The organism is Stenotrophomonas sp. S41 (genome assembly GCF_016624625.1).
Lineage (GTDB): Bacteria > Pseudomonadota > Gammaproteobacteria > Xanthomonadales > Xanthomonadaceae > Stenotrophomonas.
This window is the reverse complement of the sequence record NZ_JACVTV010000003.1, coordinates 1-55,947: the sequence shown is the minus strand read 5'-3', so window position 1 is coordinate 55,947 and position 55,947 is coordinate 1. Positions and strand designations below refer to the sequence as shown.

Genomic DNA, 55,947 nt, shown 5'->3' with positions numbered 1-55,947 from the left:
AACACTGCCAAGTCGCAGTGCAGCAGCAACGACCGGAAAAGCGCTGGATCCAGGTGGCAGTTCGGCAAGCGGGGTGGGGCGGGGCAGCGGACGGAGGGTCCGCGCCGGTCCCGGTCGGTGCCGCCTGGGTCCCAACCTTGGGAGAGGGCCCGATCCATGCATCGTTTTCCACGTTCGACCTTGTTCACCGCTCTGGGGACCTGCCTGCTGATGCCCGTGCTGGCATCGGCGCAGGACACGGCCCCGGCCACCACCACCGGCGAGGGCCAGCAGCAGGCGCAGACCCTGGATGCCGTCAGCGTCGTCGGCATCCGCGGCAGCCTGGAAGCCTCGCGTGACCTGAAACGCGACTCGGCGCAGATCGTCGATGCGATCGTCGCCGACGACATCGGCAAGCTGCCCGACACCAACGTCGCCGAATCGCTGGGCCGCGTGGCCGGCGTGCAGCTCGAGCGCGGCATGGGCGAGGGCAGCGACATCCTGGTGCGCGGCCTGAAGGAAAACGTCCTGCTCTACAACGGGCGGCAGATCGTCGACGCCACCGGCCGCGGCGGCAACGGCTTGGACCAGCTGGCCACGTCCACCTACGGCCTGCTCTCGCTGGTGCCGTCGGAGTTGATCTCGCGGCTGGAGGTGACCAAGCTGGCCGGTGCCGACCAGCTCAGCGGTGGCCTCGGTGGCATCGTTGACATCCATACCCGGCAGCCGCTGTCCGGCGATGCCGAGCAGAACGTGGTGAGCGTGGCCGGCACCTATGACGAGATGGCCGATTCGTGGGGTCACAATGCTTTTGGCCTGGTGTCGCGCCGCAGCGATGACCGCCGCTTCGGCGCGCTGGTCTCGGCCACCTATGGTCGCCGCAACGTGGTGCAGCAGGGCCTGGATACGTTCTCCGGCTATGCCCGCTACACCGACCCGACCAGCCCGGGTACCACCCGCTTCGGCAGCACCGACATGCGCGCGCAGAACATCGACGACGACCGCACCAAGGTCGGCGTCAGCACCGTGCTGCAGTGGCGCCCCAGCGACGGCGTGGAGCTGACCTGGGACACGTTCTATTCGCGGCAGAAGGCCGAGCGTGACCGCTACTGGATCGCCTTCAACCCGTCCGCAGGCCTGAGCAACGCGGTCTACTCCGAGCACGACATCCTGCTGGCTGGTCGCTCCACCGGCACCGTGCTGCTCAACTCCGAAGCGGCCGACATCGATTCGGACACGATCTCCAGCGCGCTGCGCGCCAGCTTCCGCGTCGGCGAACGACTGGATGGTTCGGTGGAACTGGACTGGGGCCGTTCCACTGCCAAGTACGACCAGCGCTACATGCGCCTGGCGCCGATGGCCGGCCTGACCTCGGTGACCGACTTCGACCTGCGCAGCGGCAATTTCGGCAGCTTCAACGTCAGCGGCGTGGACGTGACCGATCCGGCGCAGTGGCGCATGACCATCATGTTCGACAACTACTGGCGGGCCAGGACCGACTCGCGCGCGCTGCGCAGTGACTGGAGCCTGGCCTTCGATGACGGCCCGCTGCGCTCGCTGGATTTCGGTGCCCGCTTCAGCCGCCTGGAGAGCCTGCAGGATCCGCTGCGCGCGGACATCCGCCCGGCCGGCGGCATCCCGGTCACGCAGATGGCGCCGTACATCCGCGTCTACAGCAACAACGATTTCCTGCCCGGTGAATTCAGCGGCCTGCCGCGCGACTACCTCGGCGCCTTCCGCAGCACCTTCGGTGGCTGTGAAAGCTTCACCACCGTGCCGCAGATCTCGCAGAACGCGCAGTGCCTGGACCCGCGCAACAACGCACTGGCCTACGCGGCAACCTTCCGCGTGGACGAGGATTTCCTCGAGGCCTACGCCAAGCTCAACTGGGATACCGACGTGGCCGGCATGGCGCTGGGCGGCAATGTCGGCGTGCGCTTCGTCGGTCGTGACATGACCTCGCGCGGCAACCTGATCAGCGGCAACGGCACGCTCACCCCGTCCACCTTCGACCGTGACGACCGCGAAGTCCTGCCCTCGGCGGTGGCCAAGCTGCAGATCACCGACAGCCTGGTGCTGCGTGGTGGCGCGGCCAAGGTGGTGGCGTTCCCCAACACCGAAGACCTCAACAACGGCGTGACCCTCAACAACAACGCCGTGTTCGACGGCAACGGCGTGCAGACCTCGCCGGGCACCGGCAGCGGTGGTGCACCGGACCTGGACCCGTTCAAGGCCACCCAGTACGACCTGTCGCTGGAGTGGTACTACGGCGGCCAGGGCCTGCTCTCGGCCGGCCTGTTCTACAAGGACGTGTCGACCTTCATCGTGCAGCGGCAGAGCGCGGAAACCTACAACAACATCAACTACCTGGTGCTGCGCAAGATCAACGGCGACAAGGCCAAGGTGAAGGGCGTCGAGCTGCTGGCGCAGGTGCCGTTCAGCGGCATGCTCGATGGCTTCGGCGTGGTCGCCACCTACACCTGGATCGACTCGGAGACCCCGATCACCGACGTCAACGGCAATGCGATGACCTTCCCGGGGCTGTCGAAGAACAATGCCAACCTGATCGGCTATTACGAGAACGGTCCGTTCGGCATCCGCGTGGCCTACAACTGGCGTGATGAGTACCTGGTCGGCCTGTCCAGCGCGGCCACCGGCATCTTCAACGACACCTACAAGGATCTGTCGGCGTCGATGAGCTACGATTTCAGCGACCGCCTGTCGTTGAAGGTGGAAGCCAACAACCTGCTGGACAGCGAGCAGCGCACCTTCGACGGCTATGACGAGGGCCTGCGCACCAACGTGGTGTTCGGTCGCTCGTACAAGGCCAGCCTTACCTACCGGTTCTGAGCATGGGCAACGACGCAATGCAGGGTGAGTGGCACGGCCGGCATGTCTGGGTAAGCGGGGCGGCCAGCGGCATCGGCGCGGCGGTACTGGCACAGCTGCAGGCGCAGGGGGCGACGGTGCTGGCACTGGATCGCGAGCCGGTGCCGGCAGCGACCACGCAGGTACGGGCCGACCTGGCTGATGCCGGTGCGGTCGACGCCGCGCTGGCGCCGCACCTGGGCCAGCCGCTGGATGCGCTGATCCACTGCGCGGGCTGGTGCCCGCCGGCCGACACCTGGGCTGACGACGACGCGCTCTGGCAGCAGGTGCAAGCGGTCAACGTGCTGGGTGCGCGCCGGTTGATGCGCCATGCGTTGGCTGGCCTGCATGCCAATGGAGGCGGCAGCATCGTGCTGCTGTCCTCCATCAACGCGCGCTACGCCACGCCTGGGCTGGCGGCCTACGCGGCCTCCAAGGCGGCGCTGGAATCGCTGGCGCGCACCGCAGCGCTGGAACTGGCCGAAGCGAACATCCGGGTCAATGCGATCGCGCCGGCATCGGTGGATACGCCGATGCTGCAGGGCTCGTTCGCGCGCAGCGATGATCCCGCCGCGGCCCGCGCACGCAACGTGCAGCGGCACCCACTGCAGCGCCTGGGCAGCGCCGCCGATGCGGCGGAACTCGCGCTGTTCCTCGCCTCCCCGCGCAGCGGCTGGATGACCGGCGCGGTGGTGCAGCTGGATGGTGGCGCCGGAGTGACGCGCCGATGAGCATGCACGACAACGATGCACCGATCATCGGCATCAACTGGGGCAGCAGCAATTTCCGCGCCTTCCTCATCGCCGCCGATGGGCGGATGCTGGACAGCGTGGAGCAGCCGCGCGGCATCGCCGGGCTGGACCGCATGCAGATGCAGGCCCTGCTGGAGCAGACCGTGGCCGCCTGGCCCGACGCGGCGGCGGTGTATGCCTGTGGCATGGTCGGCTCGAACATCGGCTGGAGCGATGCCGGCTACGCCGATTGCCCGGCCACACCGCAGCGGCTGGCCGCGCAGCTGCACCACACCCGTATCGGCCAGGTGCCGGTGGCCATCGTGCCCGGGCTGGCCTGCCAGCGTGCGCAGGACGACGCGCCAGACATCATGCGTGGCGAGGAAACCGAGCTGCTCGGCCTGCTGGCCGGTGGCGCCCTGCCGCTGGATGGGCTGGTGGCACTGCCCGGCACGCACAGCAAGTGGGTGCAGCTGCAGGGCGGGGCGGTGGTGTCCTTCCTCACCGCGATGTCGGGTGAAATCTTCGACCGCCTTACCGCTGCCGGGCTGCTGGCGTCGGTGGTGGATGGCCCTGCCGTGGAAGGCGCGGCCTTCTTCGATGGCCTGCAACACGGCCATGCGGGCGGGCTGGGATTGGGCAGTCTGCTGTTCGGCGCACGCGCGCGGGTGATCCGTGGCCAGCTGCCGCGCCCGGACGGTGCCTCATGGCTGCGCGGTGTGCTGATCGGCGCCGAGCTGGCCGACGTGCGCAGGCTGTGGCCCGCCGCGCTGCAGGTGCCGCTGCCGATGGTCGGTGCTGCGCCGGTGTGCGCGCTGTACGCCGCCGCCGTGCATGCCCTGGGTGGCAGTGCACGCACGCTGTTGTCCCACGATGCCGTGACCCGCGGCTTCCTCGCCCTGCACCGGGCCGCACAGGTAACGCCATGAACACCGCACACGCCACCGCCTTCGATGCGGCCATCGAACACACACAGCTGGTGGCCATCCTGCGCGGGCTGACCGGCTCCGAGGCGTTGGCCGTCGGCCAGGCCCTGGTGGACGCCGGCGTGCGCCTGGCCGAAGTCCCGCTCAATTCGCCGGACCCGCTGGCCACCATCTCCCTGCTGGCGGCGCATTTCGGCGACCGCCTGTGGGTCGGCGCAGGCACGGTGCTGGAGGTGGCCCAGGTCGAAGCCCTGGCCGCCACCGGCTGCCGCTTCTGCGTATCGCCCAACACCAACCCGGAGGTGATTGCCGCGGCACGCGCGCACGGCATGGAGCCGATGCCCGGCTTCAGCACCGCCACCGAGGCGTTTGCCGCGCTGGCCGCAGGCGCGCGCTACCTGAAAGCATTTCCGGCGCACGATTCCGCACCGCGGCTTGCGGCACTGTCGGCGGTGCTGCCGGCGCAGGCGCGGCTGGTGGCCGTGGGCGGGTTCACCACCGATGCGCTGCCTGCGCTGTGGCAGGCTGGCGTGCGTGCGGTGGGCATCGGTACCGACCTGTATCGCCCCGGTCGCGCCGCGGACGAGGTCGGTCGACGCGCGCGGCACTGGTTGCAGGCGCTGCGGGCGGTACCTGCCAGCGGCGTGCGCCTGGCCTGCGATGCCGGAACGCTGGTGGGGGAGTCGCCGGTGGTGCTGGAGGATGGCCGCGTGGCCTGGGTCGAGCCGACCGCACCGGCGCTGCTGCATTGGGATGGCCAGGCGTGCGTGCGCACGCCGCTGTCCGAGCCGGTCTGGTCGCTGGCGGTGACGCCGCAGGGCCTGGTCGGCAACGGCGAAACGCACTTCGTGCGGATTGCCGATGACGGTGGCCTGCAGCCCGGGCCGACCATCGATGTGGGTGCCGGTTGCCGCCTGAACGACATGACCGTGGATGCGCGCGGCGGCCTGTGGGCCGGGTCGATGCACCGGGGCCTGCTGGGCGGCCGTGGCGCGCTGTTCCATGCAACAGCGGTGGATGCGCCGGTGCGGCGTGTGGCCGAAGGGCTGGGGGTGGCCAACGGCATGGTGTTCAGCCCCGCGGGCGATACCCTGTATGTGATCGATACCCTGGCCCGCACCCTGCTGGCCTACCCGGCCGATGTGGCCGCAGGCACCCTGGGCGAACCCAGGGTGGTCACCGATTTCCTCGGCGAAGCGGGCAAGCCCGACGGGTTGGCGCTGTCGCCGCAGGGCAGCCTGTGGGTGGCGATGTGGGGCGGGGGCTGCGTGCTGGAACTGGCGGCCAACGGTGCGGTACAGCGGCGGCTGGCGGTACCGGCGCCGCACGTGGGCGCAGTGTGTTTCGCCCCGGATGGGCGCCTGTTCATCACCACGGCACGGGCGCGGCTGGGGCCCGACGCATTGCAGCGGGCGCCCGGCTCGGGCGGGCTGTTCATCGCCACGCCCTGACCCACGCCTGTGGGTAACTTGCGCAAGTGCTTGAACCCGTGCATAATGCGCGGCTCGCTGTGTCCGGTTTTCTCCCGGGCGGCGCCCCCGGGAGCACGTCCCCGGCCGCCCAACGCCAGCGTAACCCTTTGATTCTCTTGACGTGTGGTGGGCAACCACCGAGGCCGCCGTCTCCCGGGCTACGGGCTGACACAACTTACTATCGAGGTGCGCAATGTCCCGCGTATGCCAGGTTTCCGGCAAGCGAGTGCAGACGGGTAACAACGTCTCGCACGCCAACAACAAGACCCGTCGTCGTTTCCTGCCGAATCTGCACGAGCGCCGCTTCTGGGTTGCCAGCGAGAACCGCTGGGTGAAGCTTCGTGTTTCCGCGCATGCACTGCGCACCATCGACAAGAACGGTATCGATTCCGTTCTGGCTGAGCTGCGTGCGCGCGGCGAAAAGGTCTGAGGAGTAGACGATCATGGCAGGCAAGCGCGATAAGGTCCGTATGATTTCGACCGCTGGTACCGGTCACTTCTACACGACCGACAAGAACAAGAAGAACACCCCGGGGAAGATGGAATTCTCCAAGTACGATCCGGTCGTGCGTAAGCACGTCCCGTACAAGGAAGGCAAGATCAAGTAATCCGCAAGGATTGCTGGTCGCTTCCGAAAAAACCCGCCCTCGTGGCGGGTTTTTTTGTGCCCGGCTTTCCTGTGGTGGGTGCCGGTGGGTGCCGACCGTTGGTCGGCACGCTTTGGGTTGGCAGGCCGGTTGAAGGCTGGGCAGAATGACCCCACACCTCCGACGGGCGACGCGATGCTGTTCGAGTGGCTGCTGGGTTCCTACCTGCTGTTGATCGACTGGCTCATCCGGCTGGTCGCGCTGTGCTGGATCCCCACCCGCACCACGCCGGGGGCGGCGCGCAGCTGGCTGCTGCTGGTCGGCTTCGTGCCGCTGCTGGGCCTGCCGCTGTACCTGCTGTTCGGCCACCCGTGGCTGTCGCGCGAACGCATCCGCCGGCAAGCCGAGGCGTCGCAGGTCATCCGCGAGGAACAGGCGCTGCAGCACCGCCTGCGCTGGACCCCGACCGCCGACACCGCCATCGCCGAGATCGTGCCGCTGGTGCAGCGCCAGGGTGATTTCATGCCGGTGCACGGCAACGCGGTCGACCTGCTCACCGACTACGACGAATCGCTGCACACCCTCATCGCCGACATCGACCAGGCCGAGGACCGCGTCCACCTGCTGTACTACCTGATGTTCGACGACGCGGTGGGCGAAGCCATCGTCGAAGCGCTGCAGCGTGCCGCCGCGCGCGGCGTGCAGTGCCGCGTGCTGCTGGATGCGGTGGGTGCCAAGCGCGGCCTGCGTGCCTACCGCAAGCGCCTGCAGGCGCGTGACATCGAAGTGCGGGCGATGCTGCCCGGCGGCCTGCGCTGGCGCCGCAGCGGGCGCATGGACCTGCGCAACCACCGCAAGATCGCGGTGATCGACAACGAAGTGGCTTACGTCGGCTCGCAGAACCTGGCCGGCCCGCGCTTCGTGCCCGGCCACCCCAACCGCGAGCTGGTCGCGCGCGTGCGCGGCCCGGCGGTGGCCCACCTGGAGGCGGTGTTCGCCAGCGACTGGTACATGGAAACCGGGCAGCGCCTGGACGTCATCGCCGACGTGGCTGAGTGCGGCGACGACATCGCCACCCAGCTGCTGCCCAGTGGCCCGGCGTACCCCTACAGCAACGCGCGCGATGCGGTGGCGGCGCTGATCCACCTGGCGCGGCGACGGCTGGTGATGGTCACGCCGTATTTCGTGCCTGACGAAGCGACGCTGAGCGCGCTGCGCATCGCTGCGCTGTCCGGCGTGAAGGTGCAGCTGATCCTGTCGGCCAGCAACAACCAGCGGCTGACCTCGTGGGCGCAGGAGGCGTACTACGAGGAACTGCTGCGCTGTGGCGTGCAGATCGCGCTGTATGAGCCGCAGTTCCTGCACGCCAAGCACATGAGCGTGGACGAGGACATCGCCGTGCTCGGCTCGATCAACATGGATATCCGTTCTTTTGCGCTGAATGCCGAGATCGGCCTGATCTGCTACGACCGCCCGCTGGTGCAGCAGCTGTGCGCCATCGAGGACGACTACCTGCGCCAGTCGCGCCTGCTGGACCTGGAGCAGTGGCGCCAGCGCCCGGCCTGGAAGCGCAGCCGCGAAGGCATCGCGCGGTTGGCCGATGCGTTGATGTGAGCGCACAGGCCACCGGCGTGGAAACGGCCCGTTGCGGCAACCCGGGCCGTCACCTGCCATGGCCTACAATCGGTGCATGACTGATTCATCGCGAAATGGCGAACTGGACCTGGCGATCATCGGCGGTGGTGCCGCCGGTGTGCTGGTGGCGATCCAGGTGTTGCGCCAGGCCCAGGCGCCGCTGGCGCTGGCCATCTTCGAACCCGCCTCGCAGCTCGCCCAGGGCATCGCGTACGCCACGCCGTGGCCGGAGCACCTGCTGAACGTGCCCGCGGCGAAGATGAGTGCTTTCCCCGACCAGCCCGGCGATTTCCTCGATTACCTGCAGGCCGTCAGCGCTTACCCGGGCGAGGCGCGCGAGCTGCTCGGCGAGCGTTACGTGAGCCGCCATCACTTCGCCGCCTACCTGCAGCAGCGCCTGCAGGACGCGGTGGCCGCCAGCCCGGCGCAGCTGCAGGAGATCGCGCAGCCGGTGCTGGGCCTGCAGCCGGATGACCACGGTTACCACCTGCAGCTGGGCGATGGCAGCACGCTGCACGCGGCGCAGGCGGTCATCGCCACCGGCAACAGCATGCGTCCGCTGCCGGTGGCCGGCGCCGATGCGCTGCCTGCCGACGACGTGGTCGAGGCCTGGGACTATGACGGCGTGCGCACGCTGGCCGGTGCCCATGCGCTGGCCATCGTCGGTTCCGGCCTGAGCATGGCCGACACCGTGCTGGCCCTGGTCGCCGCCGGCCATACGGGGCCGCTGCACGTGATCTCGCGGCATGGCCTGTTGCCGCTGCCGCATGCGCATGGCGTGCTGCCCGAATTCGACCCGGCCGCGTTGCTGCCGATGACCCTGCGCCAGCGTGTGCGTGCCCTGCGCGGCTTCGCGCGGCAGACGCAGGCCGATGGCCAGCCGTGGCAGGGCGTGATGGATCGCATCCGCCCGCATGGTCAGGCGCTGTGGTGCAGCCTGGACGAGGCCGACCAGCGACGCTTCCTGCGCCATGTGGTGCGCTACTGGGACGTGCACCGCCACCGCATCGCCGAGGACGTCGAGGCGCAGCTGCAGGCACTGCAGGCCAGCGGCCAGCTGCACCTGCACCGTGCCCGGCTGCAGCGCATCTGGCGCGAAGGCGACGCGCTTCACCTCTCCGGTCGCGATGCCGCGGGCGGCGAACAGCAGTGGACGATCGCGGTGGTGGTCAATGCCACCGGCGTCGAGACCCGCGCCACGGCGCTGCGCAATCCGCTGCTGCAGCAGCTGCAGGCCGACGGTCTGGCCCGCCCCGGGCCGCATGGCCTGGGCCTGGACAGCAGCGTGCCGGGCGACCGCCTGTGCAGCCGCAGCGGTGCAGCGCAGGCGCGGTTGGGCGTGCTCGGCAGCCTGCGCATCGGCAGCCTGTGGGAAAGCCTGGCCGTGCCTGAACTGCGTCAGCAGGCGCAGGCCCTGGCCACGCAGGTGGTCGCAGGAGCCGCGACGGCGATGCCGTAAAATGGGAGCATGGATGTCTCCCACCTGCTCGATGGCCTGAACCCGGCCCAGCGCGAAGCCGTCTCCGCTCCCCCCGGCCACCACCTGGTGCTGGCCGGTGCCGGTTCCGGCAAGACCCGCGTACTCACCCACCGCATCGCCTGGCTGCATGAAGTCGAAGGCGTGCCGACCCATGGCATTTTTGCGGTGACTTTCACCAACAAGGCCGCCGGCGAGATGCGCCACCGCATCGACGCGCAGCTGCCCAACGGCAGCCGCGGCATGTGGATCGGCACCTTCCACGGCCTGGCCAACCGCCTGCTGCGTCTGCACTGGCAGGACGCCAAGCTGCCCGAAGGTTTCCAGGTCATGGATTCGGACGACCAGCTGCGGCTGGTCAAGCGCGTGGTGCAGGCGCTGGAAATCGACGACAGCAAGCACCCGCCCAAGCAGATCGCCTGGTGGATCAACGAACAGAAGGATGAGGGCCGCCGCCCGCAGCACATCCAGCCCGAGCCGCATGATGCGTGGCTGGAAACCATGCGCCAGGCCTACATCGAATACCAGGCGCGCTGCGACCGCGCCGGCCTGGTCGACTTCGCCGAGCTGCTGCTGCGCGCGCACGAACTGCTGCGCGACAACCCGCCGCTGCTGGCGCACTACCGCGCGCGTTTCCGCGAAATCCTGGTGGACGAGTTCCAGGATACCAACGCCATCCAGTACGCCTTCGTGCGCGTGCTGGCCGGTCACGAAGGCCACGTGTTCGTGGTCGGCGATGACGACCAGGCCATCTACGGCTGGCGCGGTGCCAAGGTCGAGAACGTGCAGGGCTTCCTGCGCGATTTCCCCGGCGCGCAGACCATCCGCCTGGAGCAGAACTACCGTTCCACCGCCAACATCCTTGGTGCGGCCAACGCGGTCATCGCGCACAACCCCGACCGCATCGGCAAGGAACTCTGGACCGACAGCGGCGACGGCGAGCCGATCGACCTGTACGCGGCCTACAACGAGATGGACGAGGCGCGTTACATCGTCGAGCGCGCGCGGCAGTGGGTGCGCGATGGTGGCAGCTACACCGAAGTGGCCGTGCTCTACCGCAGCAATGCGCAGTCGCGCGCGCTGGAAGAAGCGCTTCTGAGCGAACAGGTACCGTACCGCGTGTATGGCGGCATGCGCTTCTTCGAGCGTGCCGAAATCAAGGACGCGCTGGCCTACCTGCGCCTGCTGTCCAACCGCAACGACGATGCCGCCTTCGAGCGCGCGGTGAACACGCCGACCCGTGGCATCGGCGAGCGCACCCTGGATGAGGTGCGCCGCGAGGCGCGCGCGCAGGGCATCTCGCTGTGGGAGGCCACCATGCTGGTCACCCAGGGCACGGCGCTGGCCGCACGCGCACGCAATGCGCTGGCCGGCTTCCTGGTGCTGGTGAACGAGCTGCAGGCGCAGACCCTGCACATGACCCTGGCCGAGCGTGTGGACCATGTGCTGTCGCGCTCGCAGCTGCGCGAGCACTGGAGCAAGGAAAGCCGCAATTCGCTGGATTCGGAATCGCGTACCGACAACCTCGACGAACTGGTTTCGGTCGCCTCGCGCTTCCTGCGCCGCGCCGACGACATCGAGGAAGTGGGCGAGGACATGGACGAGCTGGTCGCGTTCCTGGCCTATGCCGCGCTGGAGGCCGGTGAGGGCCAGGCGCAGGCGGGCGAGGAAGGCGTGCAGCTGATGACCCTGCACTCGGCCAAGGGCCTGGAATTCCCGCTGGTGTTCCTGGCCGGCATGGAAGACGGCCTGTTCCCGAGTGCGCGTTCGCTGGAAGAAAGCGGCCGCCTGGAAGAAGAGCGCCGATTGGCCTACGTGGGCATTACCCGCGCGCGGCAGAAGCTGGTGCTGTGCTACGCCGAATCGCGCCGCATCCACGGCCAGGACAACTACAGCCTGCCGTCGCGCTTCCTGCGCGAGATCCCGCGCGAGCTGCTGCACGAAGTGCGCCCGAAGGTGCAGGTCTCGCGGCCGGCCTCGCTGGGCAGCAGCCGGGTGATGGGCCACGCCTCGATCGAGGCACCGCCGCTGAAGCTGGGCGCGCTGGTGACCCATCCCAAGTTCGGCGAAGGCATGGTGACCGACTACGAAGGCAGCGGCGCCCACGCCCGCGTGCAGGTCGAATTCGCCGATGCCGGCAGCAAGTGGCTGGTGATGGCCTACGCCAACCTGACGGTGATCTGATCACCGTCGAGGGGTCGGATCCCTCCCGCAGGGAGGGCTCTGACCCCGGTGTGACAGCTGGCGGCCGTCAGTCAGTGGTGAACGTCTCCACGGCTGCCACCAACCCGGCGCGGTCCATCGCTTCTTCATCCTGGCGGTTGCGGATCAACACGTAGTGGCCTTCCTCCGGCGACAGCACCTCGATCACCTCGCCGCGGTAGTTGGTGATCTCGATGAAGCCGTTGCCCACGCCGTTGAGATTGTCGATCTCGTCCAGCAACACCCGCAGCGGAACGAGGGCACCGGCGTCGTCCGTGCCGCCACCGGTGCGGGGGTTGTCGAAGTACACCGTGATACTCGGCTCCCTGGTCCGATGCCAGTTGTCGATGGCAACGATGTGGTGCGTCGACCATTTGAACTCCTCAACCGATTCGTTGCCGCTGAACTCGCAGCGGAAGATCGGTATGCACAGGAAGAGGTTCGCACGGTCCTCGATCTGGTTGAGGAAGCCGTGATACGTGCTGGGCACCGCCATCGCATGGGTGAACCCATGGGCATTCTCTGGAAGATCGAAGATCGTCGGCCGGTCGCGGGGCAGCCCGGCTGGCGCCTGCAGCAGGATGCGGGCCGCAAAGTCTGGATTGCGGATGTCCTTCGACACGACGGCAACCGTCTGGTCGTCGGAGAGGCGAAGGCTGCAGTGGAGGCGATAGGTGGCGACGGCATACTCGGCGAAGCAGCATCCCTCGGCTTCATGGAATTCGCCAAATTCCTGCAACAGGTCGTCCTTGGTGATCATTTCGCTTCTGCAGGCGGGGGGAGGCCAATGATCGCCGATCATGCGCAACGGGTGGGGTCAGAGCCCTTTTCCGATGGAAAAGGGATCCGACCCCGATTAGGCTGCGGGCATGACCCGCAACGTGCTCTTCCTTTGCAGCCAGAACCGACTTCGCAGCCCGACGGCCGAGCAGGTGTTCGCCGATTGGCCGGGGATTGAAACCGCCTCGGCTGGGTTGCTGGCTGACGCGGATGAAGTGCTCAGCCCGGAGCTGCTGCAGTGGGCGGACCTGGTATTCGTGATGGAGAAGGCGCACCGCAACCGCCTGTCCAGCCGCTACAAGGCATGGCTGAACGGCAAGCGGGTGATCTGCCTGGATATTCCTGATGACTACGACTACATGGACCCGGTGCTGGTGGAGCTGCTGAAGCGCAAGGTGCCGCCGTTCCTGCGCTGAGCACGGGTGTTGTAGAGCCGAGCCCATGCTCGGCTGCTTGTGGCGGGAAAAACAGCCGAGCATCGGCTATGCCGGTCGTCCTGACCGTCACCCTTCGGGCCGTCGCAAGCGACGTTGGCAGCGGCTCCTGCCGCTGCCCTCGGCTCTACAATAGATCCCACATCTTCCAGGAATGCCCCCCATGACCGAACCGACCTTCCACGTCACCGTGAAGTTGAATGCGAAGCTGCAGCCCGAGCATCGCCACGAGCTGTTCGAGGATCCGCTCGATGCGCTGCTGCAGGCGGCCCAGCTGGGCGAGCTGGTCGGAGGCGGCACGGCGATCTCTGACCTGGGCGAAGTCGAGTACGGCGACATCGAAGTGGCGCTGGTCGATGCGGACGGTGTGCCGAAGCTGATCGACCTGCTGGAGCAGCTGGGTGCGCCGAAGGGTTCGCAGGTGCAGCGTGCGGGCGAGGCTGATCGCGCCTTCGGCGTGACCGAGGGCCTGGGCATCTACCTGGATGGCCTGAACCTGCCGGACGAGGTCTACGAACAGTGCGATTCCAACCACGTGTTCGAGCAGCTGTCCGACAACATCGATGGCCTGGGCGAGATCTGCAGCTGGTGGCAGGGCCCGACCGAGACCGCGCTGTACATGTACGGCGAATCGTTCGAGAAGATGCGTGATGCGATTGCCGAGTTTGTGGCCAGCTACCCGCTGTGCCAGAACGCGCGAATCGTGCAGATCGCCTGAGCAGGCGTGTCTCCGGCATCGTGCCAATCTGGTCGGCGCGATGCCGTCGCATGTTCCGGTAGGTGCCAACCTTGGTTGGCACGCTGCTGCCGGTCACAAAGGGCAGTCGAGCAAGCTCGACTCTACCGGCTTGCGGCCTGCTGCGCGTTCTCGCGCAGGGCCAGCTGCTTACCCACCTGGTAGCCGCTGTAGAACAGAACGAACGCAGCGGCCACGGTCAGCAGAATGTTACGTGGGGTGATCCATGACGTCGGCTTGCGGTCCTGCATGTGCGTGCTCCCCGCGGGCGGCGGCATGCCGCGCGGCCAGCATGCGCCGCCGGCGGCCGTCGAGCAAGCTCGACGCTACCGTTCAACGGGGCGACACACCTGCTCCCAGTCCAGCCCGAATTTCGCCAGGTATTTGCGCAGGCGGTCGGCATCGTTGGTGCTGGCGCGCTGGGTGCGTGACACCGCGAACAGCTCGCGGCCGGCCGCGGACAGAGACTTCGAGCGCGCGCAGACCTGCACGACCTCCTCCAGCTGCACGCGGTCGAAGCGGTCCAGTTCATCCACGGCCGGGCCCAGCAGCGCTTCCAGCGGCGACGGCGCCTGGCCGCCGCGCCATTGCTGGCGCAGGCGCGCGATCTCATCGTCCACGCCGTCGGTCTGGATGCGCCCGGCGTTGGCCAGCGTCGCCAGCCGCATGATCGATGCACCCAGGTCGCGGAAGTTGCCGCGCCAGGCGGCTTCGGCACTGGTGGCAAAGGCCAGGTAGCGCGTGCGTGCTTCCACGTTGAAGCGCACCTGCGCGTGCTGCTGCTGCGACCAGCGCTGCAGCTCGAACTCGATGTTCGGCTCGATGTCCTCCCTGCGCTGGGCCAGACCGGGCAGGTGATAGGTCCACAGATTCAGGCGCGCCAGCAGGTCCTCGCGGAAGCGGCCGTCCAGCACCGACTGCTGCAGGTCGCGGTTGGTGCCGGCAATCAGCTGGAATTCGCTTTCCACTTCGCGGTCGCTGCCCACCGGCAGGAAGCGCTTCTCTTCCAGCGCCCGCAGCAGCATGGCCTGTTCGTCCAGGCCCAGCTCGCCGATCTCGTCGAGGAACAGCAGGCCCTGGTGGGCGGAACGCAGCAGGCCGGCACGGTCGGACGAGGCGCCGGTGTAGGCGCCCTTGGTGTGGCCGAACAGCGTGCTCATCGCGCCGTCGCCGCGCAGGGTGGCGCAGTTCACTTCGACGAAACGGCCGGGCAGCTGGTGCTTGAGCTTCTTCAGCTCGAACACGCGCTTGGCCAGCTGGCTCTTGCCGGCACCGGTGGGCCCCATCAGCAGCATCGGCGCACGTGAGCGGGTGGCCACGGTTTCGATCTGCGCGATCATCGCGTTGAAGGCCGCGTTACGCGTGGCGATGCCGCTCTTCAGCAGGTCGCGGTCCTGCAGCTGCTGCTGGGCGAAGCGCTGGGCGATGTGGTCGTAGCGCGACAGGTCCAGGTCGATGATGGCGTGGCTGCCGGCCGCACCGTCCTGCTTGCGCGGCGGCGAGGTCTGCAGCAGGCGGCCCGGGAAATGCCGGCTCTCGGTCAGCAGGAACCAGCAGATCTGCGCCACGTGCGTGCCGGTGGTGATGTGGACGTAGTAGTCCTCCTCCTCCGGCTGGAACGGATAGCTGGCCAGGAAGTCGTGCAGCGTCGAGTAGACCCCTTCGAACTCCCAGGGATCGGCCAGGTAGGTGTCGTGCCGGCGCACGTCCATCTCCGGCGCCACCTGCTGCAGGTCCGCGCAGACCACGCGGGCCAGCTTGGCGTAGCGGCGCTCGTCCAGCAGCAGCTCGATGCGGTCGGGCAGGAAATCCTCGTGCATGCCCAGCGACACCGTCGGCCGCCACTTCTCCCACCGGCCCGGGCCCTCGCCCGCGTCGAGCTGGGTACCGAGCATGCCGAAGACCACCTGTCGCCGTGACATATCCATTCCTATAAAAAGCGCGCTGAAACTATATACATTCCACGGCACGAGTGGGCGTGCCCGCGCCATCAAAGGAAAATAAATCCCTAAAAAACAATACGTTGGGAGAATCGCGCAAAAGTTGGCACGGCCATTGCTCTATCCATCCCAAGACACCAAGCGGGCGGTTCCCGCCGAGGACACCACGATGGCCAACTTGACGCTCTTCTCCACCCCGCGTGCCCCGGCGCTGCCGCCGGCCACCACCGTCAATGAAGCCGGTGGCCTGGCCTACCGCCGCGACCCGCGCGCTGCCCTGGCCCTGTACGCGGCCACCGGCTGCCTCAACAACACCTTCTACAGCGATGCCCAGGCACCGCTGCAGCACGTGCTGGCGCTGACCGCGCAGGTCGAGCCGCGCTTCATTGCCCGCACGGCGTTCTATGCCCGCCAGGTGGCGCACATGAAGGACATGCCGGCACTGCTGGCGGCCGTGCTCAGCGTGCGTGACCCGGAAGCCTTCGCCCAGGTGTTCCCGCGGGTGGTCGACAACGGCCGCCAGCTGCGCACCTTCGTGCAGATCATGCGCAGCGGCCAGGTCGGCCGCCGTTCGCTGGGGTCGCTGCCGAAGCGTCTGGTGCGCGAGTGGATCCAGCAGGCATCGGCGGAAACCCTGGTGCGTGCGGCTATCGGCCAGCAGCCGTCGCTGGCCGACCTGATCCGCATGGTGCACCCGAAGCCGGCCAGCGCCGAGCGCAAGGCGCTGTATGCGTGGATCGTCGGTCGCCCGTACGACGAAGCGCAGCTGCCGGCACTGGTGCAGGCCTACGAGGCGTTCAAGCGTGACCCGCGTGGACTGCCGCCGGACCTGCCGTTCCAGTACTTCAGCACGCTGCCGCTGGATGCGGCGCAGTGGTCGGCGCTGGCGCGCAGTGCGTCGTGGCAGTCGATGCGGATGAACCTCAACACGTTCGCCCGCAACGGCGTGTTCGAAGACCCGGCGATGGTGTCGGCGATCGCAGCGCGGCTGCGTGATCCGGCCCAGGTGCGCCGCGCCCGGGTGCTGCCGTACCAGCTGCTGATGGCCTACCAGGCCAGCGCCGGCCTGCCGCAGCAGATTCCCGAAGCGTTGCAGGACGCGATGGAAACGGCCACGGCGCAGGTACCGGTACTGCCGGGCCGGGTGGTGGTGGCGGTGGACGTATCGGGTTCCATGCAGTGGCCGGTGACCGGCTACCGCAAGGGCGCCAGCTCGGCGGTGCGCTGCGTGGACGTGGCGGCGCTGATCGCGGCCTGCGTGCTGCGCGGCCAGCCGCTGGCCACGGTGCTGCCGTTCGACACCGAGGTGCGCCCGGTGCGGTTGAACCCGCGCGACAGCGTGATGACGTTGGCGGCGCAGCTGGCGATCAATGGCGGTGGTACCTCGGTCAGTGCACCGCTCGAATACCTCAACCGTCGCCGCGAGCAGGTCGACCTGGTGGTGCTGGTGTCGGACAACGAGAGCTGGCGTGACACCCGCAAGGGCGGCGCGACGGCCACGATGCAGGCCTGGGACGCGCTGAAGCAGCGTTGCCCGCAGGCGCGGCTGGTGTGCATCGACCTGCAGCCGGTGGCGAGCAGCCAGACCGTGCAGCGCGAGGACGTGCTGCACATCGGCGGCTTCAGCGATGCGGTGTTCGACCTGCTGGCGCAGTTCGCGCAGGCGCCGGGCGATGGCAGCGGCTGGGTCGAGCGCATCGAGGACATGCCGTTGTAAACACGATGTTGGACGGCGGCAAGGATGTCGCCAGGGACCGCCCGGCTGGCAATGGGGCCAGCCGGGCAGGACCAGGAATTGAATTTTCAACGCCGGCACTGCGAATGCCGGAGGAACTACAGCCTTTTACGCTCCAGGTCGCGGGTTCGAGCCCCGCCCGCTGTGGCAACGCAGCGGTAGCTCAGTGGTAGAGCAGGATGTTCCTCCACCTCTCGTCGTGCTGCCGGCACCTTCGCTTTCGTTTCGCGGGGAATGCAGGCCGAACTACATCGGAAACCCTTCGGGGTCGGGTTCAAGTCCCGGCCGGCTGTCACCGCAAGGTGGCAGGCGGAGCGTTCGGCCACCTTTGTCACCGCACCTTTTTTGTTTATGTATTGGATGAAAGGAAACATCACCATGACCACTCTGAACCATGACGTGATCCAGCAGCCGGGCGCTGCACCCATCAAGCTGTGGACGCGCGGCGTGCCGCTGGAAGACCAGGCACGCGAGCAGCTGCAGAACATCGCCAAGTTGCCGTTCATCCACAAGTGGATCGCGGTGATGCCCGACGTGCACCTGGGCAAGGGTGCGACCGTGGGGTCGGTGGTGCCGACCGTCGGCGCGATCATTCCCGCCGCGGTGGGCGTGGACATCGGCTGCGGCATGATGGCCGTGCGCACCACGCTGGATGCCAGCGACCTGCCGGACAACCTGTCGGCGGTGCGCAGCGCGATCGAGCGGGCGGTGCCGCACGGCCGCAGCGTGACCCGTGGCGGCCGTGACAAGGGCAGCTGGGACACGCCGCCGGAGCTGGCCATCGAAGGCTGGAAGCAGCTGGTCGATGACTTCGCGCTGATCTGCGAGCGCCACCCGCGCCTGAAGAACACCAACAACCTCAAGCACCTGGGCACCCTCGGCACCGGCAACCACTTCGTCGAAGTGTGCCTGGACCAGGACCAGCGCGTGTGGTTCATGCTGCACTCCGGCTCGCGCGGCGTGGGCAATGCCATCGGCACCTACTTCATCGAACTGGCCAAGCAGGAAATGCGCCGCTGGATGATCAACCTGCCCGACCAGGACCTGGCCTACCTGCCCGAGGGCAGCCAGCACTACGGTGACTACGTGTTCGCGGTGGAATGGGCGCAGCGTTTCGCACGCATGAACCGCGAGGTGATGATGCGCAACGTGGTGGCGGCCGTGCGTACGGTCATCAGCAAGCCGTTCGAGGCCCAGGCCGAGGCGGTGAACTGCCACCACAACTACGTCAACCGCGAGGTGCACTTCGGCAAGGAAGTGATGCTGACCCGCAAGGGCGCGGTGAGCGCGCGCAAGGGCGAGCTGGGCATCATTCCCGGCAGCATGGGCGCCAAGAGCTTCATCGTGCGCGGGCTGGGCAACGAGGACAGCTTCCACAGCTGCAGCCACGGTGCCGGCCGCGTGATGAGCCGTACCCAGGCGCGCAAGCTGATCACCGTGGACGAGCACGCCAGGGCCACCGCGCACGTGGAATGCCGCAAGGATGCGGACGTGGTGGACGAATCGCCGGCGGCCTACAAGCCGATCGAGGCGGTGATGGAAGCCCAGCGTGATCTGGTCGAGATCATGCACACGTTGCGCCAGGTGGTGTGCGTGAAGGGATGAAGCGGGCCGCGCGCGACGTACACTGCGTCGCGCGCGGCAGGACGGCCTGCAGACGAAACCGCAGGCATGGAGGAACAGAACAGATGGACATGATCGAACTTGATGGCGGGCATGGCGGCGGACAACTGCTGCGCTCGGCCCTGACCCTGAGCCTGTGCACCGGCATCGGCTTCACCCTGCAGAGCATCCGCGCGATCCGCCGCAGGCCCGGGCTGATGCGCCAGCACCTGACCGCGGTGAATGCCGCCGCGCAGGTCGGCAACGCCTGCACCCACGGTGCTGCGCTGGGCGCTACGTCGCTGCGCTTCGAGCCGGGCGTGGTCAGCGCCGGCGAGTACCACTTCGCTACCGGCAGTGCCGGCTCGGCCACCCTGGTGCTGCAGACCGTGCTGCCGGCGCTGTGGCGCGCGCAGGGGCCGTCGCGCCTGCGCCTGGAAGGCGGCACCCACAATCCGCTGGCACCCAGCGCCGATTTCATCGCCGACAGCTACCTGCCGTCACTGGCACGGATGGGCGTGCAGGCCTCGATGCAGCTGCTGCAGCATGGCTTCCACCCGGCCGGTGGCGGCGTGATCGAGCTGCAGGTGCAGCCTTGCGCCGCGTTGCAGGCACCGTGCATGGAACAGCGGCCGGCGCTGGAATCGATGCAGGCGCAGGTGGTGATGTCAGGCCTGTCCAGCAGCATCGGTCTGCGCGAGCTGCAGGTGCTGGCCGATGAACTGGGCGTCGACCCGCATCCGCGCCACGTGCAGTCGGTGCGGCCGGCGCTGGGGCCGGGCAATGTGGCGATGGTGCGCGTGCGCCATGGCGACCACGTGGAAGTGTTCGATGGCCATGGCGAGCGTGGCGTGTCGGCCGAGCAGGTCGGCGCGCGCCTGGCCGGCCAGGTCCGCACCTATCTCTCCGGTGGCGCTTGGGTGGGCGAGTACCTGTCCGACCAGCTGCTGCTGCCGATGGCGCTGGCCGGCGGGGGCAGCTTCACCACCCACGTCATCAGCGACCACCTGGCCAGCAACGCGCGCCTGATCGAAAAGTTCCTGCCGGTGGAGTTCGACTGGCAGCCGCACGAGGGCGGCTGGCGGGTGACCGTCGAGGCCTGAACGCGCCGCCGGGCATGCCCCGGCGCTACCGGGGCACGGATTGATCCTGCTCAAGGCGCGGCGTGCACATCGGGTGTGCAATGGTGGTGTTCCCAACTGGCACCCCGCCAAGGAGGCCCACCATGTACACCCGCATCCTGATCGCCACCGACGGCTCCGAGCTGTCCGACAAGGGCCTGGCCAAGGGCCTGGAGCTGGCCAAGGATCTCAATGCCGAGGTCGATATCGTTACGGTCTCCGAGCCGTGGGCGGTGGGCATGTATGACGCCATGGGCTGGAGCGTGGGCTACATGAACAGCCCGGAGTACAAGGCCGACCGCGAGGAGGGCGCGCAGAAGGTGCTGCAGCCGGCGCTGGCCAAGGCCGCCGAGCAGGGCATCCGTGCCAATCCCATCCATGTGCTGGACCGCTACGCCGCCGATGGCATCATCGAGACGGCCGGCGAGCGCAACAGCGATCTGATCGTGATGACCTCGCATGGCCGCCGTGGCGTGACCCGCGTGCTGCTGGGCAGCCAGACCGCCGAAGTGCTGGCGCGCAGCACCCTGCCGGTGCTGGTCATCCGCTGATCGATACCTGCGGGCTCAAGCGTTCCCGGGGAGGGGACCCGGCGCCGGCACGCAGGACGCGTGCCGGCGCCACCTTCCCGCCCCGCCGATGGCGGCCACATGCCCGCTCAGGACAGCAGCGACCCCCGTGCGCGCTGCCGGCAGGCGAGCCGCCAATCGGCCGGCGACATGCCGAACTGCGCCAGGAACGCGCGCTGGAACTGGCGCTCTGACGCGAATCCGACTTCATACAGCAACCAGGTGAGACGGCAGCCGGGATCACGCGCCAGATGGCGGTGCGCCAGCCAGGCCCGGCACTCGCGGATATAACGCGCCACCCCGCCGTGGGCCTGGAACAGCCGGTAGACCGTGGAGCGGGACATCCCGAAGGCCTCGCAGATCATCTGCTCGCCCAGTTCGCTCTCACCCAGGTGGTCGTCGATGTAATCAAGGATGCGCAGCAGGCGCGGGTCGGCCGTGCCGTTGCGGCTGATGCGCGCGCGCGCGTTGCTGCGGCGCAGGTCGGCGGCGAGGGATGCAACCAGCGATGGGGTTGCCGGTTCGAGGTTCATGGCAGCGCGATCCCGGCCCACTTGCGGGGCCTGTCATGGGATCAACCGGAAGATCCGGCGCGAACCTATCACCCGCCTGTGCAGGCCGGCCGGGGGTGGGGGGACCATTAGCCGGGAATGGGGGGCGGCCCCCGGGGGGGGGGGGGCCCCCCCCCCCCCCCCCCAACGGGCCCCCGGCCCCGGGCTGCATCACCAGCTGTAGAGCTTCCAGTAGACCGGCGAGACGCCGTCCTTGTCGTTGTCCATGCGGCCATCGCCGTTCTTGTCGTACATGTAGAACGGTGCGCCGCGCGACGGGGTCACCTTGACCATGCGCAGCTGGCCGGACACGCGGTATTCCTCGATGACATCACCGTTGTCCATGGTGCGGCTGGACACTTCGGCGCCCTTCACGTCCACCGGGGGAGCGCCTGCACCACCCATGCTGGCGCAGCCAGCAAGCAGCAGCAGGGAAGCCAGCATCAGGGTCTTCATCGGCAGGGCCTTCGCATCGATCGGAGCCTGATTATGCCCCATGGATGCGTCGCCGCCGTGTCGCCGCGGTGCAGGCAGGGGCGCGTAGAATCGTCGCATGAGCAGATTAGTCCTGATCGACGGGTCCAGTTACCTGTACCGCGCGTTCCACGCGCTGCCGCCCCTGTCCAATGCACAGGGCGAGCCCACCGGCGCGCTGTTCGGCGTGGTCAACATGCTGCGCTCGACGCTGAAGGAGCGACCAGCCTACGTCGCCTTCGTCGTCGACGCGCCGGGCAAGACCTTCCGCGACGACCTGTACGACCAGTACAAGGCCAACCGCCCGCCGATGCCCGATGACCTGCGCAGCCAGGTCGAGCCGATGTGCCGCATCGTCGAAGCGCTGGGCATCAGCATTCTGCGCATCCCCGGCGTGGAAGCCGACGATGTGATCGGCACGCTGGCCCTGCAGGGCGTGGCGCAGGACCTGAAGGTGACCATTTCCACCGGTGACAAGGACTTTGCCCAGCTGGTGCGTCCGGGCATCGAGCTGGTCAACACCATGACCGGCAGCCGGATGGATTCCGACGCCGCGGTGATGGACAAGTTCGGCGTGCGCGCCGACCAGATCATCGACCTGCTGGCGCTGATGGGCGACACCGTGGACAACGTGCCCGGCGTGGAGAAGTGCGGCCCGAAGACCGCCGCCAAGTGGCTGGCCGAATACCAGCACCTGGACGGCGTCATCGCCGCCGCCCCGACCATGAAGGGCAAGATCGGCGAGAACCTGCGCGCGGCGCTGGAGCGCCTGCCGCTGAACCGCGAGCTGGTGACCATCCGCACCGACGTCGAGCTGGATGCATCGCCGACCACCCTGGCCCTGCGCGAGCAGGACGTGCCGGTGCTGACCGAGCTGTACGCCCGCTACGGCTTCACCCAGGCGCTGAAGGAGCTGGGTGGCCCGCTGCCGGCCCCGGCCGCCGCCAGCGAAGCCGCCCCGAGCCTGCGTGGCACCGCCGCCGGTTTTGCCCGTGGCAGTGCCGAGGCAGCGCCATCGGCTGAACTCGACCCGGCGCTGTCCGCGCCCGGCGAATACGAAACCGTGCTGACCAGCGAACAGCTGCAGGCCTGGGTCGAGCGTGTGCAGCAGGCCGACCTGATCAGCTTCGATACCGAGACCGATGCGCTGGACGCGATGCGTGCACGCCTGGTCGGCGTCAGCCTGGCGGTGGAGCCGGGCAAGGCGGCCTATATCCCGGTCGGCCACGATTACCCCGGTGCGCCGGCGCAGCTGCCGTTGCAGCAGGTGCTGGACGCGCTGCGTCCGGTGCTGCAGGACCCGGCGAAGAAGAAGCTGGGCCAGCACGGCAAGTACGACCTGCACGTGCTGCGCCGCCATGGCGTGGACGTGCAGGGCTACCACGACGACACCATGCTCGAGAGCTTCGTGCTCAATTCCACCGCGACCCGCCACGACATGGATTCGCTCGCCCTGCGTTACCTGGGCTACAACACCATCAAGTTCGAGGACGTGGCCGGCAAGGGCGCCAAGCAGATTTCGTTCTCGCAGGTGGGCATCGACGAAGCCAGCCGGTATGCGGCCGAGGACGCCGACATCACCCTGCGCCTGCACCACGCGCTGCAGCCGCAGCTGCTGGCCGAGCCGGCGCTGGACAGCGTGTACCGCGACATCGAGATGCCGCTGGTGCCGGTGCTGACCCGCATCGAAGCCAACGGCGTGCGCATCGACACCGATGAGCTGCGCCGGCAGAGCCACGATCTGTCCTCGCGCATGCTGGCCGCGCAGCAGAAGGCCACCGAGCTGGCCGGGCGCAGCTTCAACCTGGATTCGCCCAAGCAGCTGCAGGCGGTGCTGTTCGACGAGCTGAAGCTGCCGGCGGTGGTGAAGACCCCGAAGGGCCAGCCCAGCACGAATGAAGAGGCGCTGGAGGCGATTGCCGACCAGCACGAGCTGCCGCGGGTGATCCTCGATTACCGCGGGCTGGCCAAGCTGCGCAGCACCTACACCGACAAGCTGCCGGAGATGGTCAACCCGGACACCGGCCGGGTACACACCAGCTACCACCAGTCCGGCGCCGCCACCGGCCGCCTGTCCTCGTCCGACCCGAACCTGCAGAACATCCCGATCCGTACCGAGGATGGCCGCCGCATCCGCCGCGCTTTCGTGGCGCCGGAAGGTTTCCAGCTGCTGGCGGCCGACTATTCGCAGATCGAGCTGCGGATCATGGCCCACCTGTCCGAGGATCCGGGCCTGGTGCGCGCCTTCGAGCAGGGCGCCGACGTCCATCGCGCCACCGCCGCCGAGGTGTTCGGGCGCACGCTGGAAGAGGTGACGCCCAACGAGCGCCGCGCCGCCAAGGCCATCAACTTCGGCCTGATGTACGGCATGAGCGCCTTCGGCCTGGCCCGCAACCTGGGCATCGACCGTGGCCAGGCGCAGGATTATGTCGCGCTGTATTTCAGCCGTTACCCCGGCGTGCGCGACTTCATGGAACGGATGCGCCAGCAGGCGCGTGACCAGGGCTACGTGGAAACCCTGTTCGGCCGCCGCCTGTATCTGAATGACATCCACGCGCGCAACCAGGGCCTGCGTGCCGGTGCCGAGCGCGCGGCGATCAATGCGCCGATGCAGGGCACCGCGGCGGACATCATCAAGCGGGCGATGGTCTCGGTGGACCAGTGGCTGCACGACAGCGGCGCCCCGGCGCGGATGATCCTGCAGGTACACGATGAACTGGTGTTCGAAAGCGAGGCCGGTTTCACCGAGGAACTGCGTAAAAACGTGATCGAGCGCATGTCGCAAGCGGCCAAATTGCGGGTTCCGCTGGAGGTCGATACCGGCGTTGGGGTTAACTGGGACGAGGCGCACTGATTCGCATTCAGGCTAATAGCGCCATGAATCGTTCATTTGCCCGGTTTTTCTGACTCGAAGATGAATGTTTCCGGCGGGGGCCTACAATAAATTGGGCCCCTTCACGAACCGTTAGTGTTCGGGGTGTTTCTATAACTCTCGACAGGCGCAACGCCTGTTGTGGATCTCTCCCATCCCCTGGAGCAGATCTCGGAACGGGGGCTCCTCCCCAAGCGCCCGTTCCCCGGCCCCGTTGACCTCCCCCTGGTCAGCGGGGCTTTTTATTTGTGCCTCGCTGCGCCACGCTGGGCATCGCTTCGCAGGGGAAACCACAATGCCCGATCTGTTCGCACTGGCGATGCCGTGGTGGGAATTCGTCCTGCGCGCGGTGGTGGTCTATGTCGTCGTGCTGGGCATGGTCCGGCTGGGCGGCAAGCGCGCGCTGGGGCAGATCACCCCGTTCGATGTGCTGCTGATCGTGCTGCTGGGCAACGCGGTGCAGAACGCATTGCTGGGCACCGACACGTCGCTGGGCGGCGGCCTGCTGCTGGCCGCCACGCTGATCCTGCTGAACTACGGCGTGGGCTGGCTGACCACGCGCAGCCGGCGCATGGAACGCATGATCGAAGGCGAGCCGGTGGTGATCGCCCGCGACGGGCGCCTGCTGGCGGCGGTGCTGCGTCGTGAGCTGGTCAGCACCGCGGACTTCGACGCCGCGCTGCGCCAGCAGGGTTGCCTGCGGGTAGAGGATGTCGAACTGGCGCTGCTGGAAACCACCGGCCACATCACGATCATTCCGCGGCAGAAATCCGCGTAACGCCGAAAGCAGCCGAGCGTGGGCTCGGCTCTACACTGCAGAGATCCGTGTAGAGCCGAGCCCACGCTCGGCTGCCTTTCGCATGGCGCTACAGGCTCACACCCAGTCGCGCGGCACCAGATAATCGGCCAGGCGCGCCTCGGCGCTGCCGGCTTCGGGGCTGAACCCATATTCCCAGCGCACCCGCGGCGGCAGGCTCATCAGAATGCTCTCGCTGCGGCCGCCACTCTGCAGGCCGAACAGCGTGCCGCGGTCGTAGACCAGGTTGAACTCCACGTAGCGGCCGCGACGGTACAGCTGGAACTCGCGCTCGCGTTCGCCATGCGCGGTGTCCTTGCGCTGCTGCACGATCGGCAGGTACGCATCGAGGAAGCCGTCGCCGACCGCGCGCAGGTAGTCGAAATCGCGCTCGAAATCGCCGTGCAGGTCATCGAAGAACAGGCCGCCGACGCCGCGCGTTTCATTGCGGTGGCGCAGGAAGAAGTACTCGTCGCACCAGCGCTTGTGCGCGGCGTAGCGTTCCTCGCCGAACGGCGCGCACAGGTCATGGGCCACCTGGTGCCAGTGCTGCACGTCCTCGTCGAAGGGATAGAACGGGGTCAGGTCGAAGCCACCGCCGAACCAGCTGGCCACCACTTCACCATCGCGCTGCGCCTGGAAGAAGCGCACGTTGGCGTGGGTGGTCGGCACGTAGGGGTTGAGCGGGTGGAACACCAGCGACACGCCGGTGGCGCGCCAGGAGGCGCCGGCCAGCTCGGGCCGGTTGGCCGAGGCCGACGGCGGCAGGCGGCTGCCGGACACATCGGAGAAGCCGATGCCGGCCTGCTCGAACACCGCACCGTCGCGCAGCACGCGGGTACGCCCGCCACCGCCCTCGGCCCGCTGCCACAGGTCTTCCTGGAAGCGGGCCTGGCCGTCGGCGGCTTCAATGGCCGCACAGATACGGTCCTGCAGGTCGGTGAGGTAGGCGCGTACGCGCTCGAAATCGTTCATGGCGCGTACTTTACCGCAGGGCCCGTGCTGTTCCGCAGCACGGCGGCCGCGCAGATCAGCGGAAGCGCGCGCGGATGTCCGGCCGCAGCAGGCGCCAGGCCAGCCAACCCTGCAGGCCAAGGATCACTATCGAACCACCGAACGTGGTGGCTGACATCAGAAGGCGCTGCACCTGCATCTCGCTGCGGGTAGCAGCATCGTCCACGTGGGCGATCATCTCCGCTACGACGGCGTCCAGCCACCCGGCCAGGACCAGATTGGCCAGCCCGGACAGCACCAGCAGCCAGACGTAGCTCCACAAGCCCCAGCGCCGCTGCCGGTACAGGCCCCAACTGGCCAGCGTGGAAGGCACGCAGCCAGCCGACAGCCACAGGCTGGCTGCAACCGGCTCCCGCAGGAGCCACAGTACGCTGGACGGGAGCGATTTCTCTTCTGCGGCGGCGACCATAACCTGCCATGGTCCGCTGCCGCTCAGCGCCCACAGCGCCAAGGTCTGCAGCAGGCACCAGACAAGCACCAGTGCGCAGACCAGCAGGGAAGCGATCGCCAGCGGACGGACGAAATCGTTGCGTGCGAACGCACGGGCCGCGGGCAATGTGGGGGGAGACGATGACATCCGATGTCCTTGGCTGCGGGTCTCAGAGCGTGCAGAAGCGCGCTACTGCCGGCAGGATATGGTGTTCGCTCAGGGGTGCCAAGCACAGGCCGTGCGGTGGCCGCAGCGGCACCCAGGCCAGTTCGGCGATCTCGGCGCGTGCGGTCGGTGTACCCGCGACCTGCACCCACCAGGCCTGCGCCTGCACGCGATGGCCGGGTTCGTTCACCGCCCAGTCCTCGAAACGGCCCAGGGCGACCGCGCTGGCGGCATCGAGCTGCACGCCCAGTTCCTCGTCCAGCTCGCGGGCCAGGGCCTGCAGCGGTGCTTCGCCCGCCTCGGGCTTGCCGCCGGGCTGGATGAAGCGGCCGGCGCCGTGCTTGCGCACCACCAGCGCCCGGCCGCGGTCATCCAGGATGACCGCGGCCACGATCTGGATCGTGGCCGCGGCGTTGCTCACTTCAGGTTCTGCTCGAACAGCTTGAGGATGCGCTTGTACTGGTCCAGCCAGGAATCGGCACGGATGTAGCCGTGGCGTTCCAGCGGGTACGGGGCGATCGACCAGTTGTCCTTGTGCAGCTCGATCAGGCGCTGGGTCAGGTGCACCGAGTCCTGGAAGAACACGTTGTCATCCATCATGCCGTGGGCGATCAGCAGGTTGTCCTGCAGGTTCTGCGCGTACTCGATGGGCGAGGACGTGCGGTACGCCTCCGGGTCGATGTCCGGCGTGTTGAGGATGTTGCTGGTGTAGGCGTGGTTGTAGTTGTTCCAGTCCACCACCGGGCGCAGCGCGGCGCCGGCCTTGAACGTGCCCGGCGAACGGAACAGCGCCATGAAGGTCATGAAGCCGCCGTAGGAACCGCCGTAGATGCCGGCGTGGTCGCGGTCACCCTGCTGGGTGTCGACCAGCCAGTCCAGGCCGTCCTTGTAGTCTTCCAGTTCCGGGTGGCCCATGTTGCGGTAGATCGCCGTACGCCAGTCGCGGCCGTAGCCCTCGCTGCCGCGGTAATCCATGTCCAGCACGATGTAGCCCTTCTCCACCAGCAGGTTGTGGAACATCTGCTCGCGGAAGTACGCCGGGTAGCGCTGGTGCACGTTCTGCAGGTAGCCGGCACCGTGCACGAACATCACGATCGGGTACTTCTTGCCCGGCTCCTTGTGCTCGGGCTCGTAGTACTTGGCCCAGACCACGCCGGCACCGTGCTTGGACGGCACCGCCACCAGCTTCGGCTGGATCCACTCGCGCGCCTTGTACTCGGCGGTGCGGGTGTCGGTCAGTACGCGCGCCTGGCCACCGGCGCTCGGCACCACGGCCAGCTGGGTCGGCAGGTAGGCGGCCGAGTAGCGCACCAGCAGCTGCTGGCCATCGGGCGACAGCGAGAAGTCTTCCACGCCATTGAGGCTGGTCAGCTCGCGTACCTGGCGGTTGCCGGTGTCGACCGCGCAGACTTCATAGTCGTGCGGCGCCTGCTGGTTGCACAGGAAGTAGAAGCCCTTGCCGTCGGCCGACAGCACCGGCGCGGAGGTTTCCCACTTGCCGCTGGTCAGCGCCTGCGGCTTGGCCGAACCGGCCTGGGTGTACAGGTGCGAGTAGCCCGATTCCTCGGACAGCAGCCACAGGGTGCGGCCGTCGGCCATCCAGCCGAAATCGTTGAAGCCCCAGTTGATCCAGGCGTTGTCGGTCAGGCGGTGGCGGTTCTGCACGCGGCCGTCGCTGCCGATGCTGACGATCCAGCGGTCCTTGTTGTCGTTGGCGCGCAGCATCACCGCGGCCTGCTGGCCATCGGCGCTCCAGCGCATGCCGCCGCCCATGAAGTCGCTCATCACCTGCACGCTGCGGTCGCCCTTCAGCGGGTCCTTGCCGGCCTTGCGGCGCAGCTCGGCCAGCGGGTCGGTGCCGATGCCCGGCAGGCCCGACAGCGAGAGCTTCTCGGCCTTGCCGGTGCGCACGTCCACGTACCACAGGGTGTGCGGCTCGAAGCCGTTGCGGCCGACGCGGGTGCGGGTGTCCTCGCTTTCCTCGTAGCCGGATTCGGTCACGTACAGCGGCATCTTGCTGGTGCGGCCGTCGTCGAAGTCCTTCGGCTTGGTCACCACGATCAGGTGGCCCAGGTCCGGCGACAGCAGGCTGTCGGCGATCTCCACGTCGGCGCCCAGGTAGATCGGGGCCGCCGCACGGGTCGGGTCAGCCTGGCGCCAGCGCTGGTCCTGGTCCTTCAGCGCTTCACGCTGGTCGCGGTCGCGGCGCAGGGTTTCCAGGGTACGCAGCTGCTGGTCGCGCAGCAGGTCGTCCTTGGGCTTGCTGGCCGGGTCCTTGTCGGCCTTCAGGCTGGCCACCTGCTGCACGCCGCTGGCGGCGGTCCAGTGGAACCAGTTCTGGCCCACGCGCCAGATCACGCCGTTGTCGGCGGCGAAGTTCACGCCGGCGGCGCGCTCGTTGGTGCGGGTCAGCTGGGTCAGCGCGCCGCTGCGCAGGTCGCGCACGAACACATCGCCGTTGCGGACGAAGGCGCTGCGGCTGCGGCTGCGGTCGTAGACCGGCTCGGCCACGTCCAGGGTGCCGCGCTGGTCATCGGCCACCTGCGCGGCAGCGCCACCGGCCAGCGGCTGGCGGAAGGTGTCGCGCACCGGGCTGCCGCTGCGCTTGAGCTGGTACTCGACCTGCTGGCTGTTCCAGGACCACCAGGCCTTCTCGACCGGCGGACCGATCCAGTCCGGGTCGGCCATGGCCTGTTCGATGGTGATCGGCGTCGGCGCAGCATGCGCGGCCGGTGCGGCCAGCACGGCCGACAGCAGGAGGGACAGGGGCAGCACTCGGGACATGGGCTCACGGCACCAGATGAGGAAACCGGGCAAGGGTAGCAGCCGCCCGGGCCGGGGGAGGGGGCCACAGGTCATGCAGACCGCTTGGGCAAAGGCGCTGCAGGGCCTCGCGTGGCGCATGATGGGCGCCTGATCCGGACGGAACCGACCATGTACCCCTACGACTACCGCATTTCCCTGGTGGTGCAGCACCCCGTGTGCTCCAGCGCCGACATTGCGGCCCGGCTGGGGTTGGAACGCGGGTTCTTCCGCGATGTGGGCACCGACCTGCTTGACGGTGATGGTCACTTGATCCGGGTACATGGCTTCACCCGGGTGAGCTTTGAACTGGCCGCTGGCAAGGACGGCTGGCTGATGGACGCCTGGCCGCAGGTGGTCGAAATCCTGCAGGCACGGGTGGAGGTGATCCAGGCATTGAACCAGGAAGGCGCCGAAATCGGCCTGCGCATCGCCGTGTTCGGCAAGCAGGCCTGGGCCGGGTTCGTGCTGGACGACGCGCTGGTAAGGCTGATGGCCGACCTGCGGCTGGGCTTCCATGTGGAAACCTACTTTCCCGATCCGCCGGCCGATCCCGGGACCGACGACGACGCCTGAAATCTGCACTGCAACCGGTGACCGGCCTCAAGCATCCAATCTCCTGAACCCACATCATTCACCGGACAGGAGCACGACCATGCAGGAACTCATCCCGATCACCCTCTTCATCTGCATCGCCTACGCGATCCATGCCGTCGCCGATGCGCGTGCGCGCAGCAAGCTGGTCGCCCCGCACGTGCCCGAGGAAGTGATCCGCTCGCTGGCCGGGCTGGAAGAAGAGCGCCGCCGCCAGGGCGCGCTGCGCTGGGGCATCAGCCTGGTCTGCCTGGCCCTGGCCATGGCCCTGCTGGAAGCCATCGGCGCCCGCGAGCTGACCTTCGGAGCCGCCGCCGCGCTGGCCGGCAGTGCCGGCCTCGGCCAGCTGCTGGCGTGGCACTTCACCCGTCCCGCCGTCCGCAAGGGCTGACCGGCACATGCCACGGGCGCCCGGAGTGCATTGCGCATGAGCCTGCTGGGCGGTGCCCTGGCCGCACTGCGCGGGCGTCGTCGCGACGCCCCCGTGGAGGCACCGGCTGGGTGGGAGGACGACCGCGCGCTGGTGGCTGCCATCATCGATGGCTCGCAGGCGGCGTTCGTGCAGCTGGTGCAGGCCCATCAACGTACCTGTGCGCATGTGATCGGGCGCATGGTCGGCGACCGCGACCAGGTCGCCGACCTGCTGCAGGAGACCTTCCTGGCGGTGTTCCGCCAGCTGCACCGGTTCCGCTGCGAATCCTCGCTGCGCACCTGGGTTTCGCGGGTGGCCTACACCACCGCGCTGCAGCACCTGCGCCGCCGCCGGCTGGAAATGCAGTGGATGGTGGCGGTGGAGGTGCCCGAGGAACTGGGCATCGGCGACGAGGGGCCCGGCCCGGCCGAGCTGAGCGAGGCGCTGCAGGCTGGACGCCAGCTCGGCGCGGCGCTGGAACGGCTGACCCCGCCGCAGCGCCTGATCGTGGGCCTGCACTACCTGGAGGATTTCGATCTGGTCGAGATTGAACAGGTGACCGGGCTGGCGCGCGGTACCATCAAGAGCCACCTGTTCCGCGCGCGGCAGACCCTGAAACAGGAGCTGACGCGACGCGCCACCGCCGGAGAGCTGCTGTGAGCGAAGCCAACGACCCCCGCGATGCCGATGCGCGCGCGCTGTCGCAGGCGCTGCGCGAGCAGGAACGGCAGGCGCCGGTGCCGGATGTGAGCGAGGCGCTGCAGCAGCGGCTGCAGGCGGAAACGCGCGACAGTGGCGCGCTGTATGTGGTGGTGCAGGTGCTGTTGTTTGGCGCGCTGCTGGGTGCAGCGGCCTGGTATTTCTGGCACTGACAGCCCTCGCCGGGCCCAGCGGAAGGTTCCCCGCGCATGGCGATGCGTTCGTCGGATCGGCGCCCGCAGGTCATGGGGCGCGGCCATGCCCGGCGGCTTCCGCCCTGCGACATAGTGAAGCAGCGCGTCACCCGGTCGCATCCCGGCTTAACCAAATCCTCCTAAAGTGGTCCGGTATCCCACCCGTACCCGGCAGGAGGCGTCCCTTGGACGCGTTGTTGTTGTCGCGGATCCAGTTCGGATTCGTCATCAGTTTCCACGTGCTGTTCCCCGCCTTCACCATCGGCACGGCCAGCTGGCTGGCCTTCATCGAATGGCGCTGGCTGCGCACGAAACTGCCCGTGTGGCGCGACCTGTATTTCTTCTGGCAGAAGATCTTTGCCGTGTCCTTCGGCATGGGCGTGGTCAGCGGCATCGTCATGGCCTTCCAGTTCGGCACCAACTGGCCGCGGCTGAGCGAAGTGGCCGGCACGGTCATCGGCCCGCTGCTGACCTACGAAGTGCTCACCGCGTTCTTCCTGGAAGCCAGTTTCCTCGGCGTGATGATGTTCGGCTGGGGCCGGGTATCGCCGCGCCTGCATTTCCTGTCCACCTGCATGGTGGCGCTGGGCACGCTGTTTTCCACCTTCTGGATCCTGTCGTCCAACAGCTGGCTGCACACGCCGGCCGGCTACGAAATGATCAACGGCATCGTCCATCCGGTGGACTGGTGGCAGGTGGTGTTCAACCCATCCTTCCCGTACCGCCTGGCGCACATGGCGCTGGGTTCGTTCATCACCACCTGTTTCGTGATCGGTGGCGTGGGCGCGTGGTACCTGCGCAAGGGCACGCACGTCGAAGCGGGCCGGCGCATGCTGGTCGCGGCGGTGGCGTTTGCCGCGCTGACCGTGCCGGTGCAGATCTTCGTCGGCGACATGCATGGCCTGAACACGCTGAAGCACCAGCCGATGAAGATCGCGGCGGTGGAAGCGCACTGGCATGAAAGCAAGGCCGGCGAGGGCGTGCCGCTGGTGGTGTTCGCCCTGCCCAACGAGAAGGAACAGCGCAACGATTTCGAAGTGGCGATCCCGAAGCTGGGCAGCGTGATCCTGACCCATTCGCTGGACGGCACCTTTGATCCGCTCACCTCCGTGCCAGCCAGCGAGCGGCCACCGGTGACGCCGGTGTTCTTCGCCTTCCGCATCATGGTCGGGCTGGGCACGCTGATGCTGCTGCTGGCCTGGGTCTCGGCGGTGCAGCTGGGGCGGAAGAAACTGCTTGATTCGCCATGGCTGCTGCGCGGCTGGAACTGGATGCTGCCCAGCGGTTTCATCGCGCTGGTGTCGGGCTGGTTCGTCACCGAGATGGGGCGCCAGCCGTGGGTGGTCTACGGCGTGCTGCGCACCGCCGATGCGGTGGGCCCGCAGAGTGCGTGGATGACCGCGCTGTCGCTGGCGGTGTACGTGGTCGGCTATGCCTTCGTGTTCGGCTGGGGCATCTGGTACCTGGTGAAGATCCTGCGCCACGGTCCGCAGCCGTATGAAGAGGGGCCCTCGCTGGACCATGGCAGCCACACCCCGGCGCGGCCGCTGTCGGCCGCCGACGAACCGCTGGAGGAGCGCTGACATGGACCTGATGACCTGGCTGCCGGTGGCGTGGTTCGCGGTGATCGGCTTTGGCGTGCTGATGTACGTGGTGCTGGACGGCTTCGTGCTCGGCATCGGCATCCTCGCCCCGTTCGCCGAGGACGAGGAACAGCTGGACCTGATGATGAACACCGCCGCGCCCATCTGGGACGGCAACGAGACCTGGCTGGTGCTGGGCGGTGCCGGCCTGCTGGCGGCGTTCCCCAAGGCGTATGCGGTGCTGCTGTCGGCGCTGTACCTGCCGGTGCTGCTGCTGGTGGTGGCGCTGGTCTTCCGTGGCGTGGCCTTCGAATTCCGCTTCAAGGCGCACCGCTCGCGCCGGCTGTGGAGCGTGGCCTTCGGCCTGGGCTCGCTGCTGGCGACCTTCGCCCAGGGTGTCATCCTGGGCACGCTGGTGCAGGGCATCCCGCTGGTCGATGGCCGCTTCAGCGGCGGCGCGTTCACCTGGTTCAGCCCGTTCGCGATGCTGACCGGTGCGGCGCTGGTGGCCGGCTACGCGCTGCTGGGCAGCACCTGGCTGATCCTGAAGACCGAGGGCCGCGTGCAGGCGCTGGCGCGTCAGATGACCCGGCCGCTGGTGGCGGCGGTGATCGCGGCGATGGGCCAGGTCAGCAGCTGGCTGCCGTTCCTCGATTCGCGGCTGATGGATCGCTGGTTCAGTGACGGCAACTTCTGGTGGCTGTCGCCGGTGCCGCTATTGACCTTGGCGGTGGCCGCCGCGCTGTGGCGCAGCGCCATCCATCCGCGTCGCGACCTGCCGCCGTTCCTGCTCAGCCTGGCCCTGTTCGTGCTCGGCTTCGCTGGCCTGGTGCTGGGCATGTGGCCCTACCTGCTGCCGCCGTCGATGACGCTGTGGCAGGCCGCGGCACCGGCCTCGTCGCTGGGCTTCACCCTGGTGGGCCTGGTGGTGCTGCTGCCGGTCATCCTTGGCTACACCGCCTGGTCGTACCGGGTGTTCCGCGGCAAGGTGCGCGCCGACGCCGGCTACCACTGAAGCAGGTGAACGGGGAGCGGCCGGTGACCGCTCCCCGTTTCGGTTTGTGAAACATGTATTCCCTGCGCGGGACGTGCTAGCGTTCGCACCTTTCCGGCCGCCAGGGGGGCTGCCGGCGACGTCCTGGACGGACGCACGGCTGCAGGAATGGGGGGCCGCCGCGCGTCGCCATGCTGTTGGCCCGTGCCTGTCTTCCGCCCATCCAAACATCACCGGTAATGATCGAATTTTCCGTTGTCGACTGGGCCGCCTGGGCGCCTGGACTGACAGAACGTAGCCAATGGATGGGCTGGGCCGACGCGCCGTTCCTGCCGCAGGGCGAGGGCACGCCGTCGTTGGCCGAAGTGCCGGCCATGCAGCGCCGCCGCATCGAGCGCCTCGGCCGCATGGCCATCCAGGCCGCGTGCTGGTGTGAAGACGCGCAGGGCGCCGACAGCGACGTGCCGCTGGTGTTCGCCAGCCGCCACGGGGACGTGGCCCGTTCGATGGACCTGCTGGGCTCGCTGGCCGCCTCCGAACCGCTGTCGCCCACTGGTTTCGGCCTGTCGGTGCACAACGCCATCGCCGCGCTCTATTCGATCGCCCGCGGCCACCGCGGCAACTACCTGGCACTGGCCGCCGGCCAGTCCACCGTGGAAACCGCCTGCCTGGAAGCCGCCGGCCTGCTGGCCGATGGCGCCAAGGAAGTGCGGGTAGTGGTATATGAGTCGCCGTTGCCCGACGTTTACGCCGAATTCGCCGACGAACCTGACCCGTTCTTCGCCTGGTGCTGGCGCCTGGCGCCGTCTGGTACGGCCGGCACCGGCCTGCGCCTGGCCTGGGAACCCGCCGCCGATGCGGGCAACACTGCACCGGGCCTGCTGCCGCATGCGCTGGATCTGCACCGCTTCCTGCTGTCATCGGCGGCACCCACACTGGAACACGTGACCCAGGGCCAGCGTTGGTGCTGGAGCCGCCATGGCTGAAGCCCTGCGCCGTCTCGACCACGCCTGGCGGGTATTCGGCACCGGCCTGAGCTTCGCCGCGTTCGGCGTGGGCGGGCTGCTGCTGGGCGTGTTCGTGATGCCGGTGCTGCTGCTGATGCGCGACCCGATCGCGCGCCAGCGGCGGGCGCGGCGGCTGGTGCAGGCGGCGTTTGCCAGCCACGTGTGGCTGATGTGCCGGCTGGGCTTGATGACCCTGCAGGTGGAGGGCCGCGAGCGCCTGCAGCGCGATGGCCTGCTGGTGCTGGCCAACCACCCGACCCTGATCGACGTGGTCTGCCTGATCGCGCTGCTGCCCAACGCCGACTGCGTGGTCAAGCGCGCGGTGGCCTGCAACCCGTTCATGCGTGGCCCGGTCCGCGCCGCCGGCTACATCGCCAATGACGATGGCGCCGGCCTGGTCGATGACTGCGTGGCGGCCGTGCATGCCGGCGGCACCCTGGTCATTTTCCCGGAAGGAACGCGCACCGTGCCGGGGCAGCCGCTGCGGCTGCAGCGCGGTGCCGCCAACATCGCCGTGCGTGGGCGGCTGGACATCACACCGGTGCGTATCAGCTGCACGCCGGCGACGCTGACCAAGGGCCAGAAGTGGTATCGTGTGCCCTCACGTCGTTTTCACGTTCAGCTGCAGATCGGCGAAGATATCGCCATCGCGCCCTTTCTGGACGAAGATGACGCGTCAAGGGGGGATGCCTTGGCGGCCCGTCGCGTCACCGACCACCTCACTCGTTATTTCGACCTGTCTGGAGATCCGACCCGTGCAAGCACTTGAGCACGAGATCAAGGAATTGATCATTTCCTCGCTTTCGCTGGAGGACATCACGCCGGAGGACATCGATCCGACCGCGCCGCTGTTCGTGGAAGGCCTTGGCCTCGATTCGATCGACGCCCTGGAACTGGGCCTGGCCCTGCAGAAGAAGTACGGTGTCAGCCTCTCGGCCGACTCGGAAGAAACCCGTCGCCATTTCTCCAGCGTGCGCGCGCTCGGCGAGTTCGTCGCCGCCCGCCAGTCGTAAGGCGCCAGGAACTGCCATGACCAAGAATGAACTCTTCGAGCGCATCGTCCGCATCCTGACCGACAGCTTCGAGATCGAACCTGCCCGGATCAGCCCGGAGTCGCGCCTGTATGACGATCTGGACATCGACAGCATCGATGCCGTCGACCTGATCGTGCAGCTCAAGCCGCTGCTGGGCCGCAACCTGCAGCCGGAAGCCTTCAAGGCCGTGCGCACCGTGCAGGACATCGTCGATGTCGTGCATGGTCTGCTGCCTGGCCAGGCAGCCGCCTGACCGCAGCCAGGGAATCCCGACCATGGCACGTGCACGCATGGTCGTGGTGGCAGCGCTTTCGCTCGCCTATCCGGTGCTGGTCTACGTGGCCATGGGCCGCTTCGAGCCACGCTGGCTGTCGCTGCTGCTGTTCGGCCTGGCCCTGCTGCGTGCGCTGAGCACCCGGCAACCGCTGTGGTGGGCCGCCGCGGCCGGTGCCGGCCTGCTGGCCGGGCTGGCCACCGTGCTCAACCAGGCCCTGCCGCTGAAGCTGTACCCGGCGCTGGTGAACGTGGTGATGCTGGCGGTGTTCGCCACCAGCCTGCGTTTCGGCCCGCCGCTGGTGGAGCGCCTGGCGCGCCTGCAGGAGCCGGACCTGCCGGACTTCGCGGTAGCCTATACCCGTCGCGTCACCCAGGTGTGGTGCGGCTTTTTTGTTCTCAACGGTGGCCTGGCCCTGTTCACCGCGCTGTACGCGTCGGACCGGGTCTGGATGCTCTACAACGGATTGTTGGCGTACGTGATGATGGGAGTGTTGTTCGCAGGCGAATGGCTGGTGCGGCGTCGGGTCAAGGCGGCCCATGCCCATGGCTGACTGGATCGCCCTGGACCGGTTGCTGGTCGACGCGCAGCCCGGCCGTGATGTCGGCCTCTGCGAAGGCGTCGCCCTGGATCACAGCGCCTTCCGCCTGCGCGCGCTGGCCTGGCGTGATGCGTTCGCCGCCGCCGAAGGCCGCGACTGGGCGCTGTATTTCGACGATGCGATTGCCTTCGCCGCGGCCCTGTTCGGTGCCTGGCACGCCGGCAAGCGCGTGTTCCTCGCCGCCGACAACCTGCCGGCCACGCTGCAGGCGCTGCAGCCGCAGGTCAGTGGCTTCGCCGGCGATGTCTCGGCTGATTACCGCCCGTTGACGCCGGCCGTGGCGGCCGACGGTGTGCTGCAGGTGCTGGACGAGCGCGCCTGCGAACTGTGCGTGTTCACCTCCGGCAGCACCGGCCAGCCCAGCGCGATCAACAAGCGCATGGACCAGCTGACGCGCGAAGTCGATGCGCTGCAGGCCGCCTTCGGCGCCCGGCTCGACGGCGTGCAGGTGCACGGCACGGTCTCGCACCAGCACATCTACGGCCTGCTGTTCCGCGTGCTGTGGCCGCTGGCGGCGGGCCGCCAGATCCAGCCACGGCGCTTCTTCCATGAAGACCTGGTCGGCACCCTGGCCGCCGCAGACAGCGTGCTGGTGGCGACCCCCGCACACCTGAAGCGCCTGCCCGAACAGCTGGACTGGGCCAGCCTGCACGGCCGCCTGCGCGCGGTGTTCTCCTCCGGCGGCCCGCTGCCGGAAGAGGCCGCGCGGCAGGTGCGGCAGTGGCTGGGCGTGGCCCCCACCGAGGTGTACGGCAGCAGCGAGACCGGCGGCATCGCCTGGCGCCGCTGGGAGACCGACATGCCACCGTGGCAGCCGCTGCCGGGCGTCCAGTGGCGCATCGATGACGGCTGCCTCGCGGTGGCCTCGGCGCACCTGGACAGCAGTGACTGGTGGCGCACCCAGGACCGCGTGGAGGCACTGGCCGATGGCCGCTTCCGCCTGCTCGGCCGCGCCGACCGCATCGTCAAGATCGAAGAACGCCGGGTCTCGCTGGACGCGCTGGAACGCGCGCTGCGCGATGACCCGGACGTGGAGGACGTGCGCGTGCTGGTGCTGTCCGGCCAGCGCGAACAGCTGGCGGCGGTGGTGGTGCCGGCCGATCCGGCGCAGGTGACCGCCGGCGATGCCGCGCGCCGTGCCTTCGGCCTGCGCCTCGGCGCGCGGCTGGCGCAGGGCCACGATGCGGTCACCCGCCCGCGCCGCTGGCGGCTGGTCGAAGCGCTGCCCATCAACGCGCAGGGCAAGGTCACCCAGGCCGCGCTGGCGGCGTTGTTCCAGCCGCTGATGCCGGTGCCGCAGTGGGACCATCGCGGCGCAACGGCCGCGACCCTGCGTGTCACCCTGGATGCCTCGCTGCGCGCGTTCCAGGGACACTTCCCGCAGGCGGCGATCCTGCCTGGCGTGGCCCAGCTGGACTGGGCGGTGCGCTTCGCCCGCCAGGCCTTCGCGCTGCCGCGCGGTTTCGTGCGGATGGATGCGGTGAAGTTCCAGCGCGTGGCCCGCCCCGGCGACGAACTGACCCTGCAGCTGGACTGGGATGCCGAACGCGGCGTGCTGACGTTCCGCTACACCTCCCTGCATGGCACGCACGCCAGCGGCAAGGTGGTCCTGACCGATGCGCGCTGACGCCGTGGTGGCCGGTGGCGCCTTCGCGCCGCTGGTGGTCATTCCCGTGTACGACCATGAGCATGCCATCGGCGCCGTGGTGGACGGCGTGCAGGCCGCCGGCCTGCCATGCCTGCTGGTCGACGATGGCTCGCGTGCATCGTGCGCCGAGGTGCTGCAGGTGCTGGCGCAACGCGATGGGGTCGACCTGCTGCGGCTGGACGTGAACCAGGGCAAGGGTGGGGCGATGCTGGCCGGCTTCGCCGAAGCCGCGCGCCGCGGCCACAGCCACGTGCTGCAGATCGATGCCGACGGCCAGCACGATACGGGCGACCTGCCGCGTTTCATCGCCGCCGCACGGGCGCGGCCGGACGCCGTCATCTGCGGCATTCCCGCCTACGATGCCAGCGTGCCCAAGGCGCGGCTGTATGGCCGCTATGCCACCCATGTCTGGGTCTGGATCAACACGCTGTCGCTGCACCTGCGCGACACCATGTGCGGCTTCCGGGTCTACCCGCTGCCGCCGGTGCTGCGCCTGATCGGTGAGGAAACCATCGGCCGGCGCATGGATTTCGATACCGAAGTGATGGTGCGGCTGTACTGGCGGCAGCTGCCGGTGGAGCACCTGGCCACCCGCGTGACCTATCCGGCCGACGGCGTTTCGCACTTCGACGTGTGGCGCGACAACGTGCGCATCAGCCGCATGCACACCCGCCTGTTCTTCGGCATGCTGCCGCGCGCGCCGCGCCTGCTGTGGCGCCGCCTGCAGGGGCAGGGTTGAGATGAGCCGCGCGCACGACGCACCGCACTGGGCCGACATCGGCGAATCCACCTCGGTGGCCGGCGTGCTGTTCCTGTGCTGGGTGCACCGCTGGTTCGGGCGTTGGCCGTTCCGCCTGTGCGTGTGGCCGGTGGTGGTCTGCCACTGGCTGGGCAACCGGGTCGGCCGCCGCGCCTCGCTGCAGTACCTGCAGCGGCTGCAGGCGCATACCGGCGCGCTCGGCCATGCGCCGGGCTGGCGTGACAGCCTGCGCCATTTCTTCAGCTTCGCCGACACGATGCTGGACAAGATCCTCGGCCTCGGCGGCCGTTACCCGCCCGAGCGCATCCACCTGCAGCGCGACCTGGTGCTGGGCAAGATCGCGCGCCGCGAAGGCGGCCTGATCCTGACCGCGCACATCGGCTGCCTGGAACTGTGCCAGGTGCTGGCCGAGCAGGTGCCCGGGTTCCGCATCACCGTGCTGGTGCACACCGCGCACGCGCAGCGCTTCAACCGCCTGTTGCAGCGGCTGGATCCGCTGGCCGCGGTGGAACTGGTGCAGGTGACCGAGATGGGCCCGGCCACGGCGGTGATGCTGGCCGAGAAAGTCGCCTCCGGCGGCTTCGTCGCCATTGTCGGCGACCGCGTGCCGGTGCAGGGCGGGCGCAGCGTGATGGCCGATTTCCTCGGCCACCGTGCGCCGTTCCCGATCGGTGCCTATGTGCTGGCGTCCGCGTTGGCGTGCCCGGTCTACACGATGTCCTGCCTGCACGAAGGCGATGGCTATCGCGTGGCCTTCGAACTCTTTGCCGACCGCGTGGTACTGCCGCGTGGTTCGCGTGACGCCGCACTGGCTGAACAGGCGCAGCGCTTCGCACGCTGGCTGGAACTCCAGGTCATCCAGTCCCCGCTGGACTGGTTCAACTTCTTCCCCTTCTGGGACCAGGCTCCTCATGACGATTGACGCCGTACCCGTGTGCCGTTTCGGCGATGCACCGCTGACCATCGAAGACGTGGTTGCCCTGGCCCAGCGCCAGTGCGACGCCGCCCTGAGCGAGGCCCCGGCCTTCCGCGCGCATATCCAGCGCGGCGCCGATTTCCTCGACCGCCTGCTGCGCGAGGACGGGGTGATCTATGGCGTGACCACCGGCTACGGCGATTCGTGCACGGTGAACATTCCGCCGGCGCTGGTGGCCGAGCTGCCGCACCATCTCTACACCTACCATGGCTGCGGCCTGGGCCGTTACCTGGACCCGGCCGAGACCCGTGCCGTGCTGGCCGCGCGCCTGGCCTCGCTGGTGCGCGGCATGTCCGGTGTCAGCGTGCAGCTGCTGGAAGGCCTGGCCACCCTGCTGCAGCACGACGTGCTGCCGCTGATCCCGGCCGAAGGCTCGGTGGGCGCCAGTGGTGACCTGACCCCGCTGTCCTACGTGGCCGCCGTGCTGTGTGGCGAACGCGAGGTGCTGTTCGAAGGCCAGGTGCAGCCGGCCGGCCCGGTGCTGGCGAAGATCGGCATGGTTCCGCTGAAGCTGCGGCCGAAGGAAGGCCTGGCGATCATGAACGGAACCGCGGTGATGACCGGCCTGGCCTGCCTGGCCTGGCAGCGTGCCGATTACCTGGCCCGCATGGCCACCCGCCTGACCGCGTTCAACGTGCTGTCCAGCGACGGCAACGCGCATCACTTCGATGAGACCCTGTTCGCCGCCAAGCCGCACCCGGGCCAGGGCCGCATCGCCGCGCGCCTGCGCAGCGACCTGCACAGCGAGCGCCCGCCGCGCAACGAACAGCGCCTGCAGGACCGCTATTCGCTGCGCTGCGCGCCGCACGTGATCGGCGTGCTGGAAGACAGCCTGCCGTTCCTGCGCCAGCTGATCGAAACCGAACTGAACAGCGCCAACGACAACCCGCTGATCGATGCCGACGGCGAACGCATCCTGCACGGTGGCCACTTCTACGGCGGCCACATCGCGCTGGCGATGGACACCCTGAAGAACACCGTGGCCAACGTTGCCGACCTGCTCGACCGGCAGCTGGCGCTGGTGGTCGATGCCCGCTACAACCACGGCCTGCCGGCCAACCTGTCGGCGGCCACCGGCCCGCGCGCGGCCATCAACCATGGCCTGAAGGCGCTGCAGATCAGCGTCTCCGCGTGGACTGCCGAGGCGCTGAAGCAGACCATGCCGGCCAGCGTGTTCTCGCGTTCGACCGAATGCCACAACCAGGACAAGGTCAGCATGGGCACCATCGCCGCGCGCGACTGCCTGCGCGTGATCGAACTGACCGAACAGGTGGTGGCCGCGATGCTGATCGCCGCACGCCAGGGCCTGGCCCTGCGCGAACGGGTTGGCCTGAACGCGCAGCTGCATGGCAGTCTGGCCGACATGTACGCCGACCTGGGGCAGCGCATCGCTCTGGTCGAAGAAGACCGCGCGCTGGATCGCGAACTGCGGGAACTGCTGGTGGAGATCCGCGCGCAACGCTGGGAGCTGTATGTCGGTGAATGAAGCAATCGAACTGGTCGGCGAGATCTCGCTGTCCCCGGCCTTCCATGACTGCGACCCGATGAACGTGGTCTGGCATGGCAACTACTTCAAGTACTTCGAGATCGCACGCTGCGCGCTGCTCAGCCGCTACGACTACGACTACCCGCAGATGCTCGAATCGGGCTACCTGTGGCCGGTGGTCGACGCGCGGGTGAAGTACGTGCGCCCGCTGTTGTTCAACCAGGCGCTGCGCGTGGTCTCGCGCATCGTCGAATGGGAGAACCGGCTGAAGATCGAATACGAAATCATCGATGCGGAAAGCGGCCAGGTGCTGACCCGTGCGATGACCATCCAGGTCGCGGTGGACGCGGCCAGCAAGGAAATGCTGTACCAGTGCCCGCCGGTGCTGTGGCAGCGTCTTGGAGTGCCTGCCCCGTGAATGCTTTCGTCCCGTCCCTGCGCACGGTACTCCCGCGCGCGCTGCTGTGCGCGCTGATGCTTGCCGCTGCGCCGCTGGTGCAGGCGGCCGATGCCGCCGTCGATGCGATCACCCAGGCAGTGGCGCGGCCCGACGTGCTGCGTGGCCAGTTCACCCAGGAAAAGCAGGTCAGCGGCTTCAAGAACCCGCTGCGCTCGCAGGGCCAGTTCGTGGTCGCGCGCCAGCACGGCGTGATCTGGACCACGCTCAAGCCGTTCCCGTCCGAAGTGGTGGTCACCGCCGACCGCATCCTCAGCCGCCAGCGTGATGGCAGCACCCGCGTCGAACTGGATGCGCGCCAGCAGCCGGCGATGCGCTCGGTCAACGCCATCATGTTCGCGCTGATGAGCGGCGACGTGCAGGCGCTGTCCAGCCAGTTCAACGTGCAGGCCAGCCGCGAAGGGCGGGGCTGGCGGCTGAAGCTGACCCCGAAGTCGGCGATGCTGGCCAAGGCCTTCGAATCGCTGACCCTGCAGGGCGACCGCTACGTGCGCCAGGTGGAGATCGTGGAGGCCAACAAGGACCGCACGCAGATCCAGTTCAGCGCGTTGAGCGAAGCGCCGGCCAGCCTGTCCGCCGACGAGGCGCGCCGTTTTGACTGATATGTCGACTGGCACCGCAGGGAAGGGGTCGGAGCGCCTGCGCCGCTGGTGGCATTGGCTGGGCATTGCCTGGCTGCTGGTGCTGCTGGTGATGGGCGCGCAGCAATGGCGCCTGTGGAGCCAGGAATCGCGGATCGACACCGACATCCTCGCCCTGCTGCCGCAGGATGCGCACGACCGCCTGCTGAGTGATGTCACCCGGCGCATCGCCGATGGCAGCTCGCGCCAGGTGGTGGTGCTGCTGGGCAGTACCGATGGCGCTGCCGCCAAACGCGCGCAGGCCGCCTTCGCCAAGGCCATGGCCAGCGATGCCGACAGCGGTCTGCTGGTGCCCAGCGGTTCCATCGAAGGCTGGTTCGATGAAGCGCGCGCGTTCTACGCGCCGTATCGCGACCGCCTGCTGACCCCGGCCCAGCGCGAACAGCTGCAGCAGGCCGAGCCGGGCGCGCTGGCCGAACAGGCGCTGGGCGCGCTGTATGGCCCGATGGGTGCACCGCGTCTGACCGATTGGCGGCAGGACCCGCTGTCGCTGTGGCCCCAATGGTGGCAGCAGCAGGCACAGGGCTCCGGCCTGCGCCTGGGCGACGATGGCCTGCTCGAAGCCGAGGGCAAGCACTGGGCCGCGCTGCAGTTCGATACGCCCGGCTCGGCTTTCCAGCTCGATGGCGAGCGCCATATCGACGGCCTGCTTGAACGCGCCGGCCAGGCCGCCAAGGCCGCCGCCGCGGACCTGGAGATCCTGCATGCCGGCGTGCCGCTGCATGCCGAGGCGGCCGCCGTGCAGGCCAACCAGGAAATCAACACGATCGGCTGGGGCTCGCTGGCGGCGGTGCTGCTGCTGGTCTGGCTCGCGTTCCGTTCGCTGCGGCCGATCCTGCTGGTGGCCGCGTCGCTGCTGATCGGCTGCGGCGTGGCGCTGGCGGTGACCGTGCTGGTGTTCGGCAAGGTGCACGTGCTGACCCTGGTATTCGGCGCGTCGCTGGTCGGCGTGGCCGAGGATTACGGCATCCACTGGTTCGCGTCTCGCCAGGCCGAGCCGGCCGACCGTCGCTGGAAGCTGCTCAAGCACCTGCTGCCGGGCCTGTGGCTGGCCTTGGTGACCAGCGCGCTGGCTTATCTGGCACTGGGCCTGGCCCCGTTCCCGGGCCTGCGGCAGATGGCGCTGTTCTCGGTGGTCGGCCTTGCCGGTGCCTTCCTGACGGTGATCTTCTGGTTCCCGTGGCTGGACGGTGGCGAGATCCGCCAGACCCGTTTCTCGCAGTGGCTGGGCAACACCCTGGAACGCTTCCCGCGCCTGCATGGCACGCGCCCGGTCACCGTCTTCATCGTCGCCACGCTGGCGCTGTCGGCCATCGGCATCGTGCGCCTGCAGAGCAACGACGACCTGCGCAGCCTGCAGTCCTCGCCGCCGGCGCTGATGGCCGAACAGATCCGCCTCAGCCAGCTGCTGGGCATGCCCAGCCCGGCGCAGTTCTACCTTGTGCAGGGCGCCGACGCGGCGCAGCTGCTGGAACGCGAAGAAGCGCTGACCGGACGCCTGCGTGCGCTGGCCAGCGACAAGCGCATCGGTGGCTACCGCGCGATCAGCGACTGGCTGCCGTCGCCGGCGCGCCAGCAGGCCGATGCCGCGCTGACCGCGAAGGTGGAGCCGGGCGTGCTGTCGGCGGTCTCTGAAGCCGTGGGCGAGCCGTTGCCGCGGCCGGACTTCGCGGCGTCGCCGCTGACCGCCGAAACCTTCCTTGCCTCGCCAGCCTCCAAGCCGTTCCGCCACCTGTGGGTGGGTGCAGTGGGTGGGCAGATGGTCAGCGTGGTGATGGTCGATGACCTCTCGCGTGCCGATGCGCTGGCCACCCTGCAGGGCGCGGCCGAGGGCCTGCCCGGCGTGCGCTGGGTCGACCGCACGGCCGACTTCTCCAAGCTGCTGGGCCACTACCGCAAGCTGATGGGCGGGCTGCTGCTGGTCGGCATCGCGCTGGTGTTCGGCGCGCTGTGGCTGCGTTACCGCCGCCAGGCCTGGCGCGTGTTCGCTCCGACCCTGATCGCCGGTGCGCTCACCCTCGGCCTGCTCGGCCTGTTCGGCCAGCCGCTGCAGCTGTTCAACGTGCTGGCGCTGATGCTGCTGCTGGGCATGGGCATCGACTACGGCATCTTCCTGATCGAGCACCGCGGCGATGCCAGTGCCTGGCTGGCGGTGTGCGTGGGCGCGGCCAGCACCTGGCTGTCGTTCGGCCTGCTGGGCCTGTCGCAGACGCCGGCGCTGCGCGCGTTCGGCCTCACCCTGCTGTTCGGCATCGGCCTGGTCTGGCTGATCTCGCCGCTGTTCCGCCCGCCGCCGCACGACTTGCCGCCGGCCTGACCGCGCTGTACTGCACGCCCTTCCTTTCCACCTGATCGAGCAACAAGGACGCACCGATGAATACTGCCGTGGATGCAACTGCCCAACCGACCGACGTCGAACGTACTGAAATCCTGATCATCGGCGCCGGCCCGGCCGGCTCGGTCGCCGCGGCGATGCTGCGCCAGCAGGGCCGCCAGGTGCTGATGCTGGAGCGCCAGCAGTTCCCGCGCTTCTCGATCGGCGAGAGCCTGCTGCCGCAGAGCATGGAGTACATCGAGGCGGCCGGCCTGCTGCAGGACGTGGTGGAAGCCGGTTTCCAGCACAAGAACGGCGCGGCCTTCGTCCACGGCGAGGCGCGTACCGCCTTCGATTTCCGCAGGAAGTTCTCGCCGGGCTGGGGTACCACCTACCAGGTGCAGCGCGCCGACTTCGACAACGTACTGGCCCGCGGTGCCGAGCGCATGGGCACCACCCTGCGCTTCGGCGATGAAGTGCTGGCGGTGGAAGCCGGCGAGCACCCGGCGGTGAACGTGCGCCGTCCCGACGGCAGCGAGTACCGCATCGAAGCCGATTTCATCCTCGATGCCTCCGGTTTCGCGCGCCTGCTGCCGCGCCTGCTCAACCTGGAATCGCCGTCCAACTTCCCGGTGCGCGGTGCGATCTTCTGCCACGTGCGCGACAACATTCCGGCCGAAGCGGATTTCGACCGCAACAAGATCCTCATCACCACCCACCCCGAGCACATCGACGTCTGGTACTGGACGATTCCGTTCTCCAACGGCTGCTGCTCGCTGGGCGTGGTCGCCGAGCCGTCGTTCTTCGAACGCTACGAGGGCGACGACCTGCAGAAGCTGCAGGCCATCGTCGGCGAGGACCCGAACCTGACCGGCCTGCTGGCCAATGCCGAATGGGCCGTGCTGCCGGTGCGCCGCATCACCGGCTATTCGGCCAACGTCAGCTCGCTGTGGGGCCCGGGCTACGCGCTGCTGGGCAACGCCGGTGAATTCCTCGACCCGGTGTTCTCCTCCGGCGTGACCATCGCCTTCAAGTCGGCACAGCTGGCCAGCGAATGCCTGAAGCGCCGCTACGCCGGTGAAACCGTCGACTGGGAAAACGAGTTCTCCATTCCGCTGCGCGCCGGCGTGAAGACCTTCCGCCGCTTCGTCGAAAGCTGGTACGAAGGCGGTTTCCAGAAGATCATCTACCACCCCGACCAGCAGCCGGAAGTGCGCGACATGATCAGCTCCATCCTGGCCGGTTACGCCTGGGACACCAACAACCCCTACGTGGCCGACCCCAACGGTCGCCGCATGCGCGTGCTGGAGCAGCTGTGCAGCGCCTGATCGTCCGTTTCAGCGCGGTGCTGCTGTGCCTGCTGCTGGCCGCCTGTGCCAGCCGCATGCCGCGCCCGCTGGTTGAACTGCCGCCGCTGCGCCTGTCGCCGGCCAGCCTGCCGGCGCCGTTGGCGTTGCAGCAGCAGCTGCATTTCCGCTTCGGCAGTCATGAACGCGATCTCGATGCGCTGCTGGAAGCGGATGCGCAGCAGGTGCAGCTGGCCGTGCAGGCGATGGGCCAGACCGGCGTGCGCCTGCAGTGGGACGGCAAACAGCTGACCCAGCAGCGCGCGCCCTGGCTGCCGCCGCAGGTGCGTGCCGAGCGCGTGCTGGACGACCTGCAGTTCGCGCTGTGGCCGACCGAAGCGATTGCCAAGGCGCTGCCGGCCGGTTGGCAGGTGGCCGACGATGGCCACCAGCGCAGCCTCTCGCGCGATGGCCAGGTGTGGCTGCAGCTGCAGCGCCTGGACGATGGCAGCGTGCAGCTGGACAACCGCGCCGAGGGCTACACCCTGCGCATCGAATCGATCGACATGGCCGGGCAGGATAAATGACCGCAGCGATTTACCTGAACGACCTGGGCGTGGTCTGCGCGCTCGGCGAAGGCCGCGCGGCCGTGGCCGCAGCCCTCTTTGCCGACGCACCGGGCGGCCTCAGCGACAACGACACCCTGCTGCCGGGCCAGACTCTGGCGCTGGGCGAAGTGCGCACGCCGCTGCCGGCGCTGGACGACCTGCCGGTGGCCCTGCGTGGCCGCAACAACGCGCTGCTGGACGCGGCGCTGGCGCAGATCGCGCCGTCGGTGCAGGCCGCCATCGCCCGCTACGGCGCGCAGCGGGTGGCGGTGGTGCTGGGCACCAGCACCTCGGGCATCGGTGAATCCGAGCAGGCCCTGCGTACCCGCGCCGAGACCGGTGAGTGGCCGCAGGGCTTCGACTACGCACAGCAGGAAATGGGCACCGCCGCGCAGTTCGTGCGCCAGCGCAGCGGTGCGCTGGGCCCGGCCTGGACGCTGTCCACCGCCTGTTCCTCCAGTGCCAAGGCGTTGATGTCGGCCGCGCGCATGCTGCGCGCCGGCATCGTCGATGCGGTCATCGCCGGTGGTGCCGATTCGCTGTGCCGCTTCACCGTGGCCGGCTTCAGCGCGCTCGAGTCGGTATCCGCGCTGCGCTGCAATCCGTTCTCGCAGCACCGCTGTGGCATCAACATCGGCGAAGGTGCCGCGCTGTTCCTGCTGACCCGCGACGCCGGCCCGGTGCAGCTGGCCGGCTGGGGCGAATCGGCCGATGCCCACCACATGTCCGCGCCCGACCCGAAGGGCCTGGGGGCGATCGACGCCCTGCAGCAGGCGCTGCAGCGTGCCGGCTGGGATGCAGGCGACGTGGATTACGTGAACCTGCACGGCACCGCCACCGGCCACAACGATGCGATGGAAAGCGTGGCCGTGGCCCAGGTGCTGGGCACCACGGTGCCGGCCAGCTCGACCAAGCCGCTGACCGGCCACACCCTCGGCGCCTCCGGTGCGATCGAGGCGGCCGTGTGCTGGATCCTGCTGGCCGAGAATCCCGGCCACCGGCTGCCGACGCACTGGTGGGATGGCAGCGCGGATCCGGCCCTGCCGGCATTGCCGCTGGTCGCCCCGGGCGCGCGCCTGGACCGGGCGCCGCAGCGGGTGCTGAGCAATTCCTTCGCCTTCGGCGGCAGCAATGCCGTGCTGGCACTGCAGGGGGTGGCCGCATGAGCCTGCCCCTGTTCGCGATCGAAGACGTGGTGCCGCACCGCCAGGACATGTGCCTGCTGGAGCGCATCGTGCGCTGGGACCAGGACAGCATCGAGGCCGAGCTGGTGGTGCCCGCCGCAGGGCTGTTCATCGAGGACGGCGGCGTGCCGGCCTGGGTCGGCATCGAATACATGGCGCAGGCCATCGCGGCCTGGGCCGGCTGCCGTGCCCGCGTGGCCGGCAACCCGCCGCAGCTGGGCTTCCTGCTCGGCAGCCGGCGCTACACCAGCCCGCGCAGCAGCTTCCCCAGCGGCAGTGTGCTTCGCGTACACGCGCGCTGCGAGCTGTTGGGTGACAATGGGCTAGGGATGTTCGCCTGCCGGATCCTGGCAGGCGATGAAGAATGGGCGGTCGCCAACGTGTCGGTGTTCGAACCGGCCGACTCGATGGCATATCTGGAGAGTGGACAGGCATGACAGGGAATCGAAGCGTGCTGGTGACCGGCGCCAGCCGGGGCATCGGCCGGGCCATTGCGCTGCGTATCGCGCGCGACGGCTTCGACGTGGTGGTGCATTGCCGCAGCCGCGTGGAGGAAGCACAGGCCGTGGTGGCCGAGATCCAGGCACTGGGCCAGCAGGCCCGCGTGCTGGCCTTCGACGTGGCCGACCGGGCAGCCGCGCGTGCGGCGCTGGAAGCGGACGTGGAAGCGCATGGCGCCTGTTACGGCGTGGTCTGCAATGCCGGCATCGCCCGTGATGGCGCCTTCCCGGCGCTGTCCGAGGACGACTGGGACCAGGTCATCCACACCAACCTGGATGGCTTCTACAACGTGCTGCACCCGCTGATCATGCCGATGGTGCGGCGGCGCAAGCCGGGCCGCATCGTCACCCTGTCCTCGGTGTCCGGCGTGGCCGGCAACCGCGGCCAGGTCAACTACAGTGCGGCCAAGGCCGGCATCATCGGTGCCACCAAGGCGCTGGCGCTGGAACTGGCCAGCCGCCAGATCACCGTCAACTGCGTGGCCCCGGGCCTGATCGAGACCGACATGCTGAACGAAGAAGTGGTCGACCATGCGCTGAAGCTGATCCCCGTCGGCCGCGTCGGCCGTCCGGAGGAAGTGGCCGCCACCGTCGCCTTCCTGCTGTCCGAGCCGGCCGGCTACATCACCCGCCAGGTCATCTCGGTGAACGGGGGCATGATCTGATGGCCGCCGATCGTCGCGTGGTGGTCACCGGTGCCGCCGCCATCAGTCCGCTCGGCCATGACTGGCCGACCATCGAGGCGCACCTGCGCAGCTGCCGCAATGCGGTGCGCACGATGCCCGAATGGGATGTCTACGCCGGCCTGAACACCAAGCTGGCCGCACCGGCGCAGGACTATGACCTGCCGCCGAACTACAACCGCAAGACCACCCGCTCGATGGGCAAGGTCGCCATCATGTCGGTGCGCGCTACCGAAGTGGCGCTGCGCGAAGCCGGCCTGTTCGAGCACCCGGTGCTGCGCAGCGGCCGTGCCGGCGTGGCCTACGGCTCGTCCTCGGGCAGCCATGAAGCCACCGGCGAATTCGGCCGCATGCTGCACGAGTTCACCACCGACGGCATCAGCGCGACCACCTACCTGAAGATGATGAGCCATACCGCGCCGGTCAACATCGGCGTGTTCTTCGGCCTGTCCGGGCGGGTCTACACCACTTCCAGCGCCTGCACCTCGGGCAGCCAGGGCGTGGGCGCCGGCTACGAAGCGATCCGCAGCGGCAAGCAGACGGTGATGGTGGCTGGTGGTGCCGAGCAGCTCGACGCCACCGCCGCGGCGGTGTTCGACACCCTGTTCGCCACCAGCACGCGCAACGATGCACCGCAGACCACCCCACGCCCGTTCGATGCCGGCCGCGATGGCCTGGTGCTGGGCGAGGGCGCCTGTACGCTGATCCTTGAAGACCTGGAACACGCACAGGCCCGCGGCGCGACGATCCTCGCCGAGATCGTCGGCTACGGCACCAACAGCGACGGCCAGCACGTCACCCAGCCCAGCGCCGACACCATGGCCCAGGCCATGCGCCTGGCGCTGGAGGATGCCGGCCTGCAGCCGTCGCAGATCGATTACGTGAACGCCCACGGCACCGCCACCGACCACGGTGACATCGCCGAGACCCAGGCCACCGCCCAGGTCTTCGGCAACCGCATGCCGATCAGCTCGCTGAAGAGCTACGTCGGCCACATGCTGGGGGCCTGCGGCGCGTTCGAAGCCTGGATGAGCATCGAGATGATGCGCGCCGGCTGGTTCGCCCCGACCCTCAACCTGGGCGAGGTCGACCCGCGTTGCGGCCAGCTCGATTTCATCACCGGACAGGGCCGCGAACTGCAGGCCGAGTACGTGATGAGCAACAATTTCGCCTTCGGTGGCATCAACACCTCGCTGGTGTTCCGCCGCTGGAGCGAATGATCCACCGCCCCACACCGCGCTCCACCCCGCACCCCGAACAAGGAGAAGTTTCGATGCGTCGTACCCTGATGATCGCCACGGCCACCGCACTGCTGGCCCTGACCACCACCGCCTCGGCCCGCGACACCCGCGTCGAGCAGTCCCTGCGCGAGCTGGTCAGCTCGCAGGCCGCCAAGGATGCCGGCATCGACGGCAGCGTGCGCTTCTACCTGGCCGGCCAGCCGGTCAGCGTGCAGCAGCGCCTGGGCGAGGACGTGACCAACAAGAAGACCAACGCCGCCAACAAGAGCGACGAGGAAGCCTGCCGCTGGGTGGCCCTGTCGGCGCTGCGCGCGCTGCAGGATGGCGCCAAGTCGCGCGGCGCCAATGCCGTGGTCGACATCGTCAGCTACTACAAGAAGAACGAGTTCAAGAGCGCGACCAATTACGAGTGCTACGCCGGCGCGATCCTGGCGGGTGTGGCGCTGAAAGGCACCTACGCCAAGGTAAAGTAAGCATTGCCGTAGTCCCCGGCGGTGTGCCGGGGACGCGGTCTACAGGGGGAACACCATGAAGTCGATCCACGCCGCTGCCCTGGCAGCGGTTTTTTTGTGCGTGCCCGCGCTCCAGGCGCAGGCCGCCGGCACACCCATCCTCATCACCGCCGACGTGCCGTACCGCGAGGGCGTGGGTGGCGAACTGATCCGCGACGAATGCCACTTCGGCCAGTACCTCAGCCAGAGCATCGTGCGCCATGCCGATGGCGCGGTGGTGGTGGGTGACAGCGAGGACGGCGCCGGCCGCAACCTGCACCTGGTGGTGACCAAGGCGCACGCTGCGGGCGGCGGTGCCATTTCCGGGCCGAAGTGGGGCCGCATCTATGGCGAGCTGAAGGAGGACGGGAAGGTGGTCGGCAACTTCACCCTGAAGCGCTCGACCAACCGGCCATTCACCTTCCGCGCCTGCACCACGCTGGAGCAGATTGCCGATGCGCTGGGCGGCGACGTGGTGCGCTGGCTGCAGGCGCCCACCTTCGATCCGCAGCTGACCGAAGAGGTCGCGGCCAACTGAGGCCGGTGGCGGCAGGCTGAACGCCGCCGCCACATTGCTGAACCCCACGCGGGAAACGCCGTCGATCGCGCCGCCATCGTCGCTTGACGGCTTTCCCCGGTGTCGGCTTTCCGACACAATCATGGCTCTTCCCGGGTTATCGTCCCGCGGACATGCACGCCTACGTCTATAAAAGCCAACTCAAGCCGGACACCTACGTCTATCTCGCCCGTCGTGATGATTTCAGCGCGCTGCCTGCGCCGCTGGTCACCTCGCTGGGTGCGCTGTCGTTCGTCCTCGAAGTGACCCTGGATGCGCAGCGCCGGCTGGCCCAGGCCGACCCGGACAAGGTCCGCAGCGAGCTGACCGAGCGGGGTTTCTACCTGCAGGTGCCGCCGTCGGTGACCAGCATGATGCGGCGCCACTATGACTGAGCTGTCGCGCCCACGCGCACTGTCGATCGCCTTCGTCCTCGGCGCCGTGCTGGCGCTGGCCTCGGTCGTGGGTGGGCTGCCCGGTGCCGTGCTTGCCGCACTGGCGCAGCCGGCGTTCGCGCTGGGCGTGTCGTGGTGGCGGCGCAGCCGCACGCTGCAGGCTCCGAAGCTGATCGCGCGGCAGGAACTGCCGGCGCTGGCGGTGCTGTGGGCCGTGGCCCCGGCAGGCCTGGCGCTGCTGCTGGCATGGCCGCTGGCGGCGCTGCGTGACAGCGGCAGCCTGGCCGCCGTGCTCGGCCTGAGCGTGCTGGTCAGTGCCGGCCTGCTGGCCGCATGGCGTACCTGGCCGTTGTGGAACGATGTCGAACGCCTCGATGGCAGCCTCGCCCAGCATTGGCAGGCCCTGGCCGGGCGTGACCTGACCGCCTGGCGTGGCCTGCTGGTGGCGGCGATCGTGGTCGCCCTGGCCGCGCTGATCGTGCTGCCGGCCTGGCCGGGCCTGTTGCCGGAAGGCGCCGGTTGGCCTGCCGCACTGGCCACGCTGGTGCTGTCGCCGGTCCTGCACCTGCTGCTGCAGCGGGTGGCGCCGGCGCCGATGGTCAGCCTGCGCAGCACCGCCCAGGACCTGCCCAGCGGCGATGCCGAAGCCCTGTTCAACGCCGCCGCCGAAAGCACGCCGCTGGAAGCGATGGCACCGCAGGAACTGACCCCGGCGCTGTACGAAGCCGCGCGCCATGGCCGCATCGACCGCGCGCTGCAGCTGCTGCAGGCCGGTGCCGATCCGCATGCGCTGCCGGACCCGAACTGGCGCGACCAGCGCAGCCTGGCCGTGCTCGCCGCCGTGCTGCCCGATCTGCGCCTGCTGCGCGAGCTGATAGGTCGCGGCGTTGACGTGAATGCCCCGCACCGTGGCATGACCCCGCTGCTGGCCGCCACGCGCGACAGCTGGCATGGCCGCCCCGAAGCGGTGATGACCCTGCTGGCCAACGGCGCCGATTCGCGCGCCATGGACAGCGATGGGAACACCCCGCTGCACCACGCCGCGCGCAGTTCCGACCCGGGCGTGGCCGCGCTGCTGCGCGATGCCGCCGCCGAGGTGGATGCGCTCAACACCGAAGGCTGGTCGCCGCTGGCGGTGGCCTGCCAGGTCGGCAACTGGCGCCTGGCCCGCTTCCTGCTCGAACGCGGTGCGCGCAGCGAACCCAGCGAAGGCACTCCGGTGCTGCTGGCCGCCGCCGCCACCGAGGACGACGATCCGGCCGGCGTGCAGCTGCTGCTCAAGCACAAGGCGCGCGCCGATGCGCGCGACCGCCAGCGTCGCAGTGCACTGCACGAAGCCGCCCTGGCCGGCCATGTCGAGATCATCGGCGTGCTGCTGGGTGCTGGCGCCAACCTGGAAGCGCGCGATGCGCTGGGCCGCACGCCGTGGCTGGAAGCCGCGCGCGCCGGTCGCGCCGCCGTCATCGAGCACCTGCTGCCGCACAAGCCCGACCTGGTGGCGGTCGATGGTGAAGGCCGCAACGCGGTGCTGCTGGCCGCGATGGCCGAGGATGTCTCGCCGCTGCTGGTCAAGCGCCTGGTCGACCTGGGCATCGCTGCCGATGCCAGCGATCCGCTCGGCCGTCGTGCGGTGGACTACGCCGCCGAAGCCGGGCGCTGGGCGATCGTGGCCCTGCTGGATCCGTCCTACCCGCTGCCGGCTGCGGTCAGCGATGGCCTGGCCGAACGCGGTGAAGCCGCCAGCGCCAGCGGCCTGCTGCCCGACCGTCCGCCGTTGACCCTGCTGCGCGAAGCGCTGGGCTTCGGCAATACCGAAGGCATGGCCGCGCTGGCCAGGCTGTGCCAGCCGGAAGAGCTGGGCGGCCTGCTGCTGGACCCGGAGCTGGCGCTGGAACCGCGCGCGGTCGACTGGCTGCTGGGCCATGGCGCCGACCCGTACGTGCGCGACGCCTGTGCCGACACCCCCATGTTCGCCCTGCTGTCGCGTGGCATCGACGCGGTGCCGGCGCTGCAGGTGATGCTGCAGCGTGGCCTGTCGCCGGCTGGCCGCGGTGGCCTCGCGCGCTTCCTTGCCGCCTGCGCGCAGCACGACCAGGCCGCGCGCGGCCTGGAACAGCTGGCGCTGGAACTGCTTGAACGCGGCGCCGATCCATTCGCCGCTTCGCCGGCCGGTGATCCGCCGCTGTCGCTGGCGGTGCGCCTGGGCTGGCTGCGCCTGCAGCAGGCCCTGCTCAATGCCGGTGTCGATCGCGAAGCCCGCGACAGCCACGGTATGACCGCCCTGCACCTGGCCACCGCGCTGGCCCGCGAAGGCGCGCTGAAGCTGCTGGTGCAGCACGGTGCATCGCCGGAAGCGCGTGCCGCCGATGGCCAGACCCCGCTGGGCGTGGCGCTGTCGATCGGCCGCCGCGACCTGGCCGACTGGCTGGATTGGCGGGTGTGGCCGCTGCCGCGCCGCACCCTGCGCGAAAGCGACCTGCCGGCCGCCGCCATGGCTGGCGACGTGGATGCCGTGCGCCGCTTGAACGACCTGGGCTTTGCCATCGACGCCGTCGATGCGCAGGGCTGCACCGCGCTGCTGCGTGCGGCCGGCGGTGGCCATCTGGCGGTGGTCGACCTGCTGCTGGCGCGTGGCGCCGATCCGCAGCACGGCGCGGCCAGTGGCGCGACCCCGCTGTCGGCGGCGGTCAGCATGCGCCAGGTGGATATCGTCTCGGCCCTGCTCGATGCCGGCGCCCAGCTGGAACACCGCCTGCCGGGCGGAGTGACCGTGCTGATGCTGGCCTCGGCGCTGGGCCTGCCGGACATCGTCGCGCGCCTGCTCACCGCCGGTGCCGATGTGCACGCCGGCGATGCGCAGCAGCTGGGCCCGCTGCACTGCGCGGCGCTGTACGGCTTCAGCGCCCGCGACCGTTCGCGCCTGCTGGCCCTGCTGGATACGCTGCTGCTGGCCGGCGCCGAGCCCGACCTGGCCGCGGCCGGTTCGGTCACGCCGTTGCTGCTGCTGCTGGGTGCACGCGCCGAGCCGGGCACCGCCTGCGACGAACAGGTGGTGATGGCTGCAGTGGAGCGCCTGCTGGATGAGGACGTGAGCCTGGACGTGCGTGACCCGCGCGGCTTCGGCCCGCTGCACCTGGCCGCCCTGCACGGGCTGCCGCTGCTGGTGCAGCGCCTGCTGCGCGCCGGTGCGGATCCGGAAGTACGCGACAGCCTCAACCGCAGCCCGCGCGAGATCGCGGTCATGCGCGGCTTTATCGACGTGGCCGGCGAATTCGAACCGCGCGTGCCGGGCGTATCCTCGATGGCCCGGTTCCTGCGCGACAACGGCTGAGAACCGCCGGGCATGGCCCGGCGCTACCCCTGCGGGTGGCGATGTCCGGTAGCGGCGGGGGGGGGCCGGCGGGCGGGGGGGGGGGGGGGGCCCGGGGGGG

General features: G+C 68.8%; 54 protein-coding genes. 45 read left to right on the top strand and 9 right to left on the bottom strand.

The window, feature by feature from the left end; all coding sequences use genetic code 11:
• Positions 1 to 210 precede the first annotated feature (210 nt).
• The 9 genes from IAE56_RS01350 (at position 211) to uvrD (ending at position 11,859) form a co-directional block, all read left to right on the top strand.
• A complete protein-coding gene (locus IAE56_RS01350) occupies positions 211 to 2,829 on the top strand; it encodes a TonB-dependent receptor (RefSeq protein ID WP_200751173.1) in 2,619 nt (872 codons plus the stop codon).
• A gap of 2 nt (positions 2,830 to 2,831) precedes the next feature.
• The gene (locus IAE56_RS01345; RefSeq protein WP_200751172.1) at positions 2,832 to 3,578 is read left to right on the top strand and encodes an SDR family oxidoreductase; all 747 of its coding nucleotides are present in this window, start codon (positions 2,832 to 2,834) and stop codon (positions 3,576 to 3,578) included.
• Positions 3,575 to 4,507: a 2-dehydro-3-deoxygalactonokinase gene (locus tag IAE56_RS01340; protein ID WP_200751171.1), complete on the top strand. Its 933-nt coding sequence runs from the start codon at positions 3,575 to 3,577 to the stop codon at positions 4,505 to 4,507. The genes IAE56_RS01345 and IAE56_RS01340 overlap by 4 nt, the downstream gene beginning before the upstream one ends.
• Positions 4,504 to 5,955 carry a 2-dehydro-3-deoxy-6-phosphogalactonate aldolase gene (locus IAE56_RS01335; protein WP_200751170.1) on the top strand — a complete coding sequence of 484 codons (1,452 nt, stop codon included), beginning with the start codon at positions 4,504 to 4,506 and terminating at the stop codon, positions 5,953 to 5,955. The genes IAE56_RS01340 and IAE56_RS01335 overlap by 4 nt, the downstream gene beginning before the upstream one ends.
• A 214-nt stretch (positions 5,956 to 6,169) precedes the next feature.
• Positions 6,170 to 6,406, top strand: a complete 237-nt coding sequence (rpmB, locus tag IAE56_RS01330; RefSeq protein ID WP_005411638.1) for a 50S ribosomal protein L28 — start codon at positions 6,170 to 6,172, stop codon at positions 6,404 to 6,406.
• A 10-nt stretch (positions 6,407 to 6,416) separates the two neighbouring features.
• A complete protein-coding gene (rpmG, locus tag IAE56_RS01325; RefSeq protein ID WP_170272460.1) occupies positions 6,417 to 6,584 on the top strand; it encodes a 50S ribosomal protein L33 in 168 nt (55 codons plus the stop codon).
• A 174-nt stretch (positions 6,585 to 6,758) separates the two neighbouring features.
• Positions 6,759 to 8,177 carry a cardiolipin synthase gene (gene cls, locus IAE56_RS01320; RefSeq protein ID WP_200751169.1) on the top strand — a complete coding sequence of 473 codons (1,419 nt, stop codon included), beginning with the start codon at positions 6,759 to 6,761 and terminating at the stop codon, positions 8,175 to 8,177.
• A 58-nt stretch (positions 8,178 to 8,235) separates the two neighbouring features.
• Positions 8,236 to 9,657, top strand: coding sequence for an FAD/NAD(P)-binding protein (locus tag IAE56_RS01315; RefSeq protein ID WP_200751168.1), 1,422 nt, complete (start codon positions 8,236 to 8,238; stop codon positions 9,655 to 9,657).
• Positions 9,658 to 9,666: 9 nt separating this feature from the next.
• The gene (uvrD, locus tag IAE56_RS01310) at positions 9,667 to 11,859 is read left to right on the top strand and encodes a DNA helicase II (RefSeq protein ID WP_108770473.1); all 2,193 of its coding nucleotides are present in this window, start codon (positions 9,667 to 9,669) and stop codon (positions 11,857 to 11,859) included.
• Positions 11,860 to 11,926: 67 nt separating this feature from the next.
• On the opposite strand, the gene IAE56_RS01305 is transcribed toward uvrD, so the two are convergent.
• Positions 11,927 to 12,637, bottom strand: coding sequence for a hypothetical protein (locus IAE56_RS01305; RefSeq protein WP_234455812.1), 711 nt, complete (start codon positions 12,635 to 12,637; stop codon positions 11,927 to 11,929).
• A 109-nt stretch (positions 12,638 to 12,746) separates the two neighbouring features.
• Here IAE56_RS01305 and IAE56_RS01300 point away from each other — a divergent pair, with 109 nt between their 5' ends.
• Positions 12,747 to 13,073 (top strand): low molecular weight protein tyrosine phosphatase family protein, encoded by a 327-nt coding sequence (locus IAE56_RS01300; RefSeq protein WP_200751166.1) that lies wholly within the window; start codon positions 12,747 to 12,749, stop codon positions 13,071 to 13,073.
• A gap of 181 nt (positions 13,074 to 13,254) precedes the next feature.
• Positions 13,255 to 13,809, top strand: coding sequence for a hypothetical protein (locus IAE56_RS01295; protein WP_200751165.1), 555 nt, complete (start codon positions 13,255 to 13,257; stop codon positions 13,807 to 13,809).
• Between the two features lie 122 nt (positions 13,810 to 13,931).
• On the opposite strand, the gene IAE56_RS01290 is transcribed toward IAE56_RS01295, so the two are convergent.
• The gene (locus IAE56_RS01290; RefSeq protein WP_165835701.1) at positions 13,932 to 14,078 is read right to left on the bottom strand and encodes a hypothetical protein; all 147 of its coding nucleotides are present in this window, start codon (positions 14,076 to 14,078) and stop codon (positions 13,932 to 13,934) included.
• 75 nt (positions 14,079 to 14,153) lie between these two features.
• Complete coding sequence (rtcR, locus tag IAE56_RS01285) at positions 14,154 to 15,749, bottom strand: RNA repair transcriptional activator RtcR (protein ID WP_200751164.1); 1,596 nt, start codon at positions 15,747 to 15,749, stop codon at positions 14,154 to 14,156.
• Between the two features lie 187 nt (positions 15,750 to 15,936).
• Here rtcR and IAE56_RS01280 point away from each other — a divergent pair, with 187 nt between their 5' ends.
• The 4 genes from IAE56_RS01280 (at position 15,937) to IAE56_RS01265 (ending at position 20,776) form a co-directional block, all read left to right on the top strand.
• Positions 15,937 to 17,484, top strand: a complete 1,548-nt coding sequence (locus IAE56_RS01280) for a VWA domain-containing protein (RefSeq protein WP_200751163.1) — start codon at positions 15,937 to 15,939, stop codon at positions 17,482 to 17,484.
• Between the two features lie 396 nt (positions 17,485 to 17,880).
• A complete protein-coding gene (locus IAE56_RS01275; protein WP_200751162.1) occupies positions 17,881 to 19,107 on the top strand; it encodes an RtcB family protein in 1,227 nt (408 codons plus the stop codon).
• Between the two features lie 83 nt (positions 19,108 to 19,190).
• Positions 19,191 to 20,207 carry an RNA 3'-terminal phosphate cyclase gene (gene rtcA / locus IAE56_RS01270; RefSeq protein WP_200751161.1) on the top strand — a complete coding sequence of 339 codons (1,017 nt, stop codon included), beginning with the start codon at positions 19,191 to 19,193 and terminating at the stop codon, positions 20,205 to 20,207.
• Positions 20,208 to 20,329: 122 nt separating this feature from the next.
• Positions 20,330 to 20,776: a universal stress protein gene (locus IAE56_RS01265; RefSeq protein WP_079224261.1), complete on the top strand. Its 447-nt coding sequence runs from the start codon at positions 20,330 to 20,332 to the stop codon at positions 20,774 to 20,776.
• 107 nt (positions 20,777 to 20,883) lie between these two features.
• Here the strand turns inward: IAE56_RS01265 and IAE56_RS01260 are convergent, their stop codons facing one another.
• Both IAE56_RS01260 and IAE56_RS01255 read right to left on the bottom strand, forming a co-directional pair.
• The gene (locus IAE56_RS01260; RefSeq protein ID WP_108770468.1) at positions 20,884 to 21,327 is read right to left on the bottom strand and encodes an AraC family transcriptional regulator; all 444 of its coding nucleotides are present in this window, start codon (positions 21,325 to 21,327) and stop codon (positions 20,884 to 20,886) included.
• A gap of 189 nt (positions 21,328 to 21,516) precedes the next feature.
• Entirely contained in the window at positions 21,517 to 21,801 is a 285-nt protein-coding gene (locus IAE56_RS01255) for a DUF2782 domain-containing protein (RefSeq protein ID WP_108770467.1), read from the bottom strand.
• A gap of 97 nt (positions 21,802 to 21,898) precedes the next feature.
• Between IAE56_RS01255 and polA the strand changes: the two genes are divergently transcribed.
• Together polA and IAE56_RS01245 are read left to right on the top strand one after the other, a co-directional pair.
• Positions 21,899 to 24,673: a DNA polymerase I gene (gene polA / locus IAE56_RS01250; protein ID WP_200751160.1), complete on the top strand. Its 2,775-nt coding sequence runs from the start codon at positions 21,899 to 21,901 to the stop codon at positions 24,671 to 24,673.
• A 313-nt stretch (positions 24,674 to 24,986) separates the two neighbouring features.
• On the top strand, positions 24,987 to 25,469 hold the full coding sequence (locus IAE56_RS01245; protein WP_108770465.1) for a YetF domain-containing protein: 483 nt from the start codon (positions 24,987 to 24,989) through the stop codon (positions 25,467 to 25,469).
• Between the two features lie 96 nt (positions 25,470 to 25,565).
• On the opposite strand, the gene hemF is transcribed toward IAE56_RS01245, so the two are convergent.
• The 4 genes from hemF to IAE56_RS01225 are packed head-to-tail and all read right to left on the bottom strand — an operon-like array spanning position 25,566 to position 29,880.
• A complete protein-coding gene (hemF, locus tag IAE56_RS01240; RefSeq protein WP_200751159.1) occupies positions 25,566 to 26,462 on the bottom strand; it encodes an oxygen-dependent coproporphyrinogen oxidase in 897 nt (298 codons plus the stop codon).
• Positions 26,463 to 26,517: 55 nt separating this feature from the next.
• Entirely contained in the window at positions 26,518 to 27,078 is a 561-nt protein-coding gene (locus IAE56_RS01235; protein WP_108770463.1) for a hypothetical protein, read from the bottom strand.
• 22 nt (positions 27,079 to 27,100) lie between these two features.
• On the bottom strand, positions 27,101 to 27,517 hold the full coding sequence (locus tag IAE56_RS01230) for an NUDIX domain-containing protein (protein ID WP_200751158.1): 417 nt from the start codon (positions 27,515 to 27,517) through the stop codon (positions 27,101 to 27,103).
• Positions 27,514 to 29,880: a S9 family peptidase gene (locus tag IAE56_RS01225; RefSeq protein WP_200751157.1), complete on the bottom strand. Its 2,367-nt coding sequence runs from the start codon at positions 29,878 to 29,880 to the stop codon at positions 27,514 to 27,516. The genes IAE56_RS01230 and IAE56_RS01225 overlap by 4 nt, the downstream gene beginning before the upstream one ends.
• A gap of 150 nt (positions 29,881 to 30,030) precedes the next feature.
• Here IAE56_RS01225 and IAE56_RS01220 point away from each other — a divergent pair, with 150 nt between their 5' ends.
• The 28 genes from IAE56_RS01220 to IAE56_RS01085 all read left to right on the top strand — a co-directional run bounded on the left by IAE56_RS01220 (position 30,031) and on the right by IAE56_RS01085 (position 55,847).
• Positions 30,031 to 30,474, top strand: a complete 444-nt coding sequence (locus tag IAE56_RS01220) for a hypothetical protein (RefSeq protein ID WP_200751156.1) — start codon at positions 30,031 to 30,033, stop codon at positions 30,472 to 30,474.
• Positions 30,475 to 30,553: 79 nt separating this feature from the next.
• Positions 30,554 to 30,883: a hypothetical protein gene (locus IAE56_RS01215; protein WP_108770459.1), complete on the top strand. Its 330-nt coding sequence runs from the start codon at positions 30,554 to 30,556 to the stop codon at positions 30,881 to 30,883.
• Positions 30,884 to 30,919: 36 nt separating this feature from the next.
• Positions 30,920 to 31,564 (top strand): sigma-70 family RNA polymerase sigma factor, encoded by a 645-nt coding sequence (locus tag IAE56_RS01210; RefSeq protein ID WP_200751155.1) that lies wholly within the window; start codon positions 30,920 to 30,922, stop codon positions 31,562 to 31,564.
• Positions 31,561 to 31,776: a hypothetical protein gene (locus tag IAE56_RS01205; protein WP_200751154.1), complete on the top strand. Its 216-nt coding sequence runs from the start codon at positions 31,561 to 31,563 to the stop codon at positions 31,774 to 31,776. The genes IAE56_RS01210 and IAE56_RS01205 overlap by 4 nt, the downstream gene beginning before the upstream one ends.
• A gap of 206 nt (positions 31,777 to 31,982) precedes the next feature.
• On the top strand, positions 31,983 to 33,380 hold the full coding sequence (locus IAE56_RS01200) for a cytochrome ubiquinol oxidase subunit I (protein ID WP_200751153.1): 1,398 nt from the start codon (positions 31,983 to 31,985) through the stop codon (positions 33,378 to 33,380).
• Position 33,381: 1 nt separating this feature from the next.
• Positions 33,382 to 34,395: a cytochrome d ubiquinol oxidase subunit II gene (gene cydB / locus IAE56_RS01195; protein WP_200751152.1), complete on the top strand. Its 1,014-nt coding sequence runs from the start codon at positions 33,382 to 33,384 to the stop codon at positions 34,393 to 34,395.
• Positions 34,396 to 34,613: 218 nt separating this feature from the next.
• Positions 34,614 to 35,360 (top strand): beta-ketoacyl synthase chain length factor, encoded by a 747-nt coding sequence (locus IAE56_RS01190; RefSeq protein ID WP_200751151.1) that lies wholly within the window; start codon positions 34,614 to 34,616, stop codon positions 35,358 to 35,360.
• Positions 35,353 to 36,150, top strand: coding sequence for a lysophospholipid acyltransferase family protein (locus tag IAE56_RS01185; protein WP_200751150.1), 798 nt, complete (start codon positions 35,353 to 35,355; stop codon positions 36,148 to 36,150). The genes IAE56_RS01190 and IAE56_RS01185 overlap by 8 nt, the downstream gene beginning before the upstream one ends.
• On the top strand, positions 36,137 to 36,394 hold the full coding sequence (locus IAE56_RS01180; RefSeq protein WP_005411610.1) for a phosphopantetheine-binding protein: 258 nt from the start codon (positions 36,137 to 36,139) through the stop codon (positions 36,392 to 36,394). Before IAE56_RS01185 ends, IAE56_RS01180 begins: the two co-directional genes overlap by 14 nt.
• Before the next feature lie 16 nt (positions 36,395 to 36,410).
• Positions 36,411 to 36,668, top strand: a complete 258-nt coding sequence (locus IAE56_RS01175) for an acyl carrier protein (RefSeq protein ID WP_025878014.1) — start codon at positions 36,411 to 36,413, stop codon at positions 36,666 to 36,668.
• Between the two features lie 22 nt (positions 36,669 to 36,690).
• Positions 36,691 to 37,242, top strand: a complete 552-nt coding sequence (locus tag IAE56_RS01170; RefSeq protein ID WP_200751149.1) for a hypothetical protein — start codon at positions 36,691 to 36,693, stop codon at positions 37,240 to 37,242.
• Complete coding sequence (locus tag IAE56_RS01165; protein WP_200751148.1) at positions 37,235 to 38,917, top strand: AMP-binding protein; 1,683 nt, start codon at positions 37,235 to 37,237, stop codon at positions 38,915 to 38,917. Before IAE56_RS01170 ends, IAE56_RS01165 begins: the two co-directional genes overlap by 8 nt.
• Positions 38,907 to 39,677: a glycosyltransferase family 2 protein gene (locus tag IAE56_RS01160; RefSeq protein WP_108770450.1), complete on the top strand. Its 771-nt coding sequence runs from the start codon at positions 38,907 to 38,909 to the stop codon at positions 39,675 to 39,677. The genes IAE56_RS01165 and IAE56_RS01160 overlap by 11 nt, the downstream gene beginning before the upstream one ends.
• A gap of 1 nt (position 39,678) precedes the next feature.
• On the top strand, positions 39,679 to 40,620 hold the full coding sequence (locus IAE56_RS01155) for an acyltransferase (protein WP_200751147.1): 942 nt from the start codon (positions 39,679 to 39,681) through the stop codon (positions 40,618 to 40,620).
• Positions 40,610 to 42,160 carry an aromatic amino acid ammonia-lyase gene (locus IAE56_RS01150; RefSeq protein ID WP_200751146.1) on the top strand — a complete coding sequence of 517 codons (1,551 nt, stop codon included), beginning with the start codon at positions 40,610 to 40,612 and terminating at the stop codon, positions 42,158 to 42,160. The genes IAE56_RS01155 and IAE56_RS01150 overlap by 11 nt, the downstream gene beginning before the upstream one ends.
• Positions 42,147 to 42,578 carry an acyl-CoA thioesterase gene (locus IAE56_RS01145; protein WP_108770447.1) on the top strand — a complete coding sequence of 144 codons (432 nt, stop codon included), beginning with the start codon at positions 42,147 to 42,149 and terminating at the stop codon, positions 42,576 to 42,578. The genes IAE56_RS01150 and IAE56_RS01145 overlap by 14 nt, the downstream gene beginning before the upstream one ends.
• Positions 42,579 to 42,634: 56 nt before the next feature.
• Positions 42,635 to 43,219 (top strand): outer membrane lipoprotein carrier protein LolA, encoded by a 585-nt coding sequence (locus IAE56_RS01140; protein ID WP_200751202.1) that lies wholly within the window; start codon positions 42,635 to 42,637, stop codon positions 43,217 to 43,219.
• 1 nt (position 43,220) lies between these two features.
• Entirely contained in the window at positions 43,221 to 45,575 is a 2,355-nt protein-coding gene (locus IAE56_RS01135) for a hypothetical protein (RefSeq protein ID WP_200751145.1), read from the top strand.
• A 56-nt stretch (positions 45,576 to 45,631) separates the two neighbouring features.
• On the top strand, positions 45,632 to 46,900 hold the full coding sequence (locus IAE56_RS01130) for an NAD(P)/FAD-dependent oxidoreductase (protein WP_108770445.1): 1,269 nt from the start codon (positions 45,632 to 45,634) through the stop codon (positions 46,898 to 46,900).
• On the top strand, positions 46,888 to 47,445 hold the full coding sequence (locus tag IAE56_RS01125) for a DUF3261 domain-containing protein (protein WP_200751144.1): 558 nt from the start codon (positions 46,888 to 46,890) through the stop codon (positions 47,443 to 47,445). Before IAE56_RS01130 ends, IAE56_RS01125 begins: the two co-directional genes overlap by 13 nt.
• The gene (locus IAE56_RS01120) at positions 47,442 to 48,632 is read left to right on the top strand and encodes a beta-ketoacyl-ACP synthase (protein WP_200751143.1); all 1,191 of its coding nucleotides are present in this window, start codon (positions 47,442 to 47,444) and stop codon (positions 48,630 to 48,632) included. Before IAE56_RS01125 ends, IAE56_RS01120 begins: the two co-directional genes overlap by 4 nt.
• A complete protein-coding gene (locus IAE56_RS01115) occupies positions 48,629 to 49,087 on the top strand; it encodes a hotdog family protein (RefSeq protein ID WP_108770442.1) in 459 nt (152 codons plus the stop codon). Before IAE56_RS01120 ends, IAE56_RS01115 begins: the two co-directional genes overlap by 4 nt.
• On the top strand, positions 49,084 to 49,815 hold the full coding sequence (locus IAE56_RS01110) for a 3-ketoacyl-ACP reductase FabG2 (RefSeq protein WP_200751142.1): 732 nt from the start codon (positions 49,084 to 49,086) through the stop codon (positions 49,813 to 49,815). The genes IAE56_RS01115 and IAE56_RS01110 overlap by 4 nt, the downstream gene beginning before the upstream one ends.
• Positions 49,815 to 51,053: a beta-ketoacyl-ACP synthase gene (locus tag IAE56_RS01105; protein WP_200751141.1), complete on the top strand. Its 1,239-nt coding sequence runs from the start codon at positions 49,815 to 49,817 to the stop codon at positions 51,051 to 51,053. The genes IAE56_RS01110 and IAE56_RS01105 overlap by 1 nt, the downstream gene beginning before the upstream one ends.
• 53 nt (positions 51,054 to 51,106) lie before the next feature.
• Positions 51,107 to 51,547: an excinuclease ATPase subunit gene (locus IAE56_RS01100; RefSeq protein WP_108770439.1), complete on the top strand. Its 441-nt coding sequence runs from the start codon at positions 51,107 to 51,109 to the stop codon at positions 51,545 to 51,547.
• Positions 51,548 to 51,602: 55 nt separating this feature from the next.
• Entirely contained in the window at positions 51,603 to 52,103 is a 501-nt protein-coding gene (locus tag IAE56_RS01095; RefSeq protein ID WP_159097584.1) for a hypothetical protein, read from the top strand.
• A gap of 152 nt (positions 52,104 to 52,255) precedes the next feature.
• The gene (locus tag IAE56_RS01090; RefSeq protein ID WP_150453741.1) at positions 52,256 to 52,516 is read left to right on the top strand and encodes a YcgL domain-containing protein; all 261 of its coding nucleotides are present in this window, start codon (positions 52,256 to 52,258) and stop codon (positions 52,514 to 52,516) included.
• Positions 52,509 to 55,847, top strand: a complete 3,339-nt coding sequence (locus IAE56_RS01085) for an ankyrin repeat domain-containing protein (protein WP_200751140.1) — start codon at positions 52,509 to 52,511, stop codon at positions 55,845 to 55,847. Before IAE56_RS01090 ends, IAE56_RS01085 begins: the two co-directional genes overlap by 8 nt.
• Positions 55,848 to 55,947: the final 100 nt, after the last annotated feature.

Bases quoted from the DNA above. Each gene is read 5' to 3' on its own strand.
- IAE56_RS01350 (WP_200751173.1), top strand. From the start codon at position 211: ATGCCCGTGCTGGCATCGGCGCAGGACACGGCCCCGGCCACCACCACC.
- IAE56_RS01345 (WP_200751172.1), top strand. From the start codon at position 2,832: ATGGGCAACGACGCAATGCAGGGTGAGTGGCACGGCCGGCATGTCTGG.
- IAE56_RS01340 (WP_200751171.1), top strand. From the start codon at position 3,575: ATGAGCATGCACGACAACGATGCACCGATCATCGGCATCAACTGGGGC.
- IAE56_RS01335 (WP_200751170.1), top strand. From the start codon at position 4,504: ATGAACACCGCACACGCCACCGCCTTCGATGCGGCCATCGAACACACA.
- rpmB (WP_005411638.1), top strand. From the start codon at position 6,170: ATGTCCCGCGTATGCCAGGTTTCCGGCAAGCGAGTGCAGACGGGTAAC.
- cls (WP_200751169.1), top strand. From the start codon at position 6,759: ATGCTGTTCGAGTGGCTGCTGGGTTCCTACCTGCTGTTGATCGACTGG.
- IAE56_RS01315 (WP_200751168.1), top strand. From the start codon at position 8,236: ATGGCCTACAATCGGTGCATGACTGATTCATCGCGAAATGGCGAACTG.
- uvrD (WP_108770473.1), top strand. From the start codon at position 9,667: ATGGATGTCTCCCACCTGCTCGATGGCCTGAACCCGGCCCAGCGCGAA.
- IAE56_RS01305 (WP_234455812.1), bottom strand. From the start codon at position 12,637: ATGATCACCAAGGACGACCTGTTGCAGGAATTTGGCGAATTCCATGAA.
- IAE56_RS01300 (WP_200751166.1), top strand. From the start codon at position 12,747: ATGACCCGCAACGTGCTCTTCCTTTGCAGCCAGAACCGACTTCGCAGC.
- IAE56_RS01295 (WP_200751165.1), top strand. From the start codon at position 13,255: ATGACCGAACCGACCTTCCACGTCACCGTGAAGTTGAATGCGAAGCTG.
- IAE56_RS01290 (WP_165835701.1), bottom strand. From the start codon at position 14,078: ATGCAGGACCGCAAGCCGACGTCATGGATCACCCCACGTAACATTCTG.
- rtcR (WP_200751164.1), bottom strand. From the start codon at position 15,749: ATGTCACGGCGACAGGTGGTCTTCGGCATGCTCGGTACCCAGCTCGAC.
- IAE56_RS01280 (WP_200751163.1), top strand. From the start codon at position 15,937: ATGGCCAACTTGACGCTCTTCTCCACCCCGCGTGCCCCGGCGCTGCCG.
- IAE56_RS01275 (WP_200751162.1), top strand. From the start codon at position 17,881: ATGACCACTCTGAACCATGACGTGATCCAGCAGCCGGGCGCTGCACCC.
- rtcA (WP_200751161.1), top strand. From the start codon at position 19,191: ATGGACATGATCGAACTTGATGGCGGGCATGGCGGCGGACAACTGCTG.
- IAE56_RS01265 (WP_079224261.1), top strand. From the start codon at position 20,330: ATGTACACCCGCATCCTGATCGCCACCGACGGCTCCGAGCTGTCCGAC.
- IAE56_RS01260 (WP_108770468.1), bottom strand. From the start codon at position 21,327: ATGAACCTCGAACCGGCAACCCCATCGCTGGTTGCATCCCTCGCCGCC.
- IAE56_RS01255 (WP_108770467.1), bottom strand. From the start codon at position 21,801: ATGAAGACCCTGATGCTGGCTTCCCTGCTGCTGCTTGCTGGCTGCGCC.
- polA (WP_200751160.1), top strand. From the start codon at position 21,899: ATGAGCAGATTAGTCCTGATCGACGGGTCCAGTTACCTGTACCGCGCG.
- IAE56_RS01245 (WP_108770465.1), top strand. From the start codon at position 24,987: ATGCCCGATCTGTTCGCACTGGCGATGCCGTGGTGGGAATTCGTCCTG.
- hemF (WP_200751159.1), bottom strand. From the start codon at position 26,462: ATGAACGATTTCGAGCGCGTACGCGCCTACCTCACCGACCTGCAGGAC.
- IAE56_RS01235 (WP_108770463.1), bottom strand. From the start codon at position 27,078: ATGTCATCGTCTCCCCCCACATTGCCCGCGGCCCGTGCGTTCGCACGC.
- IAE56_RS01225 (WP_200751157.1), bottom strand. From the start codon at position 29,880: ATGTCCCGAGTGCTGCCCCTGTCCCTCCTGCTGTCGGCCGTGCTGGCC.
- IAE56_RS01220 (WP_200751156.1), top strand. From the start codon at position 30,031: ATGTACCCCTACGACTACCGCATTTCCCTGGTGGTGCAGCACCCCGTG.
- IAE56_RS01215 (WP_108770459.1), top strand. From the start codon at position 30,554: ATGCAGGAACTCATCCCGATCACCCTCTTCATCTGCATCGCCTACGCG.
- IAE56_RS01210 (WP_200751155.1), top strand. From the start codon at position 30,920: ATGAGCCTGCTGGGCGGTGCCCTGGCCGCACTGCGCGGGCGTCGTCGC.
- cydB (WP_200751152.1), top strand. From the start codon at position 33,382: ATGGACCTGATGACCTGGCTGCCGGTGGCGTGGTTCGCGGTGATCGGC.
- IAE56_RS01190 (WP_200751151.1), top strand. From the start codon at position 34,614: ATGATCGAATTTTCCGTTGTCGACTGGGCCGCCTGGGCGCCTGGACTG.
- IAE56_RS01185 (WP_200751150.1), top strand. From the start codon at position 35,353: ATGGCTGAAGCCCTGCGCCGTCTCGACCACGCCTGGCGGGTATTCGGC.
- IAE56_RS01175 (WP_025878014.1), top strand. From the start codon at position 36,411: ATGACCAAGAATGAACTCTTCGAGCGCATCGTCCGCATCCTGACCGAC.
- IAE56_RS01170 (WP_200751149.1), top strand. From the start codon at position 36,691: ATGGCACGTGCACGCATGGTCGTGGTGGCAGCGCTTTCGCTCGCCTAT.
- IAE56_RS01165 (WP_200751148.1), top strand. From the start codon at position 37,235: ATGGCTGACTGGATCGCCCTGGACCGGTTGCTGGTCGACGCGCAGCCC.
- IAE56_RS01160 (WP_108770450.1), top strand. From the start codon at position 38,907: ATGCGCGCTGACGCCGTGGTGGCCGGTGGCGCCTTCGCGCCGCTGGTG.
- IAE56_RS01155 (WP_200751147.1), top strand. From the start codon at position 39,679: ATGAGCCGCGCGCACGACGCACCGCACTGGGCCGACATCGGCGAATCC.
- IAE56_RS01150 (WP_200751146.1), top strand. From the start codon at position 40,610: ATGACGATTGACGCCGTACCCGTGTGCCGTTTCGGCGATGCACCGCTG.
- IAE56_RS01145 (WP_108770447.1), top strand. From the start codon at position 42,147: ATGTCGGTGAATGAAGCAATCGAACTGGTCGGCGAGATCTCGCTGTCC.
- IAE56_RS01140 (WP_200751202.1), top strand. From the start codon at position 42,635: ATGCTTGCCGCTGCGCCGCTGGTGCAGGCGGCCGATGCCGCCGTCGAT.
- IAE56_RS01135 (WP_200751145.1), top strand. From the start codon at position 43,221: ATGTCGACTGGCACCGCAGGGAAGGGGTCGGAGCGCCTGCGCCGCTGG.
- IAE56_RS01130 (WP_108770445.1), top strand. From the start codon at position 45,632: ATGAATACTGCCGTGGATGCAACTGCCCAACCGACCGACGTCGAACGT.
- IAE56_RS01120 (WP_200751143.1), top strand. From the start codon at position 47,442: ATGACCGCAGCGATTTACCTGAACGACCTGGGCGTGGTCTGCGCGCTC.
- IAE56_RS01115 (WP_108770442.1), top strand. From the start codon at position 48,629: ATGAGCCTGCCCCTGTTCGCGATCGAAGACGTGGTGCCGCACCGCCAG.
- IAE56_RS01110 (WP_200751142.1), top strand. From the start codon at position 49,084: ATGACAGGGAATCGAAGCGTGCTGGTGACCGGCGCCAGCCGGGGCATC.
- IAE56_RS01105 (WP_200751141.1), top strand. From the start codon at position 49,815: ATGGCCGCCGATCGTCGCGTGGTGGTCACCGGTGCCGCCGCCATCAGT.
- IAE56_RS01100 (WP_108770439.1), top strand. From the start codon at position 51,107: ATGCGTCGTACCCTGATGATCGCCACGGCCACCGCACTGCTGGCCCTG.
- IAE56_RS01095 (WP_159097584.1), top strand. From the start codon at position 51,603: ATGAAGTCGATCCACGCCGCTGCCCTGGCAGCGGTTTTTTTGTGCGTG.
- IAE56_RS01090 (WP_150453741.1), top strand. From the start codon at position 52,256: ATGCACGCCTACGTCTATAAAAGCCAACTCAAGCCGGACACCTACGTC.
- IAE56_RS01085 (WP_200751140.1), top strand. From the start codon at position 52,509: ATGACTGAGCTGTCGCGCCCACGCGCACTGTCGATCGCCTTCGTCCTC.